Below are 57,671 nucleotides of genomic sequence, written 5' to 3'. Positions count from 1 at the left end.
GGGGCGCCCACTGCGGGCGGCTGCTCGCCGGCCGGCCTGGCGTGCGCGGCACCCCGCGCGGAACGCAGCCGGTGACTGACCGCCTCGTCCAGCGTCACCGGCCGCCGCATCTGCGCGGCCAGCCGCCCGGCCTCCTGCCCGAGCCGGGCGACGTCCTCCCACGGAAGGCGCAGCACGAGGGTGACCTCGGCCTCGCCGTCGGGCAGGGCGTGCATCGCGGGAGCCGCTGTGACCCGTTCGTTCATCGCCTGTTCCTCACGTCGTCCCCGCGCCCCGCCTTCCCCGGGCCGCGGGCGGTTGAGGGGACATACGCACGGCGGGGCCGCGGCGTTCAACCGCTCCGGGGCGGGTCTGCCGCTCGCACCGGGCCCGACCCGGACGGCGGCCTTCTCGAGCGGGCCGTGGATGACCGTACTCAGACCGCGGACGTCTCGCCCCGGACGGCCGGTGCCGGAGTCCAGCGGATGCGGGTGCTGCACAGGGAGACGACGACCGCGGCGGCGGCCACGGCGCCCATGCCCCACGTCAGGCTGCTCGCGCCCGCGATGAAGCCGATGAGGGGCGGGCCGGCCAGCAGGCCGGTGGTTCCCATGGCGGCGACCAGGGTCAGCGCGTCCGAGCCCTGCCGGGCGGCGGCCGCGTAGACGCACGGGGTCACGGCCGCGATGCCCAGGCCCATGCAGGCGAAGCCGGCCAGGGCCGGGGCGACGCCGCCGCTGACCAGGGCGACGGCGAGGCCGGTGCCGGCCACCGCGCTGCCCACCAGGACGACCCGTCCGTCGCCCCAGCGGCCCCGCCAGCCGTCGGCGAAGAGGCGGGCGACGACCATCATTCCCGACACCACGGCGATGCCCAGGGGTGTGAGTTCCGCGGACGCCCGGGCGACGTCCTTCAGGTAGAGGGCGGACCAGTCGTTCATGGCGCCCTCGGCGACCGTGCCGAAGACCATGGCGCAGCACATCCACAGGGTGGGGCGCGACGGGAGGGTCCAGCGGCCGTTCCGGCGCCCCGGCTCGGGAGCGGGCGGTGCGTCGTCGTCGAGCAGTCCCGTGCGCGCGGAGGCGCCCAGCACGACGAGGAGGGCGGCGGCCACGCCGAAGTGTGCGGCGACCGACCCGGTGACGGCGGTCATGCCGGAGGCGACGAGGGCCGCGAGCAGGGACCCGGCGCTGAACGTCGCGTGCAGTTTCGCCATGGTGTTGCGCTCGTGCCGTGCCTCCAGGGCCGCGCCCTGTGCGTTCATGGCCACGTTGAGGCAGCCCACCAGGACGCCGTCGGCGCACAGCACCAGCAGGGCCACCGGGTAGTTGGGAGCGGCGGCCAGCGCGAGCAGCAGGAGGGCCAGGCCGAGCTGGGACAGGAGGGCGAGCCGCCGGGAGCCGAGGCGCCGCATCAGCCAGGCGACGAGGGGGAAGGACGCCGCCGCGCCGACCCCCGCGGCCATCAGGAGCACGCCCACCTCGGCGGCGGTCAGCTCCAGGTCGGACTTGAGGGCCGGGATGCGTGCCGCCCAGGTGGCGTACTGGAAGCCGAGGGACAGGAACAGCGCGGCGATGGCCAGCCGGGCGCGCTGGAACGGGTCGCGGAGACGGGAGTCTCGGGGACGGGAGTCGTGGGGGCGGGAGTCGTGGGGGCGGGAGTCGTGGGGGCGGGAGTCGTGGGGACGGGACACGCGCATCAGCTCACTTCGCGCAGGGACGGGAGGAGGGAGGGGGCCGCCGGGACCGGGCGGGACATGTAGACGGCGTCCGCGCCGTAGGCGCCGTCGGGCACGACCCCCGGGTGCGGCGCGAAGCCGTGTGCCGTCCAGAAGGGCCCGGTGCCGCCGACGGCGACCAGGGAGATCCGTTCGTCCCGGCGCGCCCGGGCGGTGCCGGTCAGGTGCCGCAGGAGGTGCCGGGCAAGGCCCCGGCGGCGCAGGTCCGGCGCCACGACGATGTCGTGCAGGTGGAGGTTGCCGGGGCCGGGCGCGGTCGGCGTGGCCTCGGCCCGTTCCAGGTCCGGGTAGCGGCGGAAGGGGTAGGGCAGGGCGAGCAGGTAGCCGGCCGTGCGGGCACCGACGTCCAGGACGAAGCAGGTGTCCGGCGACGCCGCCGCCCGGGACTGGAGCACCGCCCGGCCCTCCGAGAGCCCCAGTTCCGTGTAGGCGTCCCGCTCCAGCGAGACGACGGTGTCCCAGTCGCCGGCGGCGATGCGGCGTACGCGCACGGTGTCAGTCATCGGCGCCGGCCCCGTCCGGCCGGCCCGCCCAGGCGTGGGGAAGCGGGGCGAAGCCGTTGAAGCCCAGGGTGGTGTAGCTGGTCGCGTAGGCGCCGCTGGACAGCACCCAGACCGGGTCGCCCGAGGCCAGCGCCCTCGGCACCGGGACCAGCCCCGCCTCGTGGGCGTAGGCGTCGTCGCTGTCGCAGGTGGGTCCGGCGACGACGGCGGGGACGTACGGACCTGTGGTGTGGCCCGGGAAGACCAGCGGGTACTGGAGCGCGTCCATCTCGTACAGGCCGTTGAACTTGCCGCAGCTCAGGTAGAGCCAGTGCCGGCGCTCGCCGTCCGTCCCGCGGCGCTCGGCGAGGCGGGCGACGTGCGCGCGGATCGCGCCGTGGTCGGCGACCAGGTGCCGTCCGGGCTCGATGACGAACCGCAGGGGGCCGCCGTGGAGGCGGCGCAGCTCGTCCATGCCCTCCCGGATCACCGCGAAGATCTTGTCCAGCGGCGGTTCGAGCGGGGCGCCGTGCCGGTCCCGGTAGCCGAGCGCGGGCAGGCCGCCGCCGAGGTTGACGTGGTCGACGCGAATGCCCCGCAGGTCCAGGGCGTGCAGGACGGCGCCCAGGTCCTCCAGGGCCGTGCGCCACGCCTCGCCCGTCATCTGCTGGGAGCCGACGTGCACGGACAGTCCGGCCGGGACCAGCCCGAGGTCCCGGGCCCGTTCCATGATCCGTACGGCGTCGCCGGGCGGGCTTCCGAACTTGTGGCTCAGGCCCCACACGGCGCCCGCTCCGCCGGTGGCCACCCGGCAGAAGACGCGGGCGCCGGGGGCGTGGACGGCCAGGGCCGCCACGTCCTGGAGGCTGTCGGTCGCGAAGGTGCGGATGCCGAGCCGGTACGCCTCGGCGATGTTCCGGTCGGACTTGACGGTGTTGCCGTAGTGCGTCCGCCCGGCCGGCACCCCGGCCCGCAGCGCCTGCGCCACCTCGCCGGGGCTCGCCGCGTCGACCCCCGCGCCCTTGCGCGCCAGGAGGCCGAGGACCTCGTCGAGCGGGCAGGCCTTCATCGCGAAGCGGACCCGGACGTCCGGCAGTTCGCGACGCAGGGCGTCGTAACGCCGACCGATGCCGGCCAGGTCGTAGACGATCCGGTCCCCGGGGGCGGCGGCGAGGGCCGCGGCCAGGGACTCGCTGAGGACGTCGGCCGTCACCGCGCACGCCCCGGCTGTCCGGCCGAGGACGCGACGGTGGTCGTCCTGGCGGCGGCCACCAGCCCTTCCCAGGCCTCCGTCAGCCGCGCGAAGTCCGCCATGTCGCCGCGCGCCTCGGCCAGGAGGCGGTCGCGCCGGCCGGCGAGCAGACCGGCGAACTCGGCGTACCGGCCGCCGAGCCGCCGGTAGGCGGTGTCCAGGGTGTCGAGGCGGCGGACGTTCTCCGCGGGGTCCAGTTCCGTGCTCTCGCGGGCCAGGGCGGCGACGGCCGCGGGGCGGGGCCGGCCGCTCTCGTCCAGCAGGCCGTCGCCCGCCTCGGTCATCCGGTCGTAGACGTGATGGAAGTGGAGCATCGACAGGAGGAACTTGGCGAAGCGCGTCTGGTAGGCGAGGAAGCCGGGCCCGGTCCTGCGCTCGCCGGTGTGGTAGTTGACGATGTGCCGGTTGTGCAGCACGCCGGGCAGCCGGGCGTCGTGCACCAGGTGGATGAGGAAGTAGTCGCTGCCGATGGTGTCCCTGGCGGGCGGCAGCGGCACCCGTTCGGTGACGGTTCCGGCGTGGAAGGCGATGTTGCACATGTCCACCCGCATCGGGTCGACGAGGGCGAGCAGCGAGTGGTCGCCCGTGAAGGGGTCGGTGCCGGCGCCCCGGAAGGACTCCTCGACCAGTTCCCGTTTCCGCTCGGCGGACCAGTGTCCGGGCGCCCAGAGGGCGACGACGTCGTGGTAGACCTCCGGGTCGGCGTCGCGCATCCGCGCGATGTCGACGGAGAGTTCGCCCACGAAGGAGCCGCCGACCATGGCCACCCGCCGGTCCAGGAGCGGGTCCGGCAGGGTGGACTCCGTGACGTGCGGCAGGGCGTCGGCCGCGCGCCCTCCGAGCGAGAGCAGTTCGTGGTGGACGGGGAAGACCGTACGGCCGTTCAGGCTCTGGTAGCGGCTGTCGGAGTCCCTGCGGTGGACGGAGTCGCAGCCGAGCGCCGCCGCGATCAGGAAGGCCCGGTCGGTGCAGGCGCCGTAGGAGACGCCGTCCGGGAGCAGCAGGTCGAGGAGCAGGTCGGGCTCGGCGTCGCCGGACCGGGCGGTGGCCCGTCGCAGGAAGTCGCGCTGGGCGGCCTCGTCGAGGTGGTGCGCCGTGATCCGGGGGTGCGCGGGCAGCCGCCGTACGGCTTCGGCGTGTTCGGCGTGCACCGGAGGCGGGCAGGAGTCGAGGACCAGCAGCTGGACATCGATGTCGAAGTGGTCGACGGCGTGGAGCGCTTCGGCGCCCAGCGCCGCGATGGTCCGCGGGCAGTGCCGGTTGGTGGGCAGGGTCAGGCAGATGCTGCGCATGCGGCTTCCCCGGTGGTGTCGTCGCCGTGCCAGGACTCGAGGCCCAGCAGCCTGGCGCCCAGGTCGTTCAGTTCGGCCGGGCCGTAGCGCTCGGACTCGGGGCGGCGGGCGTCGCCGAGGAGGGTGGCGTTCCACTCGGGGGTGGCGAGGGTGCGCCAGGAGTGGACGCGGGAGTCGCGCAGGGTCCGGTGGGTCTCCAGCGCGGGCATCATCGACAGGTACTGGACCGCGCGGACTCCGTCGCCGGAGACGTTGGGTGCCACGCCGTGGGCCAGCAGGCCGTTCCAGATGAGCAGGTCGCCGGCCTCCAGGTCGGGCCGTACGACGGGCATGTCCTCGCGGTCGATCGCGGGCCGGATCGGGTCGCGGCCGTCGGGCTGGAGCGCCTTCCAGCGGTCGAAGCGGCGGAAGAGTTCGGGGCAGCACTGGAAGCCGCCGTGGTCCGGCTTGGTGTCGTTGAGCGCGATGATGCCCTGCACACGCTGGGGCAGGACGCCGAGGGAGGTGTCCACGTCCCAGTGCAGCTCGATGTCGAAGCCGCGGTCCGGCTTGTCGATGAGGGCACGGTCGCGGTTGCCCGTGTTGGGCGGGTTGAGGTTGAGGCGGTCCAGGGTGACCCAGAGCTCCTCGCAGTCCCACACGTCCACGAAGGCGTCGTAGACGCGCCTCGTCTGGCGGCTGTCCCAGAGGAGCTGGTGGTGGTACGCCTCGACGAAGCCGTAGATGTGCAGCTCCCGGTCGAGGTCGGAGCGGTACTCGCGGTCCTGGTACCAGGTGTCGGGGCGGCCGGGGTCGAGCCCCTGGAACTCCCAGGCGAAGTCGAGGAGCCGGCGCGCGGAGTCGGCGGGTATCGCCTCCTTCACCACGACGTATCCGTAGGTCTGCCAGTGGGCGAAGTCCTCCTCGGACAGCACCCGCAGCGGGCGTGTCTTGTCGAGGTCGCGCAACTGGGTGCGGGCCAGGTAGGTGTCGGCGTCCGCGCTGAAGTAGGGGATGGCCGACGGGGCTCGGTGGAGGAAGGAATCGGGCGTCGCCATGAGTGCTCCAGATCCTCGCCGTCGCCTGGTCGAGGGCGTCGGCGGAGTGCGCGACGGTGGTCGGGCCGTCACGCGTGAGGTCGGTGGGCAGCGGGGCCCGCTCGCGTCCGGTGCGGAGCGGGGCGACGAGGGCGGCTCGGAGGGACGGGGTCTCCCTGGTCGGGGGTGACCCGGTCCGGCGCCCCCGTCCGGATGGTCGTCTCGTCCGGGGTGGTCGTCACGGATGTCGTCACGGAAGTCGTCACGGAAGTCGTTCGCCGCGGCAACGGCCTTGGCGGCCTGCCGTGGCAGAGACCGGCGGAAGGACGCTCGTGCCACACGGGTCCCTCGCCGAACTTGCGCCTCACAATGGACTAGACCAAGTGCCAGTGTCAACAGCCGTTGTACGGGGACGAGTTGATGCCCAGAACGTCGAGGACCCCTCTTGACACGTCTGGTTAACCTGGGCACGCAAAGGGCTTGGTCTATACCAAGCCTCCGCTTTCGAAAGGCGCTGTCGATGCCATCCAGCAGGCCCAGCAGCGAGTTGCGGCGGCTCGCTCGCTCCGCCACCAGCCGGAATGCGCGGGCCCCGAGCCGCCCGGCTGACCGCGCGGCTGCGCGCGGAGAACCCCGCGCTGAGCGTGGCCGTCGGCGAGGAGGCCGCCGATGCCACCCGCGTCGAGCCCCCACCGGGTCGCCCCGGCCCGGGAACCGCCGGAGGGGAGGCCCCACGGCGCGAGCGCCGCTTCGGGGGCGGTCGCGGCTCAGGTGCTGACGGACGCGGCCACGTCGTGAACCGGGGCGAGGAAGGGCGGCGGCGACGCTCGGTGCCGCCCGGGGCGTTCTGCCCGGCACGGACGTCAGGCAGGAGGCGGTCCCGGCACGGACGTCAGGCAGGAGGCGGTCCCGGCACGGACGTCAGGCAGGAGGCGGTCCCGGCACGGACAGCGCGGGCGCGAGCCCCGGCACGGACATCAGGCGGGCGCGGGACGCGAACGGGCCACCGGGAGACCGCCCCGCACCCGCGCGGCCGTTATCGGGACACGCGCGGCCGATATCGGGACACGCTCGGCGTACCGCCCCGAGTCACGGAATGCCGCCCGCGTCATCGCCTCGCCGCCCGGGATTGCGGCAAGGCTGTCCGAGGACCCGGTGGCCGCCGGCCGGATCGTCCCGACCGCCCGCACGGTGGGGCGCGGCGCTGCCGGGACCCGGGTGCGCGACGGGCCGCTCGGAACGCGTCGCCGCCGGGCAGGTTCGGCGTCCGGCGTGACCACGCCCTCAGCGCGCGGTCTGCGTGTGCACGTACTCCACGAGGCGGCTCAGCGCGTCCGGGTCCGTGTCGGGCAGGACGCCGTGGCCGAGGTTGAAGACGTGGCCCTCCAGGCCGGCCGCCGCGTCCAGGATCTCGCGGGTCCGGGCCTCGACCGCCTGCGGGGTGGAGAAGAGGAGGGCGGGGTCCAGGTTGCCCTGGAGCGCCTTGCCGGGGCCGACTCGGCGGACGGCCTCGTCCAGCGGGACGCGCCAGTCGACGCCGACCACGTCCGCGCCGGCCTCGCCCATGTCGCGCAGGAGTTCGCCGGTGCCGACGCCGAAGTGGATGCGCGGCACACCGTACCCGGCGACGGCCTCGAAGACCTTGCGGGAGGCCGGCTGCACGAAGCGGCGGTAGTCCGCGGGGGCCAGGGCGCCGACCCAGGAGTCGAAGAGCTGGACCGCGCTCGCACCCGCCTCGATCTGCACCTTGAGGAAGGCGGCCGTGATGTCGGCCAGGCGGTCCAGGAGGTCGGCCCACAGCTGGGGGTCGCCGTACATCAGCGCCTTGGTGTGCTCGTGGTTGCGGGACGGGCCGCCCTCCACGAGATAGCTGGCGAGGGTGAACGGGGCGCCCGCGAAGCCGATCAGCGGGGTGGCGCCCAGCTCGCGGGTGAGCAGGCCGTAGGCCTCGGTGACGTAGGCGACGTCCTCGGGGGTGAGGTCGCGCAGGCGGGCCAGGTCGGCGCGGGTACGGATCGGCTCCTCGACGACCGGGCCGACGCCCGGCTTGATGTCGAGGTCGATGCCGATGGCCTTGAGCGGGACCACGATGTCGCTGAAGTAGATCGCCGCGTCCACGCCGTGCCGGCGCACCGGCTGGAGGGTGATCTCGGTGACCAGCTCCGGGCGCATGCAGGACTCGAGCATCGGGATGCCCTCGCGCACCTTGCGGTACTCCGGCAGCGAGCGCCCGGCCTGCCGCATGAACCACACGGGGGTGTGCGGCACCGGCTCACGCCTGCACGCCTTGAGGAACGCGGAGTCGTACGTGGCGGTCGGCTGCTTGCCCGCGGGGCTCTGTTCGGCACTCACACCGGCAAGTGTCGCACGCCCCTCGGACAGCGCCCCACCACGGGTACGACCGCGCGCGAGCCGCGCGGGGGCGCCCGCACGCAACCGCGTGATCCGGACATCGCGCCCGCACGCGGGTGTCCCTCCCTGCGCCCGGGCGCTGTTCCGCTTAACCTTCCCCGCATGGCTGCGGCTCAGGGACGACTGTCGGACGGCGCTGGCGGAATGGACGAGAGGAAGGGTACCGAGGAGGAATCCCGGCCCACGGGGAGTACGGTTCCGCCGCCCTTCGCGGCCGCCGTCGAAGCGCTCAGGGCCGCGCGGCTGCGGCCGCAGATCGAGGTGGAGGCGGTGCCCCCGCCGAAGCGGCTCGCCCCGTACGCGTACGCCCTGGAGGCGGCGGTCGTCGACGGCGACGAGGACCTGGCGGACGGACGGCTGGTGCTGCTGCACGACCCGGCCGGGCACGACGCCTGGCACGGCACCTTCCGGCTGGTGACGCTGGTGCGGGCCGAGCTGGAGGCGGAGATGGCCGCCGACCCGCTGCTGCCCGACGTCTGCTGGTCCTGGCTCACCGGCGCGCTCCAGGCACGCGGGCTGACCTACGGCGAACCCAGCGGCACGGTCACGCGGGCGAGCTCCCACTACTTCGGTGGGCTCTCCGCGCGGCCGTCCGCCTCGCAGATCGAGATCCGGGCGTCCTGGACACCGCGCGAAGGGCTGGGCGGCGTCCCGGACACCGCCGCGCACCTGGCCTCGTGGTGCGATCTGCTGGCGCAGGTCGCGGGCCTGCCGCCGGCCGCGCCCGGCGACGCGTCGATCGTGACGCTGCCGCAGCGCCGCGGCCCGCAGTCGCGCTAGCCCCGCCCCCCCCACCTCCTCCGTACCGGGGCCCGCTCCGGCCCGCGAAACGTTCCGTCACTTTGTCGACACGACCACTTTCGGCCCCGTATCGACAAAGTGCGAAACCGTTCGATCTTCGAATGATCGACCGCGTGTCCGAATTGCTCGGATTGTTACTCACCAGATCGTGATCATTCTCTAAAGGCGGACGCGTTCGGTGCCGAAGACGACTGTGACCTTGAAAGCACGGTTCGTCCCGGCTTCGTCCCCCACGAGCCGGCCCCGTCCCGCACCCCAGGAGGCCTGGTGTCCGTTCTCCTCGAGCAGCCTGCAAGCCTGGTCGCCTACCGCCCGAACAAGCCGACCGCCATGGTGGTCGTGGCCGACCCGCGCGTCCGATCCACCGTCACCCGCCACCTGTGGGCGCTCGGTGTGCGCGATGTCATCGAGGCCTCGTCCGTCGCGGAGGCTCGTCCCCGCATCGGCAACCCCCGCGACATCTGCGTCGCCGACGTCCACCTCCCCGACGGCTCCGGCCTGACCCTGCTGTCGGAGACCCGCGCCGCGGGCTGGCCCAACGGCCTCGCCCTGTCCGCCGCCGACGACATCGGCGCCGTGCGCAACGCCCTGGCCGGCGGCGTCAAGGGCTACGTCGTCACCGGCACCCGCACCAACGTCGGGCTCCCCACCCGGCCGGGCGCCGCACCCATCGGCGCCGCCGCCGCCCGCCTGCACCGCCGCCCCCCGGGCGCCCCGAGCCACCCGGGCGGCTACCGCGAGCTCTCCGGCCGCGAGGTCGAGGTGCTGCGACTGGTCGCGGAGGGCCAGTCGAACAAGGCGATCGGCGTCTCCATGGGCCTGTCCGCCCTCACCGTCAAGAGCCACCTGGCCCGCATCGCCCGCAAGCTCGGCACGGGCGACCGCGCCGGGATGGTCGCCGTGGCCCTGCGGACCGGAATCATCCACTGACCGCTCCCCTCCGCTTCCCTCCCCTCCACGCCCCTTCCCTCCACGCTCCTCCACTCGCCTCCCCACCCCGCACGCCATGACCGCCGCCACCGTCCCCCTGAAGTCGATGAAGCCGATGGAAGCCGATCTTTCACTGACCTGACTGGTTTACGACCCCCCGGCGCCCGCCGACGGAACGTTCCGTCGGCGGGCGCGGTCGATCCACGGATACCCTTGACAGGTGACCGACGCCCACGAAACCGCAGCAGACCGTTCACTGCGAACCACCGGAGGCGCCCCTCCGGACGACGCCGGATCTTCTGCGAGTCAGGCGCCGACACCCTTGCTGGAGCCACGCGAGGGCATTCCGCCGGTGATCGCCGACGCGGCCGCCCTCGCCGAGGTGACCGCCGCCTTCGCCGCCGGGCACGGCCCGGTCGCCGTCGACGCCGAGCGCGCCTCCGGCTACCGCTACGGGCAGCGGGCGTACCTGGTGCAGCTGCGCCGCGAGGGCGCCGGCACCGCGCTGATCGACCCCGTGGCCTGCCCCGATCTGTCCGCACTGGGCGCGGCGATCGCCGGCACCGAGTGGGTGCTGCACGCGGCCACCCAGGACCTGCCGTGCCTGCGCGAAATAGGGATGGTCCCCACCCGCGTCTTCGACACCGAGCTGGCGGGACGACTGGCCGGTTTCCCGCGGGTCGGCCTCGGCGCGATGGTGGAGAACGTGCTGGGCTTCGTCCTGGAGAAGGGCCACTCGGCCGTCGACTGGTCCACCCGCCCGCTGCCCGAGCCCTGGCTGCGCTACGCCGCGCTCGACGTCGAGCTCCTGGTCGACCTGCGCGACGCGCTGGAGAAGGAGCTGGACCGGCAGGGCAAGCTGGACTGGGCCCGGCAGGAGTTCGACGCGATCGCCTCCGCCCCGCCGCCCGAGCCCCGCAAGGACCCGTGGCGCCGCACGTCCGGCATGCACAAGGTGCGCCGCCGCCGGCAGCTCGCCGTCGTACGGGAGCTGTGGCAGACCCGGGACCGGATCGCGCAGCGCAGGGACGTCTCGCCGGGCAAGGTGCTCGGGGACGCCGCCATCGTCGAGGCCGCGCTCGCGCTGCCGCCCAACGCGCACGCGCTGGCCGCGCTGAACGGCTTCGGGCGGGTCAACCGCCGGCAACTGGAGCAGTGGCAGGCGGCGGTCGACCGGGCCCGGGCCCTGTCCGAGTCGCAGCTGCCGCAGCCCGGCCAGCCGGTGACCGGTCCCCCGCCGCCGCGGGCGTGGGCCGACAAGGACCCGGCCGCCGCCGCCCGGCTCACCGCGGCGCGCGCGGCGGTGACGGCACTGGCCGAGCGGCTGAGCATGCCGCAGGAGAACCTGATCACGCCGGACACGGTGCGCCGGGTGTGCTGGGAGCCGCCGGCCGCCCTCGACGAGGAGTCGGTGGGCGCGGCCCTCGCCGGGCACGGGGCCCGGCCCTGGCAGGTGGAGCAGGTGACGCCGGTGCTGGTGACGGCGTTGGCCAAGGGCGTGTCGTAGGAGGGCGGCGGTGCGCGGGACCGGGCGGTCCCGGGGCGCCGCAGGTCGAGGGAGGCCCCCGATGGTGTGACGTTCGCCGCTCGCGCCGGGGGGACTGGGCAGCTACGTTACCCACAAGTAGCATGGGGCTGAGCGCGCGCTCAGTGCATGCGTGCCGCAGCAGTGCCATCCCGCACCCTGGAGGAGAGCCATCGTGCCTCGTACCGTCAGGGACGTCGTCTTCGTAGACGGCGTCCGCACCCCGTTCGGCAAGGCGGGCCCGAAGGGCATCTACCACGAGACCCGCGCCGACGACCTGGTCGTGAAGGCGATCCGGGAGCTGCTGCGCCGCAATCCCGGTCTCGACCCCAAGAAGATCGACGAGGTCGCCGTCGCCGCGACCACGCAGATCGGCGACCAGGGCCTGACCATCGGCCGCACCGCCGGCATCCTGGCGGGTCTGCCCACCTCGGTCCCGGGCTACTCCATCGACCGCATGTGCGCGGGCGCCCTGACCGCCGTCACCTCGGTGGCCGGCTCGGTCGCCTTCGGCGCGTACGACGTCGCCGTCGCGGGCGGTGTCGAGCACATGGGCCGCCACCCGATGGGCGAGGGCGTCGACCCGAACCCGCGGTTCGTCAGCGAGAAGCTGGTCGACGAGTCCGCCCTGTTCATGGGCATGACCGCGGAGAACCTGCACGACCGCTACCCGAGCATCACCAAGCAGCGCGCCGACGAGTACGCGGTGCGCTCGCAGGAGAAGGCCGCCAAGGCCTACGCCAACGGACAGATCCAGGCGGACCTGGTGCCGGTGTCGGTGCGTCGCACCAACGAGGAGGCCGGTGAGACGGGCTGGGGCCTGGTCACCGCCGACGAGCCGATGCGTCCGGGCACCACGCTGGAGAACCTGGCGGGCCTGAAGACGCCGTTCCGCGTGCACGGCCGGGTCACCGCGGGCAACGCGGCCGGTCTGAACGACGGCGCCACCGCCTCCCTCATCGCGAGCGAGGACTTCGCCCGGGAGAACAACCTCCCGGTGAAGATGCGCCTGGTCTCCTACGCCTTCGCGGGCGTGGAGCCGGAGGTCATGGGCTACGGCCCGATCCCGGCCACGGAGAAGGCCCTGGCGCAGGCCGGGCTGTCCATCTCCGACATCGGCCTCTTCGAGATCAACGAGGCCTTCGCCGTCCAGGTCCTCGCCTTCCTGGAGCACTACGGCATCGCCGACGACGACGCCCGCGTCAACCAGTACGGCGGCGCCATCGCCTTCGGTCACCCGCTGGCCTCCTCCGGCGTCCGCCTGATGACGCAGCTGGCCCGCCAGTTCGAGGAGCAGCCGCACGTCCGCTACGGCCTGACCACCATGTGCGTCGGCTTCGGCATGGGCGCGACGGTCGTCTGGGAGAACCCGCACTTCGAGGGGGACAAGTGAGCACCACCACCGCAGAGCTGCTGAAGGGTGCGGCCGAGCTGTTCCCCGGCGAGGTCGTCACCAGCGCCCACGTGCGCCACTTCGACCTGCCCCTGGGCGCCGGGCGCTTCGCCCTGATCACCCTGGACAACGGCCACGACCACACCAAGCCGACCACGCTGGGCCCCCAGTCGCTGGCGAACATCGACGCCGCGATCGACCAGGTCGAGAAGGAGGCCGCGGACGGCGACATCGTCGGCGTCGGCGTCACCGGCAAGCCGTTCATCTTCGCGGTCGGCGCCGACCTCAAGGGCGTCGAGCTGCTGAAGCGGCACGAGGACGCGCTGGCCATCGGCAAGGGCGGCCACGACGTCTTCAAGCGGCTGGCGAAGCTGGCCGTGCCGACCTTCGCGTACTACAACGGTGCCGCGATGGGCGGCGGCGTCGAGATCGGCCTGCACTGCTCCTACCGGACGGTGTCCGCGGCCCTCCCCGCCTTCTCCCTCCCCGAGGTCTTCCTCGGCCTGGTCCCCGGCTGGGGCGGCTGCACGCTGCTGCCGAACCTGATCGGCGCCGACAAGGCCGTCTCGGTGATCATCGAGAACAGCCTCAACCAGAACAAGCAGCTCAAGGGCGAGCAGGTCTTCGAACTCGGCATCGCGGACGCGATCTTCGAGGGCGCGGACTTCCTGGAGCAGTCGCTGATCTGGACCGCGTCCGTCCTCAAGGGCGAGATCGCGGTCGAGCGTCCGGCGATCGACCGCGGCGAGGCCTGGGACCAGGCCGTCGCCAAGGGCCGCTTCGTCGCCGACTCCAAGGTGCACGGCGCCGCCCCGGCCGCCTACCGCGCGCTCGACATCATCGCCGCCGCCAAGAACGGCGACCTCCAGCAGGGCTACGACGCCGAGGACCAGGCCCTCGCCGACCTGATCATGGGCGGCGAACTGCGCTCCGGCATCTACGCCTTCAACCTGGTGCAGAAGCGCGGCAAGCGCCCCGCGGGCGCCCCGGACAAGTCGCTGGCCCGCCCGGTCACCAAGGTGGGCGTCGTCGGCGCCGGCCTGATGGCCTCCCAGCTCGCGCTGCTGTTCCTGCGCCGCCTGGAGGTGCCGGTCGTCCTGACCGACATCGACCAGGAGCGCGTCGACAAGGGTGTGGGCTACGTCCACGCCGAGATCGACAAGCTGCTCGGCAAGGGCCGGATCAACCAGGACAAGGCGAACAGGCTGAAGGGCCTCGTCTCCGGCGTCCTGGACAAGGCCGAGGGCTTCGCGGACGCCGACTTCGTCATCGAGGCCGTCTTCGAGGAGATGGGCGTCAAGCAGAAGGTCTTCGCGGAGGTCGAGGCGGTCGCCCCGGCGCACGCGATCCTGGCGACGAACACCTCGTCCCTCTCCGTCTCCGAGATGGCGTCGAAGCTGAAGCACCCCGAGCGGGTCGTCGGCTTCCACTTCTTCAACCCGGTCGCGGTCCTGCCGCTGCTGGAGATCGTGCGCGGCGAGCAGACCGACGACGCCTCGCTGGCCACGGCGTTCGGCGTCGCCAAGAAGCTGAAGAAGACCGCGGTCCTCGTCAAGGACGCCCCGGCGTTCGTCGTGAACCGCATCCTGACCCGCTTCATGGGCGAGATCCAGAACGTCATCGACGAGGGCACGCCGGTGGACGTGGCGGAGAAGGCGGTCGAACCCCTCGGCCTGCCGATGTCCCCGCTGGTCCTGCTGGAGCTGGTCGGCCCGGCGATCGGCCTGCACGTCTCCGAGACCCTGAACCGGGCCTTCCCGGAACGCTTCACGGTCTCCCCGAACCTCAAGGCGGTCGTCGAGGCCGGCAAGCGCGGCTTCTACGTCTACGACAGCGGCAAGCCCGAGCTGGACCCGGAGGTCGCCGCGCTCCTCAAGCAGGGCGACACCGTCCTGACGGAGGAGCAGGTGCGGGCGCGGGTGCTCGACGCGGTGGCCCAGGAGGTCGGCCTGATGCTCGACGAGGGCGTCGTCGCCGAGGCCCAGGACATCGACCTCTGCCTGATCACCGGCGCCGGCTGGCCCTTCCACCTGGGCGGCATCACGCCGTACCTGGACCGCGAGGGCGTCTCCGAGCGGGTGAACGGGAAGCGGTTCCTGGACGCCGGGGTGGCTTCGGTTCCCGCGTAGCTCCGGCCCCGACAGACCGATGGGCCGTACCGGATTCGTTCGGTACGGCCCATCGGGCGTTCCGTCACTCGTGGTGCCGGTCCGCGCCGGGCCCGGTCCTCACACCGCTTCCCACGCCCCCAGTGCCAGCCCCGCCTCGTCCTTCCGCCTCGCCAGCAGCAGCTGCCCGGTCGACGGCGACTGGATCGCCGCGACCACACGGGCGTCGGCGTCCAGGGCGAGGGACACCGTGGCGTCGGCCGGCAGCACCGGGCCCGACTCGGTCCACCAGGCGCCGGCCGTCTCCTGTTCGCTGGGGTAGGCCGCGAAGGCGATCCGGCCGGAGGCCGAGCGCTGTGCCAGCAGTGTGCAGTCGTGGCCGTCGAGTTCGCAGCGGACGGCCGCGACCGGGCCGGGGCCCGCCGCGGTGACCAAGGCCACGGGCTCGGTTCCGGGGCGCCAGGCGCACAGATCGCCGGACGCGTCGGTGAAGAACAGGGTGGTGTTCTCGTCGGAGGTCGCCAGGGCGCGCAGGGTGTCCGGACGGACGTCGGCCTCCACCGTCTCCTCCATCTGGAGGGGCTTGCCCACCTCCTCCTGGCGCCAGTGCACGATATGGCCGGGGCGGGAGGCGTAGGCCTCGATGTGCCCGGCCCTGCCCACCACCGCGACGGGCGCGTCGTGGAGCTGTTCACCCTTCAGGTCGCGCCACGGGTCCCAGCCGCCCTTCTCCTTCTGGGCACGCATGCTGAGCCCCCCGCCGCCGTTGCGCACGAAGATGTGCGCACGGCCCTGGTGGTCGACGGCGACGGCGGGCGTGCCGGTACGGTCGCCCTTGCCGTCCGGGTGGCCGACCGAGGCCCAGTCCAGGGCGGCCAGCAGCGGCCGGAAGTGCGTGCAGTGCACGAGGCCGGACTCGCCGGGGGATGTGGGCCGCCAGGCGACCAGGTGCGCGTAGGCGTCGGTGCCCTGGCCGACCGCCGCCACGGGGTGCAGCCGCTGGTCACCGCCGATCCTGCGCGGGACGCCCCAGGAACCGCCCGGTGCCCGCTCCGCACGGCACAGGGCGGCACCGTCGGACTTCTGGTAGACGCTGAGTCGGCCGTCCCGGCCGCGTATGAGCCACTCGCCGTTCACCTGATCACTTTATGCGGCCACGTCCGGGCGCGCTCCGGCCGGGTGGACCGGCGCATGCGACCCTGACCTCATGAGCGACAGTGGCCCCCTCCTGGTGATCGTCGACGCCGCGAACGTCGTCGGGTCGGTTCCCGACGGCTGGTGGCGGGACCGGCGGGGGGCCGCGGAGCGGCTGCGGGACCGGCTGGCGGCGGACGGGGTGCCGGGGCTGGACTCTCCGGTGGAGGTCGTCCTCGTCGTCGAGGGCGCGGCCCGGGGAGTGGGTTCCGTGCCCGGCGTACGGGTGGAGTCGGCGCCCGCCAGCGGGGACGACCACATGGTCGCGCTGGTCGCAGAGGCCGCCGGTGACCGTGCCGTCCTGGTGGTGACGGCCGACCGCGAGCTGCGCCGCCGGGTGACGGAGCTGGGCGCTCGGGTGACGGGGCCGCGGACGGTCCGTCCGGCGTGACGGCGCTCCGGCCCACCTGCACCGGACACTCCGGCGCCGACCCGCCCACCAGTTCGAGCCGTGGTCGAGGCGGTCACCCCGCATCGCCGGCGACTGCGGCGTGCCGCGGACCCGGGTGGCCTTCACCCACACCCGGAGGCGTTCCGGCTCAGGAGAGCCGTGCGCGCGGTTCTTCGGCGGGCGACGAGACCTGCCCGCCGAAGAACCGGCCCGCCCTCCGAAGAACCGGCCCCGTACGCGCCGCCAGAACGGGATGTACGGGGCCGGGACGGCGGACCCGGGGTTACGGGGCCCCGCCGTCGCCGGACGGCTTCGACGGGCCGCCGGCCGGGGCCTCCTCGCCGCGGCCCAGGCGGCTGTGTGTGCGGCTGTAGAGGAAGTACACGACGACGCCGATCGCCATCCAGACGCCGAACCGCACCCAGGTCTCGGCGGGCAGGTTCAGCATCAGCCACAGCGAGGCGGCGACCGAGACGATCGGCAGCAGCGGGACCAGCGGAGTGCGGAAGGCGCGGGGCAGGTCGGGGCGGGTGCGGCGCAGGATGATCACGCTGAGCGCGACGACGACGAACGCGAACAGGGTGCCGATGTTCACCAGCTCCGCCAGCTCGCTCAGGCTGGTGAAGCCGGCGACGATCGCGATGATCACGCCGAGCAGGATGGTCGGCCGGTACGGCGTCCGGAACTTCGGGTGGACGCGGGAGAAGAAGCGCGGCAGCAGCCCGTCGCGGCTCATCGCGAAGAACACCCGGGTCTGGCCCAGCAGCAGGATCATGCAGACGGTGGTCAGGCCGACGGCGGCGCCGAAGCTGATCACACCCGCGAAGAAGGGGTGCCCGGTGGACTTGAACGCGTCGGCGAGCGGCGCGTCGACGGACAGCTCGCTGTAGTGCTGCATACCGGTGACGACGATCGAGACGGCGACGTAGAGCGCGGTGCAGATGAAGAGCGAACCGAGGATGCCCCGGGGCATGTCACGCTGCGGGTTCTTGGTCTCCTCGGCGGCGGTGGCGACGATGTCGAAGCCGATGAAGGCGAAGAAGACGACCGAGGCGGCGGTGAAGATGCCCATCACGCCGAAGTTGGCCGGCGCCCAGCCGAACATCAGCTGGATCAGTGGGGAGTCGAGTCCCCCGCCCGCCTCCACCGGCTTCGACTCCGGGACGAACGGGTCGTAGTTGGAGCCCTTGACGAAGAAGGCGCCCGCGACGATCACGATGAGGACGACGGTCACCTTGATGGCGACGACGAGCGAGGTGACCCGCGCGGACAGCTTCATGCCGAGGACGAGGATGCCGGTGAGGACCAGCACCAGGACGGCGGCGAGGATGTCGAAGCCGAAGCCCTCGGCCCCGTCCCGCCCGGCCAGCGCCTCGGGCATCTGCCAGCCCGCGTTGTCCATCAGCGAACGGATGTAGCCCGACCAGCCGACGGCCACCACCGCCGTGCCGAGCGCGAACTCCAGGACCAGGTCCCAGCCGATGATCCAGGCGGGCAGTTCACCGAGCGAGGCGTAGGAGAAGGTGTACGCCGAACCGGCCACCGGCACGGTGGACGCGAACTCGGCGTAGCAGAGCGCGGCGAGCGCGCAGACCACGCCGGCCACGACGAAGGCCAGGGCCACGGCGGGCCCGGCGTTGTTCTTGGCGACCGTGCCGGTCAGTACGAAGATGCCGGTGCCGATGATGACACCGACGCCGAAGACCGTCAGGTCCAGGGCGGACAGGGACTTCTTGAGCGCGTGCTCCGGTTCCTCCGTGTCACGGATGGACTGCTCGATCTTCTTGGTCCTGAAGAGACTGCTGCTGCTCACGCGTACCTCCGACGCTTGTCGTCCCCGACATGATCGAGAGGGGGGCGTACTGCGTATGCCCCGGCGTGAGCGGATTCATACGGATGGGCAGGTTTCACCACTGCAACGAGTGGAGAAACCTGCCCATCCGGCCGTACCTCGATCGCGTCGGTCAGTCGCGCGCGGCCTCCACCGAGTCCACGTCGGCGCCCGTGCGCTCGTAGCGGCCGTCGAGCTTGGCGACCAGGCCGGTGACCTGACGGGCGATGTCCGGCGCGGTGAGGCCGATCTCGGCGAGGACCTCGGCGCGCGAGGCGTGGTCGAGGAAGCGCGGCGGGATGCCGAAGTCGCGCAGCGGCACGTCCACGCCCGCGTCGCGCAGCGCCTGGGCGACTGCGGAGCCGACACCGCCGACGCGCGAGTTGTCCTCGACGGTGACGACGACGCGGTGGCGCTCGGCGAGCGGGGCCATGGCCTCGTCGACGGGCTTGACCCAGCGCGGGTCGACGACGGTGGTGGAGATGCCCTGCTTGTCCAACAGGTCCGCCACCTCCAGGCACATCGGGGCGAGGGCGCCCACGGAGACCAGGAGGACGTCCGGGTCGTCGGTGCCCGGGGCGCGCAGCACGTCCATGCCGCCGACGCGGCCGACGGCCGGTACGGCGGGGCCGACGGCGCCCTTGGAGAAGCGGACCACGGTGGGCGCGTCGTCCGCCTCGACGGCCTCGCGCAGCTGGGCGCGGACCTGGTCGGCGTCGCGCGGGGCGGCGAGCCGGAGGCCGGGGACGACCTGGAGGATCGACATGTCCCACATGCCGTTGTGGGAGGCGCCGTCGGTGCCGGTGACGCCGGCCCGGTCCAGCACGAACGTCACGCCGCACTTGTGCAGGGCCACGTCCATCAGCACCTGGTCGAAGGCGCGGTTGAGGAAGGTGGCGTACACGGCGAAGACCGGGTGGACACCGCCGTGGGCGAGGCCGGCCGCGGAGACGGCGCCGTGCTGCTCGGCGATGCCGACGTCGTAGACGCGGTCCGGGAATGCCTTGGCGAACTTGTCGAGGCCGACCGGCTGGAGCATGGCCGCGGTGATGGCGACGACGTCCTCGCGCTCCCGGCCGAGCTTCAGCATCTCGTCGCCGAAGACGCTGGTCCAGTCGGCGCCGGAGGTGGAAATGGGCAGGCCGGTGTCGGGGTGGATCTTGCCGACGGCGTGGAAGCGGTCGGCCTCGTCCGCCAGGGCGGGCTGGTAGCCGCGGCCCTTCTCGGTGAGGCAGTGCACGATGACCGGGCCGCCGAAGCGCTTGGCGCGGGTGAGGGCGGACTCCAGGGCCTCCAGGTCGTGGCCGTCGATCGGACCGACGTACTTGAGGCCGAGGTCCTCGAACATGCCCTGCGGGGCGATGAAGTCCTTCAGGCCCTTCTTGGCGCCGTGCAGGGTGTCGTAGAGCGGGCGGCCGACGACCGGGGTGCGCTCCAGGACCTCCTTGGTGCGGGCCAGGAAGCGTTCGTAGCCGTCGGTGGTGCGCAGGGTCGCCAGGTGGTTGGCGAGGCCGCCGATGGTGGGGGCGTAGGAGCGCTCGTTGTCGTTGACGACGATGACGAGGGGCCGGTCCTTGGCGGCGGCGATGTTGTTCAGCGCCTCCCAGGCCATGCCGCCGGTGAGGGCGCCGTCACCGATGACGGCGACGACGTGGTCGTCGCGGTCCAGGACCTGGTTGGCCTTGGCGATGCCGTCGGCCCAGCCGAGGACGGTGGAGGCGTGGCTGTTCTCGATGACGTCGTGCTCGGACTCCGCCTGCGAGGGGTAGCCGGACAGGCCGCCCTTCATCTTCAGCTTCGAGAAGTCCTGGCGTCCGGTGAGCAGCTTGTGCACGTAGGACTGGTGGCCGGTGTCCCAGAGCACCTTGTCCTTCGGCGAGTCGAAGACGCGGTGCAGGGCGAGGGTGAGCTCCACCACGCCGAGGTTGGGGCCGAGGTGGCCGCCGGTCTTGGAGACGGCGTCGACGAGGAAGGTGCGGATCTCCTCTGCCAGCCGGCCCAGCTCTTCCAGGCTGAGCCGGTCCAGATCGCGCGGTCCCGTGATGCGGGTCAGCAGCGGCACCCGTGCCTCCTTGCAGTAGAGCTGTTGCCGGGCTCGTCGAGTCTAATGTTCCGCTCCGGTGGAACGTGTCCGGGCGGTGCGTCGTACGTCACGCGTTCGGCCTTACCCATCCGGAACCTGTTCTACGACTTCTACGTCCCGGGCGCGCGGTCCGCCCGCCGTCCCGGTCGGCGGGTGGACGACGGACCGCCCGCCCGGGGGCTCAGCCCGGGCGGGCGGTGGGTCGGCTGCGACGGGCGCGCTGGGCGCCTTCTAGGCGCGGCCGGCCGTCTTCTGCGTCTTGCGGGTGACCGCGTCGATGACGACGGTCGCCAGCAGCACGCCACCGGTGATCATGTACTGGACCGGCGAGGCGATGCCCTCCAGGGCGAGGCCGTACTGGATGGAGACGATGACCATCACGCCGAGCAGCGCGTCCCAGGTGCGGCCGCGGCCGCCGAAGAGGGACGTGCCGCCGATCACGGCCGCGGCGATGACGTTCATCAGGAACTCACCGGTGCCCGCGCCCTGGTTGGCGGAGGCGATCTTCGACGCGACGAACAGGCCGCCGATCGCGGCGAAGGTGCCGGCGATCGCGAAGACCGAGATCCGGACCAGCTCCACGTTGATGCCGGCTCGGCGGGACGCCTCGACGCTGCCGCCGAGCGCGAAGACCTTGCGGCCGTAGGAGGTACGGCGCAGCACGAAGTCCGTCAGCAGCAGGAAGGCCAGGAAGATCACCACGGCCAGCGGCAGGCCCTTGTACTGGTTGAAGACGATCGCCACGGCGAAGGCCAGCACGGCGAGCAGCACCGTGCGGACGATGACCTCGTTCAGCGGCCGGGACGGCACCCCGGCGGCGGCGCGGCGGCGGTTGTCGAAGAAGGCGGAGACGAAGTACCCGGCCGTCACGACGATCGCCAGGCCGTAGGCGGCGGCCACGTCGCTGAAGTAGTAGCTGGTCAGCTTGACGACGAGGCCGTCGCTGTTCAGGTTGATGGTGCCGTTGCTGCCGAGTATCTGCAGCATGAAGCCCTGCCAGAACAGCAGGCCGGCCAGTGTCACGGCGAAGGCGGGGACGCCGATGCGGGCGAAGAAGAAGCCGTGGATGGCGCCCGCCACGGTGCCGGTGAGGATGGCCAGGACCAGGGCCAGGACCTCGTTCATGCCGTGCGTGATGTTCAGCACGGCGAAGGTGGCGCCCGCGACACCGCTGACCGAGCCGACCGACAGGTCGATCTCGCCGAGCAGCAGGACGAACACGATGCCGATGGCGATCATGCCCGTGCCGACCATGGTGACCGACATGTTGGAGAAGTTGCCGGCGGTGAGGAAGTTGGAGTTCAGGCTGGTGAAGATGGCCCAGATGATCAGCAGGCCGGCGACGACCGGGATGGACCCGAGGTCGCCCGCCTTCATCTTCCGCTTGAACTCGCCGAGGTAGCCCGCGAATCCCTGCTCGCGCACCAGCAGCCGCGGGTCGACCGCGGTGGCCGCGCCGGAGGCCACGGCGGGGTTCTCCGCCGTCTTGTCCTCGGCGGGCGTGGAGGTCTTGTCGATGCTCACTTCTTGATCTCCCCATTGGTGCGCGCCGCACGACGGGTCACGGCGTTCTCCGTGGCGCCCGTGATGGCGGAGATGATCTCTTCCTGCGAGGTCGACTTGACCTCGAAGACGCCGTTGTTGCGCCCGAGGCGCAGGACGGCGACCTTGTCGGCGACCGCCTTGACATCGGCCATGTTGTGGCTGATGAGGATGACGGCGTGGCCGCGCTCGCGCAGCCGCTCCACGAGGTCGAGGACCTGTGCGGTCTGCTCGACGCCGAGGGCGGCGGTGGGCTCGTCGAGGATGACCAGCTTGGGCTCGCCGAGCATGGACCGGGCGATCGCCACCACCTGGCGCTGACCGCCGGAGAGGGAGGCGATCGGGATGCGGACGCTGGGGATGCGGATGGACAGCGTGTCCAGCAGCTCGCGGGAGCGGCGCTCCATCTCGACCTCGTCCAGGACACCGCGCTTGAGGATCTCGCGGCCCAGGAAGAGGTTGCCGACGACGTCGATGTTGTCGCACAGCGCGAGGTCCTGGTAGACGGTCGCGATGCCCAGGTTCTGGGCGTCGTGCGGCTTGTTGATGCTGACGGTCTTGCCGTCCCACTCGATGGCGCCTTCATCGATGGGGTGCACGCCGGCGATCGTCTTGACCAGCGTGGACTTTCCGGCGCCGTTGTCGCCCACCAGGGCGACAACCTCACCGGCGTGGACCTCAAGCTCTACGTCGGTGAGCGCCTGGACGGCACCGAATCGCTTGGAGACCCCGCGCAACGCCAGCACGGGCGTAGCGGACACGTGAACCATCTCCTTCGCCGCCTGACCCGGCGGGAGGTTGTGCAGAAGTATGAGGGGGGTTGTTCCGTCCGGCGCCCCGCGTAGCTTGCGGGGCTGTCGGTTGCGGGGCACCGGAGGAAACCTGGGGCAGCCGGCCCCGTACGCGCTCAGGCGGTACGGGGAGCGGGACTGCTTACTTGAGGCCGATCTTGTCGCAGGCGGCCTTGTAGTTGCCGGCGCAGATCTCGTCGAGGGTGTAGAAGCCCTCCTTGATGACGGTCTCCTTGATGTTGTCCTTGGTCAGCGAGACGACCGGGACGAGCACCGACGGGACGCCCTTGGTGGTGGCGCTGTCGGACTTGCTGGTGGCGATGGAGTCGAGCGACTCGCCCTTGGCGAGGGCGACGGCCATCTCACCGGCGACCGCGGCCTCCTGCGGGTAGGACTTGTAGACGCTCATGTACTGCTCGCCGGTGATGATCCGCTGCACGCCCGCGAGTTCGGCGTCCTGGCCGGTGACCGGGATGTCGGCGATGCCCGCGCGCTTGAGGGCGGTGATGATGCCGCCCGCCATGCCGTCGTTGGCGGAGTACACGCCGATGATCTTGTCCTTGCCGATCGCGGAGATCGCGGCCTGCATGTTGGCGTTGGCGTTCTCCGGCTTCCACTCCTTGGTGTCGTACTCGCGGCCGATGTTCACCTTGCCGTCGAGGACGGAGTGGGCGCCCTCCTTGAACTGGCCGGCGTTCGGGTCGGTGGAGGAGCCGTTCATCATGACGATCTGGCCGTCCTTGGCCTTGTCGCCCAGCGCCTTCAGCAGGGCCTCGCCCTGGGTCTTGCCGACCGTGACGTTGTCGAACGAGGTGTAGGCGTCGATCGGGCCCTCGGCCAGGCGGTCGTAGGCGACGACCGGGATGTCCGCCTGCTCGGCCTTGGTGATGGAGCCGGCGATGGCCTTGGAGTCCACCGCGTCCACGATCAGCACGTCGACCTTGTTGGTGATCATCGTGTCGACCTGCTGCGCCTGCAGCGTGGCGTCCTGCTTGGCGTTGGCGTAGACGACCTCGCCCTTGCCGTTCGTCAGCTCCTTGACCTTCTTCTCGATCAAGGGCTTGTCGAACTTCTCGTAGCGCGCGGTCTGGTTCTCCGGAAGCAGCAGTCCGACCTTGATGGCGTCGCCCTTCTTGGCGGCCGAGTCGGAAGACGAGTCCTTGCTGTCGTCGGCCTCCTTGGCGCTGCCACAGGCGGCAAGCGAGACTGCCATCGCGGTGGTGGCAACGGCAACGGCGGCACGACGCATACGCGTGTTCACTTCAGAAACCTCCCTGACGAGGCCGCGTCGTTGCGGCCGAGGTGGCTGGAAGTCAACTCGGCCACACGTGCGACGTCAAGAAGTAAATCCTTAACGAGATGACAACGGTGCCATCCGTGCTCTAAGTGAAGGCAGGGGAGGCCACCGGCAGACCACCGGTCGCAGTTCCGTCCAAGAGGGTCGAATCGCCCATCTCGCTGAGCGCCAGGGCGAGCGCGCCGAGCACCTCGGCGCGGCCCCCGAGGGCCCCGGAGAAGACGGAGAGCTGACGCGCCGCGCTGGGGATCGCGTACCGGCCGACGGACTCCCGGATCGGCCCGAGCACCAGCTCACCGGCCTCCGCGAGGTCGCCGCCGAGGACGACGCGGCTCGGGTTGAGCAGGTTGCAGAGGTTGGCGACGCCGCTGCCGATGTGCCGGCCGACGTCGGCGATCACACGCCGGCAGCCCGGGTCGCCGTCCCGCGCGAGCCGCACGACGCCCTCCATGGTGAGGTCGGTGCCGTGGCTCGGCTGCAGCAGCGGCAGCACGTAGCGGGCGGAGGCGAAGGTCTCCAGGCAGCCCCGGTTGCCGCAGCGGCAGACCGGGCCGGCCTCGTCGAGGGTGATGTGCCCGATCTCGCCCGCCGTGCCGCCGGGGCCGCGGTAGATCTTGCCGCTGATCACCAGGCCGGCGCCGACGCCGCTGGCGACCTTGATGTAGGCCAGGTCCCGCACGCCCCGCCCGCTGCCCCAGACCAGCTCGCCGAGGGCCCCGAGGTTGGCGTCGTTGTCCACGTGCACCGGCACGCCGAGCCGCCCCCGCAGCTCCTCGGCGGGCTTGGTGCCGCCCCAGCCGGGCAGGATGGCGGTCGACCCCAGCGTTCCGGACTCCACGTCGATCGGGCCGGGTACGCCGAGACCCACTCCGGCGATCTTGGAGCGGTCGACGCCGGTCGCCTCGATCAGCCGGCTGACCAGCTGCTCCGCCCGGTCGAAGCCCTGCGCGGCGGACGCGTCCACGTCCAGCGGCTCGGACTCCTCGGCGAGCACCTGGTGGGCGAGGTTGCCCACCGCGACGCGCAGGTGGGTGTGCCCGAAGTCCACGCCGATGACGATACCGGCGTCCCCGCTCAGCGAGACGCTGCGGGCCCGGCGGCCGCCCGCCGAGGTGGGCGTGACCTCGACCGTCCCGCCTTCCTTCAGTTCCCGGACGATGTTCGAGACCGTGGCCGCGGACAGCCCCGTCGTCCTCGCGATCTCCGCCTGCGTGAGCGAACCGGCGAGCCGTACCGCTCGTACGACCCGTTCCAGGTTGGCTCGGTGCAGCGAAGACTGCGACCCGGGAGTCTCCATTGACTCTCACCCTCATCCCTGGGTCCGCGTCACCCTGTGTGATGCGGACCTTGTACAAGTTATTAACCCCAAACTCCGCTGGATCGCCCAGTGGCGTCAAGCCCTTGAAAGAAATCGGTTCCACGCCGTGTCCACGGCCGACTACCGGCGGTACGCCACAGGGGTCCGGTCCCGGAGAGCTGTCTCTCCGGGACCGGACCCCTGTGTACGACGGGTGGAGCGGCGGTGGCCGTCAGCGGAAGGTGCCCTGCGACACCGAACCGGCGATACGCCGCTGGAAGACGCAGTACACGAGCAGTACGGGCACCACCGTGATCACGATCGCCGCGAACAGCGCGCCGTAGTCGATGTCGTACACCTGCGAGGACGCGTAGGCGGCCATGCCCTGGGTGAGGACCCACTTGTCCTGGTCGGTGTTGAGCGCCACCGGCAGCAGGAACTGGTTCCACAGGCCCAGGAAGTTGAAGATCGCCACCGCGGCCATGCCCGGACGGGCCATCGGCAGCATCACCTGGAAGAACGCCCGCCAGTCCCCGGCACCGTCGATCAGCGCGGCCTCGTACACGTCGTGCGGCAGCGACCGGAAGAACGAATAGAGGAAGAACATCGTGAACGGCAGCGCAAACGCGACGTAGGTGAGGATCAGTCCGGGACGGGTGTTCAGCAGCCCGAAGTTCTGCAGCTGGAAGAAGAGCGGAACGATCGCCAGGAAAACCGGGAAAGTCAGGCCCGCGAGCATCACGTAATAGATCAGCCGGCGTCCGGGGAACTCGAACCGGGCGAGAACGTAGGCGCACATCGCGCCGAGCAGCATCACCAGGATCAGCGCCGAGACCACGACGATCACGGAATTCAGGAAGTACTTCCCGATGTTCGCGTCGGTCCACGCGTTCGCGTAGTTCTCGAAGCGCCAGTCATCCGGCAGCGAGAACGGCGACGAAAGGATCTCGCCGGTCGATTTGAACGACGACATCAGCACCCACAGCATGGGCACGATCACGATCACGGACCACAGGATCAGCAGGGCGTGCGAGATCGCCGCGAATCTGCGGTCGCTGCTCGCGGCGGCCCTCGTCAGCTTGCGGTCGCTCGCCGGTTTCCGGTCACTGGCCGGCTTCCGGTCGGCGGCGATGACGCTCACCGGGCACCTCCCTTGGCTGCGGCACGCCGAGCCCTGGACCCAGGTGCTTTCCTCTTGCTCTCGCCCTCGCCGCCGCCCGTGAGGCGGTTGACGAGGAACACCAGCGCCGCGAACACCAGGGTGACGACGGCGAGGACGACGCCCATCGCGGTGGCGTAGCCGAACTGCTGCTTGGCGAAAGCGACGTTGAACAGACGCTGGCTGATCGTCAGGGTCGAGTTGGCCGGGCCGCCGTTCGGCACCATCGCCTGGACGTAGACGAACGCGTCGAGGGCGGCGATGCCCAGGTAGATGTACGCCGTCTGCACGCTGTCCCGGATCGCCGGCAAGGTGACCGAGACCGTGGTGCGGAACCGGCCGGCCCCGTCGATCCTCGCCGCCTCGTACAGCTCGGCGGGAACGCCCTTGATCGCGGCGATGAAGAGCACCGCGTAGAACCCGACGAGCCCCCAGACGATGACGAACATCAGGGCCGGCATCGCGGTCGCCTTCTCGCCCAGCCACGCGAACGTCTCGAACTGGTCGAGGCCGAGGCCGGTGAGGACGCCGTTGAGCAGGCCGGCGTTCGGGTCGAACATCTGCGCCCAGATGAGACCGACGATGATCGCCGGCACGACGTAGGGGAAGAACGAGATGATCCGGTAGAACGAGGCTCCCCGGATCCCTCGGACGGGGCCCTTGCTGGGCCCGCCCAGGGTGACGGCCACGGCGACCCCGAGGGCGAGCGTCAGGGTCACCAGCGGTACGAAGGCCGCGAGGAGTGCGACGTTGCGCAACGCCTTCAGGAAGATGTCGTCCTGGAACATCTTCGTGAAGTTGTCGAAGCCGACGAAGTCGTAGTCCGGGCTGAAGCCGCGCCAGTCGGTCATTCCCCAGAAGATCGCCTGGCCGAACGGGATCAGAACGAAGATCACGAAGATGGCCAGCGGGACACCGAGGAACGCGAGGAAGAACGTCACCCGGTCGAACGTGAGCTTGCGGCGCCGTGGCCGCCCGCCGCGAGCGGCCGGCTCGGGCCGGCGGCTCGCGGTTTCGGCAGTGGGGATCGTGTCTTTCATCGCGGTGCTAGCTGACCTTGACCTTCTCGACGGAATCGTCTTCCCGGACCTTGTCGGAGATCTTCTGCAGGGCCGAGGTCAGCCCCTTTCCGTCGAGGTCACCGGCGAGGAACGAGTTCCACGGCACCAGCTGGTCGGTGTTCAACCCGTAGGTCTCGACGAACATGTAGTTGAAGATGTTGGTGCCCGCGGCCTCCAGCATCGTCGTCTGCGAGACGAGGGCCGTCGATCCGTAGCCGTCGGCGGGCACGGTGCCCTTGACGATCGTCGGGGCCAGCTTCGTCTTGGAGAAGTTGGCGGCCGCCTTCTCCGACAGCATCGCCCGCAGCACTTCCTTGCCGCCGGCCGGGTTCTTGCCCTGCTTGGGCACGATGAACGGTTCACCGGCGGCCGCGCGGAGCGACTCGTAGGGCAGCGCCGGCTTGTCGGTGAGCGTCATCGACGGGATTCCGGTCATCTGGAAGTCCGCCTTGGTGGCCTTCTTCATCTCGTTCTCGATCCAGCCACCGGACGGGTAGAGCAGCGCCTTCTGGTCGTTGCTCCAGATCGCCTGCGCCTTCTGGAACTGGGTGCCGGAGCCACCGGGGACGAACATCTTCTGCTTGACCATGGTCTCCATGACCTTGATGACGCCCTGGACGGCCGGGTGCGACCAGCAGCCCTTCTCCAGGTTCTCCAGGGCGAGCCGGACCTCGTCGCCGCCCTCCTTGATCGCCGAGTCGATCAGGAGGGTGCGGTAGTAGGTCGCCGCCTCCTTGCCGTGGACGAAGAGGTACTTGCCCTTCTTCTTCGCCTGCTGGCCGAGGTCGAGCGCCTCGTCCCAGGTCTTCGGCGGGGTCCAGCCGTTCTCCTCGAAGAGAGTCTTCGAGTACCAGACGCCGTACACCGTCATCACGTAGTTGAGCGCGACGAACTTGTCCTTGAACGTGCCGGGGGCCTTGACGCCGGGGTAGACGATGTCGGCGATCTTCTTGCCCTCGTAGGTGTTGGCCTCGAAGAGGTCGTCGAGTTCCTCGAGCTGGTCGAGGATGCCGAGGAAGCCGATCTGGTCCTCACCGGAGTTGTCGATGAGGTCCGGCGGGTTGCCGCCGACGAAACGGGGCTGGAGCTGGGGGGCGATGTCGACGACCGGCTTGACCTCGACCTTGAGGCCCTTGACCTGGCTGCCGAGCACCTGGTTGGCGTAGTCGACGTAGTCGGTGCCGTAGCCGCCGTCGAAGATGGCCGCTTCGACCGTGGAGTTCGCGGCGACACCGAACGGGTTCTGGGCGCTCTTCTCGCCCTTCGGGCCGCCGCCGCTGTCCTTGCCCTCGCTGGAGGGAGAGCTGCACGCGACCGCGAACGAGCCCACCGCCGCGGTGGCGATGGCCCCGCGCAGGAGCGTCCGCCTGTCAAGAGAGCCGGCACGAATGGTCATCTTTGCATCCTCACTGATCGATTGGTTCTGTCCGGGTGTGCTGCGTGTGCGGCCGCCGTGACCGGACCGGTCCTGTGCCGGCCGCACGTAAGGCGTTGTCGCCGTCGTCTCGAAGCCGCGGTGCGGCGCCGATGATCAGCTGAGCGATGCCGGCACAACAGTCGCCGGGGCCGGAGCGGCGGTGGCGCTCCGCCTGATCAGATCGTGATGGCCCACGCCGGTGGTGGATCCCATGCTCAAGTCCTCGCCTTCTCCAGGACTCAGGCGGTGAACCGGATCCTCCCCGGCACCGCGTTCGGGTCACGCTGGGTCGTGCAGGAAGTGCTGTTCGGACGCTTGGGAGGTCCCGAATTCGCGGTTCCCCCCTGAACCCCCGATGGCCGACAGGTATAGTCCACTTCCCGCCAGCGGAGCAAGATCGAATGCAAGGTTGGCGGTACGTCTTTTCCGAGTTGAGACCTCCCGGAAATATGAGTGGGCTGTGTGCCACTTGCCGGAAGAATCCCCGGCATAAGCCCCGAACGCCACATCCAACACCCTTGACATCACTTGCCACTTGACCCCTACTGGTCCTTGCGCAGCTGAATTGACAACGTTGTCCCCAGGCGCTGGGAGGGTGGTCCGGGCATGCGGTACAGAGTTCGGCACAGATGGGGTCCGGCGGTCGTGTTGACGACCGCCTTCGCCGTGGCGGCGGGTTCGCAGGGGGCGGCGGTCGCGCTGCCCGCCGCGCCCGCGAAGACCGACCGGGAGTTCGCGTCCTCGTTCGAGGCGGACGACCCGCTTCCGGACTGGCGCGACACGGTGGACACGGGGCCGGGAGGGAAGAAGCGCTCCTCGGGCGTGGACGGCGGCTACCGCACCGGCATACCGGGCAATGTCACCGACCGCGTCACCGAGGTACGGGCCGGCGCCGAGAACACGGGCGGCGGGGAGGTGAAGGAGAACCTCGTCGACGGTGAGCCCACCACCAAGTGGCTGGCGTTCGAGAGGACCGGCTGGGTCGAGTTCGACCTGGACGAACCGGCGAGGATCGCCAAGTACGCCCTCACCTCGGCCAACGACCACGACGAGCGCGACCCCGCCGACTGGACGCTCAAGGGGTCGGCGGACGGCGAGTCCTGGCAGACCCTGGACAGCCGCTCGGGCCAGTCCTTCGGCGAGCGCTTCGAGACGAAGACCTACGAACTGGACGGACCGGCCGAATACCGGCACTTCCGGCTGGAGATCACCAGGAACAACGGCGGGGACATCCTCCAGCTCGCCGACGTGCAGCTGGCCACCGCCGACACCGAGACGCCCGTCCCCGAGGACATGCTCTCGCACGTGGACCGGGGACCGACGGGCTCGCCGACGGCGAAGGCGGGCGCCGGCTTCACCGGTACGCGCGCCCTGAAGTACGCGGGCCGGCACACCTCGGACGGCCGGGCGTACTCGTACAACAAGGTCTTCGACGTCGATGTCAAGGTCGAGCGCCGCACCGAACTGAGCTACAAGATCTTCCCGTCCATGGCGGACGGCGACCTCGACTACGACGCCACGAACGTCGCCGTCGACCTCGCCTTCACCGACGGCACCTACCTGAGCGACCTCCAGGCCACCGACCAGCACGGGTTCCCGCTGACGCCGCGCGGTCAGGGCGACGCCAAGATCCTCTACGTCAACCAGTGGAACAGCGTGCGGTCGGGGATCGGGTCGGTCGCGGCCGGCAAGACCGTCGACCGGATTCTGGTGGCGTACGACTCCCCCAAGGGTCCGGCGAAGTTCCGGGGCTGGCTGGACGACGTGGAGATCGAGCGGGCCAGGCCCGAGCGGCCCAAGGCCCACCTGTCCGACTACGCGCTCACCACCCGCGGCACCAACTCCAGCGGCGGCTTCTCGCGCGGCAACAACATCCCGGCGACCGCCGTGCCGCACGGCTTCAACTTCTGGGTCCCGGTGACCAACGCCGGTTCGCTGAGCTGGCTGTACGACTACGCGCGCGGCAACAACGCGGACAATCTGCCCACTCTCCAGGCGTTCAGCGCGAGCCACGAGCCGAGCCCCTGGATGGGCGACCGGCAGACCTTCCAGGTGATGCCGTCCGCGGCCTCCGGCACCCCGGACACCGGCCGGGAGCAGCGCGAGCTGGCCTTCCGGCACGAGAACGAGACGGCCAGGCCGTACTACTACGGCGTGCGCTTCGAGAACGGTCTGAAGGCCGAGATGGCGCCCACCGACCACGCGGCGATGATGCGCTTCACCTACCCCGGTGACGACGCGAGCGTGGTCTTCGACAACGTGGAGGACCAGGCCGGTCTGACCCTGGACGAGGAGAACGGCACCTTCCACGGCTACTCGGACGTCAAGTCCGGGCTCTCCACGGGCGCCACCCGCCTCTTCGTCTACGGCGAGTTCGACGCCAAGGTCACCGGCGGCGACTCCAGCGGCGTCAAGGGCCACCTGCGCTTCGACGCGGGCAAGGACCGCACCGTGACGCTGCGCATCGCGACCTCGCTGATCAGCGTCGACCAGGCGAAGGACAATCTGCGCCAGGAGATCCCGGAGCGCGCCTCCTTCGACAAGGTCAAGCGCGACGCCCGCAAGCAGTGGGACCGCATCCTCGGCAAGGTCGAGGTCGAGGGCGCCACGCAGGACCAGCTGACCACCCTCTACTCCAGCCTCTACCGGCTGTACCTGTACCCGAACGCGGGCCACGAGAAGGTCGACGGGAAGTACAAGTACGCCTCCCCGTTCTCCAAGGCGGTCAAGGAGGACACCCCGACCGAGACCGGCGCCAAGATCGTGGACGGCAAGGTCTACGTCAACAACGGCTTCTGGGACACGTACCGGACCACCTGGCCCGCGTACTCCTTCCTGACCCCGGCCAAGGCCGGTGAGCTGGTCGACGGCTTCGTGCAGCACTACAAGGACGGCAGCTGGACCTCCCGCTGGTCCTCCCCGGGCTACGCGGACCTGATGACCGGCACCTCCTCGGACGTGGCGTTCGCCGACGCGTACGTCAAGGGCGTCGACTTCGACGCGAAGGCGGCGTACGACGCGGCCGTCAAGAACGCCACCGCCGTGCCCCCGTCCTCGGGCGTGGGCCGCAAGGGCATGGCGACCTCACCGTTCCTCGGCTACACCAGCACCGAGACGCACGAGGGCATGTCGTGGGCGCTGGAGGGCTACCTCAACGACTACGGCATCGCGAAGATGGGCGAGAAGCTCTACGAGGAGACCGGCGAGAAGCGGTACAAGGAGGAGTCGGCGTACTTCCTGAACCGCGCCCAGGACTACGTCAACATGTTCGACGCGAAGGCCGGCTTCTTCCAGGGCAAGGACCTCGCGGGCGAGTGGCGCGTGGAGTCCGAGAAGTACGACCCGCGCGTGTGGGGCCACGACTACACGGAGACCAACGGCTGGGGCTACGCCTTCACCGCCCCGCAGGACAGCCGTGGCCTCGCCAACCTGTACGGCGGCAGGAAGGGCCTGGCCGACAAGCTCGACGAGTACCTGTCCACGCCCGAGACGGCCTCTCCGGAGTTCGTCGGCTCCTACGGCGGTGTCATCCACGAGATGACCGAGGCGCGCGACGTCCGCATGGGCATGTACGGGCACTCCAACCAGGTCGCCCACCACGCCCTGTACATGTACGACGCGGCCGGGCAGCCGTACAAGACGCAGAAGAACGTCCGCGAGGTGCTCTCCCGCCTCTACACCGGCAGCGACATCGGGCAGGGCTACCACGGCGACGAGGACAACGGCGAGCAGTCAGCCTGGTTCCTCTTCTCCGCGCTCGGCTTCTACCCGCTGGTGATGGGCAGCGGCGAGTACGCCATCGGCTCCCCGCTGTTCAAGAAGGCGACCGTGCACCTGGAGAACGGCCGCGAGCTGGTCGTCGAGGCTCCGAAGAACAGCAACCGGAACATCTACGTGCAGGGCCTGAAGGTCAACGGCAAGCGCTGGAACTCCACCGCGCTCCCCCACGACCTGATCGCCCGGGGCGGTGTCCTGGAGTTCGACATGGGCCCGCGGCCGTCCTCGTGGGCCACCGACGACGGCTCGGCACCGGTGTCGATCACCAAGGACGACGAGGTCCCGACCCCGCGCACGGACGTGACCGAGGGCGACGGCGCCCTGCTCGACAACACGTCGGCCACGGAGGCGGCCGTGACCTCGGTGGACCTGCCGGTGTCCGACGAGGGCGCCGAGGCGGTCCAGTACACGCTGACGTCGCCGGCGGACGGCGCGAAGGCCCCGGCGGGCTGGAAGCTCCAGGGGTCGGCCGACGGCACGGCCTGGCGGACGCTGGACGAGCGCTCGGGCGAGTCCTTCGCCTGGGACCGGCAGACCCGGGCGTTCACGGTGAAGTCGCCGGGGACCTACCAGAGGTACCGTCTGGTGCTCGACGGCGAGCACACGCTGGCGGAGGTGGAGCTGCTGGCGTAGGCGCACCCCGCCGGAGTGGACTGGCGGGTTCGGGCCGGGCCTTCGGGCGTGGCCTGAACCCGCCGCCCCCGTGTGCGGGGCCATTCCCCGTACGTGCCGGAGCCCCCAGAATGAGCGGGCGCCACCGGCAGCCGCCGGAGGGGCGCGTCGCGCGTCGACGGAGGGGGCAACACGTGCGGAGGAACACCGGCAGAGGGATCGCGGGGGCGGTCACGGGCGCGTTGCTGGCCGCGGGGACGCTGTTCGCCACGGCGGCCCCGGCCCAGGCCTACGACCCCGACCCCAGCGTCTCGACGTACTACCGCGACACCGACGGCTGCCCGTGCAGCGGCGGCTCGCTCACCGACCCGTTCGACGGCACCTACTTCGCGCACGACGCGGGCGCTCTGGCCGTCAAGATGGAAGTGAACGACGCGGGCTGGTTCGTGGGCAAGGTCGAGTTCCACCCGAGCGGCGAGAAGCTCTGGATCTACGACACGAAGAACGACGGCGACACCTTCTACGTGGCCGTCGGCTACTCGTCGGGCGGTTCGTACCACAACGTGGGCACCTTCTCGGCGCCCGGCACCTCGGACACCGTGGACCTGACGGTGAAGGACCTCAGCATCCCGGACGGCGCCTACGTGGACATCACGCTCTACGACGGCTCCGGCCGCACCGACTACATCGACGCGGCCCGCGGGACCGGCGCGGCGATCGCCTGACCCGGCGCCCGGCACGGCGAGGGCCGCACCCCCGTCACCGGGGATGCGGCCCTCGACCGCTGTGCGGTGCCGCCTACTTGCGGATCAGGCTGCGCAGCACGTACTGCAGGATGCCGCCGTTGCGGTAGTAGTCCGCCTCGCCGGGGGTGTCGATGCGGACGACCGCGTCGAACTCCACACCGGTGTCGGTGGTGACCTTCACCGTGCGCGGGGTGGTGCCGTCGTTCAGCTCGGTGACGCCGGAGATGGAGAAGGACTCCTCGCCGGTCAGGCCGAGGGAGGACGCGGACTGGCCCTCCGGGAACTGGAGCGGCAGCACGCCCATGCCGATGAGGTTGGAGCGGTGGATGCGCTCGTAGGACTCGGCGATGACGGCCTTGACGCCGAGGAGCGCGGTGCCCTTGGCGGCCCAGTCGCGGGACGAGCCGGAGCCGTACTCCTTGCCGGCCAGGACGACGAGCGGGATGTTCTGCTCGATGTAGTTGCGGGAGGCGTCGTAGATGAACGACACCGGTCCGCCGTCCTGCGTGAAGTCGCGGGTGTAGCCGCCCTCGGTGCCCGGCGCGATCTGGTTGCGCAGGCGGATGTTGGCGAAGGTGCCGCGGATCATGATCTCGTGGTTGCCGCGGCGCGAGCCGTAGCTGTTGAAGTCGCGGCGCTCGACGCCGTGCTCCGTCAGGTACTTGCCGGCCGGGGTGTCGGCCTTGATGGCACCGGCGGGCGAGATGTGGTCCGTGGTCACCGAGTCGCCCAGCTTGGCCAGCACACGGGCGCCGGAGATGTCCTCGACCGGGGCCGGCTCCATGGCCATGCCCTCGAAGTACGGGGGCTTGCGGACGTAGGTGGACTCGGCGTCCCACTCGAAGGTGTCGCCGGTCGGGATCGGCAGCGCCTGCCACTGGGCGTCGCCGGCGAAGACGTCGCTGTAGGACTTGGAGAACATGTCCTCGCCGATGGCGTTGGCGACGACGTCGTTGACCTCGGCCTCGGAGGGCCAGATGTCCTTCAGGAAGACCGGGTTGCCGTCCTGGTCGGTGCCCAGGGCCTCCGTGGTGATGTCCACCTTCATGGAGCCCGCGAGCGCGTAGGCGACGACCAGCGGCGGGGACGCCAGGTAGTTCATCTTGACGTCGGGGTTGATCCGGCCCTCGAAGTTGCGGTTGCCGGAGAGCACCGAGGTGACGGCGAGGTCGTGCTCGTTGACGGCCTTGGAGACCTCGTCCGGCAGCGGGCCGGAGTTGCCGATGCAGGTGGTGCAGCCGTAGCCGACGAGGTTGAAGCCGACCTTGTCGAGGTAGGGGGTCAGGCCCGCCTTCTCGAAGTAGTCGGTGACGACCTTGGAGCCCGGGGCGAGGGTGGTCTTGACCCACGGCTTGCGGGTCAGGCCCTTCTCGACCGCCTTCTTGGCCACCAGGGCGGCGGCGACCATGACGTACGGGTTGGAGGTGTTGGTGCAGGAGGTGATGGCCGCGACCGTCACCGCACCGTGGTCCAGCTCGTAGGTGGTGCCGTCGGGGGCGGTCACCGGGACCGGGTTGGACGGGGTGCCGTTGGTGACGGCCGGGGAGTCGGAGGCCGGGAAGGACTCCTTGCCCGCCTCGTCCACGACGTCCACGTAGTTGAGGACGTCGGTCTTGAACTGCTGGGCGGCGTTGGCGAGGACGATGCGGTCCTGCGGGCGCTTGGGGCCGGCGATGGAGGGCACGACCGTCGCGAGGTCGAGCTCCAGCTTCTCGGAGAAGTCCGGCTCGGCCTTCGGGTCCAGCCAGAGGCCCTGCTCCTTGGCGTACGCCTCGACGAGCGCGACCTGCTGCTCGGAGCGGCCGGTCAGGCGCATGTAGTTCAGCGTCTCGTCGTCGACCGGGAAGATCGCGGCGGTGGAGCCGAACTCCGGCGACATGTTGCCGATGGTGGCGCGGTTGGCGAGGCTGGTGGCGGCCACGCCCTCGCCGTAGAACTCGACGAACTTGCCGACGACGCCGTGCTTGCGGAGCATCTCGGTGATGGTCAGCACGAGGTCGGTGGCGGTGGTGCCCGGCTGGAGCTCGCCGGTGAGCTTGAAGCCGACGACGCGCGGGATCAGCATGGAGACCGGCTGGCCGAGCATGGCGGCCTCGGCCTCGATGCCGCCGACGCCCCAGCCGAGGACGCCGAGGCCGTTGACCATGGTGGTGTGCGAGTCGGTGCCGACCAGGGTGTCCGGGTAGGCCTTGCCGTCGCGGGTCATGACCACGCGGGCCAGGTGCTCGATGTTCACCTGGTGGACGATGCCGGTGCCGGGCGGGACGACCTTGAACTCGTCGAAGGCGGTCTGGCCCCAGCGCAGGAACTGGTAGCGCTCCTTGTTGCGGCCGTACTCCAGGTCGACGTTCTGCTTGAAGGCGTCGTTGGTACCGAACTTGTCGGCGATGACGGAGTGGTCGATGACCAGCTCGGCCGGGGCGAGCGGGTTGATCTTCGCCGCGTCACCGCCGAGCTCCTTCACGGCCTCGCGCATGGTGGCGAGGTCCACGACACAGGGCACGCCGGTGAAGTCCTGCATGATCACGCGGGCCGGCGTGAACTGGATCTCCTGCGACGGCTGGGCCTGCGAGTCCCAGCCGCCGAGGGCGCGGATGTGGTCGGCGGTGATGTTCGCGCCGTCCTCGGTACGGAGCAGGTTCTCCAGCAGCACCTTCAGGCTGTAGGGAAGGCGCGCGGAGCCCTCGACCTTGTCCAGCCGGAAGATCTCGTACGACTCGTCGCCCACCTGCAGCGTGCTGCGGGCGTCGAAGCTGTTCGCCGACACGACAGTCTCCTTCATTTATGTGCGCGTACCACCGCATCCTGCCGCCACGCCACCCTGGCCAATCCGCTAAGGTAAGGCTAAGTTAGGTAACCCTTACCGTCAGACCGACAGCGGCGTGCGGCTTCGGTGCGCCTCGGCAGATATCTCGATGTCGAGATAACTCTAGTACATGGGGGCGGACTGGTCATGCCCGGGCGCGGTGTGGCGTGCGCCCCATCCCGGGTGACCCGCGCGGCCATCACTACGCCGGACGGGGGTATCCGACTCGTGCCGGGCGCGCGTGCCCGGCACAACTCGGAAGGGGGCACGATGCCGCTCACGTTCCGCAAGAGCTTCCGAATCCTCCCCGGAGTGCGGCTGAACATCAACAAGCGCTCGTGGTCCGTCACGACCGGCGGCGGCAACGGCCCGCGCCACACCCGCAGCAGCACCGGACGTCGTACGACATCGATGGATTTGCCCGGACCTTTCGGATGGCGCCGCACGACGACCAGCAGGCGCCGCCGAGGCGGCCGTTGAGGACGGTTGAGCCCCTTGATGCCCCGTCACTCGAACGGACCCCCCGAGAGGCGCCATCTCATATCTGAGATAGCCTCAACCTCATGGCAGACGACTACCTCGTACGCATCGGCAAGCTCATCCGTGACGCCCGGCAGCACCGCGGCTGGACCCAGTCACAGCTTGCGGAGGCGCTCAACACCAGTCAGAGCGCCGTCAACCGGATCGAGCGCGGCAACCAGAACATCAGCCTTGAGATGATCGCCCGTATCGGCGAAGCCCTGGACAGCGAAATCGTCTCGCTCGGCTACTCGGGCCCGATGCACCTGCGTGTGGTCGGCGGCCGGCGCCTCTCCGGTGCCATCGACGTCAAGACCAGCAAGAACGCCTGCGTGGCGCTGCTGTGCGCCTCGCTCCTCAACAAGGGGCGCACGGTGCTGCGCCGGGTCGCCCGCATCGAGGAGGTCTACCGCCTCCTGGAGGTGCTGAACTCCATCGGCGTCCGCACCCGCTGGATCAACGACGGCACCGACCTGGAGATCGTGCCGCCGGCCGAGCTGGACATGGAGGCCATCGACGCCGAGGCCGCCGTCCGCACCCGCTCCATCATCATGTTCCTCGGCCCGCTGCTGCACCGCATGGACCGCTTCCGGCTGCCCTACGCCGGCGGTTGCGACCTCGGCACCCGCACCATCGAGCCGCACATGATCGCGCTGCGCCGCTTCGGCCTGGACGTCGCCGCGACCGAGGGCCACTACCACGCGGTGGTCGACCGCACGGTCCGCCCGGACCGCCCCATCGTCCTGACCGAGCGCGGCGACACGGTGACGGAGAACGCCCTCCTGGCCGCCGCCCGCCACGACGGCGTCACCGTCATCCGCAACGCCTCCTCCAACTACATGGTCCAGGACCTCTGCTTCTTCCTCGAGGCCCTGGGCGTGCGCGTCGAGGGCATCGGCACCACCACCCTCACCGTCCACGGCATGCCGGTCATCGACGCCGACGTGGACTACTCCCCCTCCGAGGACCCGGTCGAGGCGATGAGCCTGCTGGCCGCCGCGGTGGTCACGGAGTCGGAGCTGACGGTCCGCCGGGTCCCCATCGAGTTCCTGGAGATCGAGCTGGCGGTCCTGGAGGAGATGGGCCTCGACCACGACCGCACGCCGGAGTACTTCGCGGACAACGGCCGCACGCGCCTGGTGGACCTGACCGTCCGGCCGTCGAAGCTGGAGGCGCCCATCGACAAGATCCACCCCATGCCCTTCCCGGGCCTGAACATCGACAACGTCCCCTTCTTCGCGGCCATCGCGGCCTCGGCCCAGGGCCAGACCCTCATCCACGACTGGGTCTACGACAACCGCGCCATCTACCTCACCGACCTGAACCGCCTCGGCGGACGCCTCCAGCTCCTGGACCCCCACCGCGTCCTGGTCGAGGGCCCCACCCGCTGGCGCGCCGCCGAGATGATGTGCCCGCCGGCCCTGCGCCCCGCCGTGGTCGTCCTGCTGGCGATGATGGCGGCGGAGGGCACGTCGGTGCTGCGCAACGTGTACGTCATCAACCGGGGGTACGAGGACCTGGCGGAGCGGCTGAACTCGATCGGGGCGCAGATCGAGATCTTCCGGGACATCTGAAAGGGTTCCGAAAAGACGTCGACACCCCCCTTCCAACCTGCATGAACGCGAGGCCGTAGGGGGCGTGGTGGCGCCTCTGGGACTTTTCCGGGACGCACCGGGTGCGACGCAGGTGGGGCCGGAGGGACGTCTCGTCCCTCCGGCCCCACCGTGCTGCCTGAGCCCCGCCGGCCTCCGCACGGGACCGGTCGTCCCTGGGGCCCAGGCGGTCGGTGGGTCCGCCGGTCAGTAGGCGGAGTCGACGTTGTCCATGGAGCCGTACTTGTCGGCCGCGTAGTTGCAGGCGGCGACGATGTTGGCGACCGGGTCGGTGATGGAGTCCTTCGTGCCCTTGACGTGGTAGGCGTCGAAGGTGGGCTGGATCGTCTGGAGCAGGCCCTTCGAGGGGATACCGTTCTGGGCGTTGACGTCCCAGTTGTTCTGCGCGTGCGGGTTGCCGGACGACTCGCGCATGATGTTGCGGTGCAGGCCCTCGTAGGTGCCCGGGATGTTCTTGACGTCCATGACGTCCAGGGCGGTGCGGATCCAGCCGTCGAGGTCGTCGCCGTGCTTCTTCTCGCCTGCCTTGACGATGGCCTTGATCTTGTCGGTCTGGGCCTGGGTCTGCGCGGTGGAGGCCTTGGCCGGCTCGGCGGCGTGCGCCGGGCTCGGGGCGAGGGTGAGGGTGACGGCGGCGGCGCCGGCGGCGGCGAGGGAGGCCACGGCGGACTTGCGGATGTGGGGGCGGCGCAGGACGGCGTGCATGGGCGTACCTCTCCATTCGGGAACGTGATGGGGAGGCCGACGGGGGGTCGGCGACGCGGTGTCCGCGTTGGACGCGGCTTCGCGTCATCAGGGCCGGTGTCTGGATCACGGACGGGCTCTTCCCGTCCGGTCCCGGCGCTCGGCTCCCCGGTACGCCGAACACACTGCGGAACGCTCCGGCGCCGCGGCAAGTGTGTGACCTACTACGCCGCTTCGCAGACCGGCCGCGTGGCAGGCCGGACGGCTGGCGACCACGCGGCGAGCGGCCGTCCGGCGTCTACTAACCCCGACCCCGTGTGACGTGAGCCCTGTGCGCGTCCTCACAGACCCGGTCACCCGGCGTCTGCCTTTCATCACCCTGCGGAGGCAGATATCTCTCGATGAAACAGCACAGTCACCTTTCGGGGTCACCCGGAAGGCCCCGGAGCCGTCATCCGCCGCAAGCTCCATGGCCTGCTCCACCACGCCCCCCGCGGATTGCGGGCAGAACAAGGGCGTCGGTTCGGGCCGCTGCCTGGACGTGCCCGACGCCGTCACCACCGACGGCACCCAGCTCCAGCTCTACTCCTGCTCGAACGGCGGCAACCAACGCTGGGACCGGGACCTGAGGAACTGATGCGGCGGTGGCGGGTGCGGGGCCGGAGTCCCGCACCCGCCGCCGTCAGCCGGCGGAGGCCGCCGCGTGCGTCACTCGTAGGGAATGACCACCACGGACGTCTCGCTGCCGGTGCGCAGCTGCGCGCTCCCGTTGCCGATCGCGCTCCACACCTCCAGCCGTACCGTCCCCCCGTTGAGGTCTTCCAGGGTGCCGGTCGCGGCCTTCAGGCCACGGGTGTGGTTGTACTCCTCCCAGCCCGTCACGGGGTCGGTGGCGAAGTAGTGGTACGTCTCGGTCCGGTCGAAGGTGCCGTCGCCGGTGAGGTCGTAGCTGACACGGGCCTGCTGGCCGAGACCGACCGCGGTGCCGGCGTCCACGGGGAGGCGGAACGTGGTGGACGCCCCCGCCTTGAGGGTGGCGTTGACGCCCCGGGCCTCGTAGACGAGCGGCTTGTTGGGAGTGCCGTCGTGGTTGGCGCCCTCGGCCGACGGGATGGTGTCGGTGCCGGGCGTGCCGCCGGTGGCCGTGGCGAGGGCGCCGCCGGAGCGGAGCTGGAAGGTGTTGCCGGTGGGCGGCTCCGGGTCCGGGTCCGGGCCGCCGGGGTCGGTGCCGGTCCCGGTCGCGGTGGAACGCGCGGGGACGGTGAGCGTCTTGCCGTCGGAGAAGGTCACCGTGCGGGCCGTGGAACCGTGGTTGTGGGCGGCGTAGGTGCGGGTGCCGTTCCTGGTGAACACCGCCGACGTGGGCAGGTCGCCGGTGACCGACGGGTCGGGGGCGCCGAGGGCGTCCAGGGTGGTGATCCAGTGGTAGGTGTGCGCCTTGGACTCGCCCGCCTCCGGTGTGTATCCGGCGTTGCCGGCGTCCCACTTCGACTTCGCGGCGGCCGGGTCGGCCAGTGACTGGAACTCCCAGAGGATGTCGCGCCATTCGACGGCGGGCCCGCCGTTCTCGCGTTCCATCTCGGCGATGTTGCGCCGGATGGCCTCCTTGTGCCCGGCGAGGTGCGGGGACCCGCCCGCGGTCACGGGCAGGACGTTGATGCCGTGGATCTCCTCGGGGTTGGCGGTCCACCAGGTGGAGTACGCCCCGCCGCTGCCCCACACCATGCCGACCGTGTCGTGGGTGAAGGAACCGGGGAAGACCTGCTGGTCGGCGTCGAACCAGTACTGGGCGATCGCCTCGCTTTCGGTGGCGAGCAGGTAGCTGCCGAGATCGCGCAGCTGGGTGTTGCCGGTGGCCGAGCCCCAGAGCACGAGCGCCGCACTGAGGTTGGTGGACTCCGAGGAGGACTCCTGGTTGTTGCCGGCGGCGAAGCCCTGGTGGCCGGAGGCCCAGCTGTGACCGGCGTAGACGTCGAAGCCGCGCAGGAAGGGGAAGGCGCTGTCGGTGCGGCTCGGGTTGGCGGTGTCGCGGATCAGGGCCTTGACCATGCCGCCCCAGGCGGAGTCGGCGGCCCAGGAGGCGTCGTACTGGGCGACGATCGCGGCCGCGTACACGTAGTAGCCGTAGTGGAAGTGGTGGTCGTTGAGTTCGGCGTCGCTGCCGTAGGAGGCGGGGTAGCCGGTGAGGGTCTTCCAGTCCTTGTCGTACGAGAACTCGCTCGCCCCGCCCGCGGTGAACCACTCCTGGAGGCGGCCCTTGAGCAGGCCGACGAGCTTGTCGCGGACCGCGGTCTCACCGATCTGGTCGGCGAGCGGGACGAGTTGGGCGAGCTTGCCCAGCGCCTTGCCGGTCCAGTAGGTGTCCGTGGCTCCGGAGAACGGGTCGGAGGCGTTGGCCACCTCGGACAGGTAGGCGCGCAGCCGGGAGGTGTCGACCGCGTCGGTCCTCGGCATTCCGGGCAGGACCGGGGCGGCCTTCTGGCGGGTGGTGAAGGATGCGCCCTCCCTGACCTTCATGGTGCCGCGGGGGGAGACGTAGGTGTACGGCGTGAGGGCATCGGTGGTGTGCAGCCACTGATGCCGGTAGAGGGCCTGGAGGGTGCCGCGTTCGGTGCCTTCCTTGGCCTCGGTGATCAGCCTGTACGTGGCGCCGACCGTGCCGCCGGAAGCGCTCCAGTCGACCTGCGATCCGGTGACGAAGCTGAACGCGTACTTGCGGAAGGTCGCGAGCGCGTCGGCGGAGGGCAGTACGGCGAGGGAGAAGTAGTCCTTGCCTCCGAGGCCGGCGGTGATCGTGGTGCCGGAGACGTTCCAGTCGCTGCCCGTCGGCGCGAAGAGGGCGTAGTGGTGGCCGCCGACCGTGATGCCGAGGGTGTTGCCCTGGTCGGCGAAGACGGTCGGCGGGGCCGCGGTGGTGATCTGCGCGTTGCCGCCGGAGCCCTGGGCGTAGACGAAGGGCATGCCGTGGCCGATGGTGGTCCGCAGGGTCCGGTTGCCGTCGGACCAGTACGGGGTGACCGTCCAGTCCGACCAGGCGTCGGCCTTGGTGTCGGGCGAGTTGAGTCCGCTCAGCCCCAGGGTGAGGTCGCGTTTGTGCGCGTACTCGTACTGGCGGCCCTCGCCGACGACGGTGGGGCTGGTCGGGTAGCCGACCTCCAGGCCGCCGGAGACGGCCTGGTACGTGAGCGGGTGGCCGTACATGGGGGTGGAGTACGGGTTGTCGCCGTAGCGCTGGAAGGCGAGGGAGGACCACCAGTCGTTGGTGGGTACGGGTCTGTCCTTGGCGGCCTGCGTGACCTTCGGGGTGACCGGCGCGCCGGTGTTGGTCGTGGGGCCGGTCGTGCCCGGCGGCCGGGTGTCGGAGTAACTCCCGGCTCCTACCGGGACGGTGGCGGCCGCCGCCGGACTCGCGGCAGGGCCGAGACCCACGGCCGCCAGGGCGGCGGCCAGGACCACCGCAGCGGCCGGCCGTGATCGGGGAGTTGGCATGGGGTGCACCTCGTGTTGTCGGGGACGGGCTCGTCGGCGGCGGCCGTGAGCCGAAGGGGAAGTGCTCTGGTGTCGCGGCGGAACCGCTGTGTGTGTGTGGGGGGGTGGAGAGGTGTTTGAGAGCGCTCTCAGATGGCGGAAAAGTATGAGTTCTGAATTCAACTGTCAATACATCGCGCAGCGGAGAGGCGCTGGCGGCACCGAACGGAAGACTCGCCGGGAGCTCGTCGCGGTTCTCTCTTCAAGTCTTGACGGAAAGACGATGCGGTCACGGTCCCGCCGCGCGGGGCGGCAACGAACGGGGCAGCGCGGTGGCGGACAGCCGCTCCGACGATCCAGCGCGAGCGGACCACCGTCCTCATCGGCACCCCGAACGCGTTCGTCAACCCGGCGCAGGCCGTTCCCGACTTCGTCGGCTTCGACCTCCCGTCGGGGGGCCTGTACGGGATGAGTGAGACAAGACCGGTGGGGGCCTCGCCCTCCCCGGCCGAGCAGGTGGCGAAGGCCGGGGAGACGGGCGCGGCGGCATGCCCGGCGCGGGCCTGCGGGTGGTGCGGCCGGACGGCACGGACGCCGGGTCCGGGGAGACCGCGGAGCCGGCTCAGGCCCCGCCGGCGGTGGGCGGCTGATCCCGGACGCCGGCGGTGGGCGGCCGGCCCCGCCCCTGGTACTGCGCCGGCCGCGCCCCGCATAGGGTCTTGGCATGGCCGACGATCAGGGACAGAGCACACGGAGAGGGCCGGGGCGCCCGCGCCAGGCGCACGTCACCCGCGCCGTCCTCGACGCCGTGGTCGACCTGGTCGCGGAGAGCGGGATGGGCGCCCTGACCATGGACGCCGTGGCGGCCCGCGCCGGGGTGAGCAAGCCGGCCATGTACCGGCGCTGGCCCACCAAGCAGGATCTGGTCATCGCCGCCGCGGAGTCACGCATCGGCCCGCTGACCGTGCCCGACATGGGCGATTTCCGGGCGGAGCTCCGTGCCGTGCTGACCGCACGCATGGAGGCCTACCGGCAGCCCGGCGTCGACCGGCTGCTGGCCGGGGTGATCGGCGCCGCCGCGGAGGCGGGGGCCGAGCCCGGCGCCTACCGCGCCTACACCTCCCGCGTGATGAGCGAGACGCGTCACCTGCTGGAACGCGGGGTCGCGCGCGGTGACGTCCGGCCGGACGTCGACGTGGCCGACGCCGCGACGCTCGTGGCGGCGTCCCTGGTCTTCCGCATGGTCGGTGAGCAGCGGACGCCGGACGAAGCGCTCGTCGAATCGATGGTGGACCTGATCGGCCGGGCGGTCGGCACCCGGCCGTAACCCGGCCGCCGTCCCTCCGCGTCCACCCCCACCCCCACCCATGCCCGGCCGCCGTCGCTCGCGCGCACGCCGGGCCGTCGCCCCGTGCGCCGCTCCGCTCCGCCCTGCCCGGAGTGCCGGCCGCTCAAGCGCACGGAGCGCGCTCACGAAACCCGCGCCGAAACGACTCGCCCCGACCCCTTGCCCTGCCACGATCCAATATCGATACTGCCGGTTACGTAATCCGTCCGCTGCCGGGAGGTACCCCATGCAGGCCGTCGCATCGACCCCTGTGGCCAACCCCAAGCCCGTGCTCGACAAGCCCCTCATGCACTACGGCAGCCGCGTCCTGGACCGGCTCGCCCCCGGTGCGGAGCAGTTCGCGTACCGGCTGCTGGAGGTCTCCCCGCTCACCCCGCACTTCGGTGCCGTGCTCGGCGGCGTCGACCTGACCCGGCCGGTCACCGACGAACTCGCCGCGGAACTGCGCCAGGCGCTGCTCGAGTGGAAGGTGATCTTCTTCCGCGGCCAGCGCGGCTTCACCGCCGAGCACCAGCTCGCCCTGTCCGGCGTCTGGGGACCGCCCGAGCCGAACCCGTTCTTCGCGCGGACCGGGACCCCGGGCATCTCCCGGCTCGCCAAGGACGCCAAGGCCGCGGGCAACAAGAACATCTGGCACAGCGACCACTCGTTCATGGCCAACCCGTCGCTCGGCGCCGTACTGCGCGCGGTGGACGTGCCGGCGGCGGGCGGCGACACCATGTGGGCGGACATGGCCGCCGCCTACGACAACCTGCCCGACGACCTGAAGGAGCGGATCGAGGACCTCACCGCCGTCCACGACTGGGAGGCCAGCTGGGGTGCCCTCATGACCGACGAGCAGAAGGCCGCCTTCCGGGAGAGCTGGCCGCGGGTCGAGCACCCCGTCGTCGTGCGCCACCCGCGCAGCGGCCGCCGGACCCTGTACGTGAACGAGCCGTTCACCCGCCGCATCAACGGCCTGTCCGGGGCGGAGAACCGCGAACTCCTCGACATCCTGGTCCTCCAGGCGCGCGTCCCGGAGTTCCAGGTCCGCTTCCACTGGGAGCCCGACTCCGTCGCCGTCTGGGACAACATCGCCACCCAGCACTACGCGGTCAACGACTACTTCCCGCGGCGCAGGGTGATGGAGCGCGTCGCCATCGCCGGAGTCCCGCTGTCCTGACCGGCCCTCCCCCTCTTCCCCAGGAGCCCCCATGACCGCGGTACCCACCGTGCCCCAGCACCCCACGGGGACAACCGAGGCCACCGGCAGCGACCGGCGTGCCTGGACGGTGACCGTGCTGCTCGTGGTCTTCATGATGGTCAACTTCGCGGACAAGTCGGTCCTCGGCCTCGCCGCCGACGAGATCCGCGCCGATCTCCATCTGAGCGCCACCCAGTTCGGTCTCGCCAACAGCGCGTTCTTCCTGCTCTTCTCCGTGGCCGCGGTCGTGGTCGGGCTCGCCGCCGACCGGATGTCGCCGAAGCTGCTGATCCTGGTGATGGCCGTCCTGTGGTCCGTGGCCCAGGTCCCCGCGGCGATCGGCGGCGGTCTCGCCGTGCTGGTCGCCTCGCGGGTCTTCCTGGGCGCGGCGGAGGGCCCCGCCTTCCCCGTAGCCCAACAGGCCACGCTGGCCTGGTTCCCCGACCACCGGCGCAACCTGCCCGGCGCCCTGATCACCCTCGGCGTCACGCTCGGCGTGATCGTCTCGGCGCCCGGCCTGTCATGGGTGATCCAGCACCACGGGTGGCGGGCCGCGCTGTGGGTGCTCGTCGCCGTGGGGGCCGTGTGGGCCGCGGCCTGGGCCGTTCTCGGCGCGGACGGCCGGCACCGGACCGTCACGGCCGCGGCCGCCCGGCCCGAGAAGGTGCGGGCGACCGTGCCGTACCGGAGGATCTTCGCCAGCCGCACCTGGATCGGCGCCACCCTCGCGTACTTCACCAGCTACTGGACCGTGGCACTGATGCTGGTCTGGCTGCCCTCCTACCTGCGGGGCGGCCTCGGCTACTCGGCCCACACGGCCGGCACCGTCGTCGCCGCGCCGTGGACGATCGGCGCCGTCGTGCTCCTCGCGCAGGCGGGCGTCACCGGCCGGCTGATGCGGCACGGCGTCGGCAGCCGCCGCGCCCGGGGCTGGGTGGGCGGCTGGCTCCTCGCTCTCGGCGCCGCCTGCTGCCTGGCGCTGCCGCTCGCCGGCGGCACGACCGCGAAGACCGTGCTGGTCGCGCTCGGCTTCGGCTTCGGCGGCTCGTACGCCACGATCGCCGCCACCACCGTCGCCGAACTGGCCCCGCCGTCCCGCGAGGGCGGCGCCCTGGGCACCATGAACGCGGTGGTGACGGCGGCCGGTCTCGCCGCGCCCGCCCTCGTCGGGGCGCTCGTCGACGCCCAGGGCGCCGACGGCTACCAGAGCGCGGTCCTGCTGTCCGGGCTGCTCCTCGCCGTGGGCGCCGCCGCTTCCTTCGTGCTCGTCGACCCGGCACGGGACATCGCCCGGCTGACCCGCTGACGCCACCCTCTCCCCGCCCCTTGAGGAGTTCCCCTTGACCACCGCACCCTCACTCGACACCGCTCCCCTCGACCGGGCCGTCGCCGACCTGCGCGAGCACGCGGCCTCCTGGACCGCGACGCCGCTCGCCGAGCGGATCGGCCTGCTGGAGCGGATGCTCCCCCGCATCGGCGACGGGGCGCCCGCCATGGTCGCCGAGTCGGCCCGCGCCAAGGGCTACGACGCCTCGTCCGACCGGTCCGCCGAGGACTGGGTCGCCGCGCCCTGGGCGCTGGCGCAGACCGTGGGCGCGTATCTGCACGTGCTGCGCCGGCTGGCCGCCGGGCTCGGTCCGGTGCCCGCAAAGGCCGTCCGCACCCGCGACGGCCGCACCGTCGTCGACGTCTTCCCCGCCACGACCGCCGACCGCCTGCTGCTGAGCGGTTTCACCGCCGAGGTGTGGACGCCGCCGGGCACGACCCGCGAGCAGGTCCTGGCCCGCGCCGCGGGCGAGTACCGCGGCCGGCCCGGCGAACCGGCCGTCGCGCTGGTGCTCGGCGCCGGGAACGTCCCGGCGATCACCCCGCTCGACGTGCTGCACAAGCTGTACGCGGAGGGCCAGGTCGTCCTCGCCAAGATGAACCCGGTCAACGCCTGTCTGCGCCCGCACTTCGAGAAGGTGTTCACCGAGTTCGTGGAGCGCGGCTGGGTCCGCTTCGTCGACGGGGGCGCCGCCGAGGGGGCGTACCTCACCGCTCACGACGACGTCGACACCATCCACGTCACCGGCAGCGAGCGCACGCACGACGCCATCGTGTGGGGCACCGGCGCGCGGGGCGAGAAGCGCCGGCGCGCGGACACCCCGCTCAACGACAAGCCGTTCACCAGCGAACTGGGCGGCGTCAGCCCCTGCATCGTGACGCCGGGCCCGTGGAGCGCCGCGGACTTCCGCTTCCAGGCCGAGCACATCGTCACCAGCAAGCTGAACAACTCCGGCCACAACTGCGTCGCCACCCAGATCCTGCTCCTGCCCCGCCACTGGGACGGCACCGAGCGGCTGCTCGCCGAGATCCGCCGGGTCCTCGGCGAGCTCCCGCGGCGCGGCGCCTACTACCCCGGCGCCGCCGACCGCCTCGCCGCCGTGGCCCGCGCGCACCCGGAGGCCGAGACCTACGGCGACGACAGCACCGTCCTGGTCCCGGACATCGCCGACGCGGACGACCCGATGCTCACCCACGAGGTGTTCGCCGGCGCCCTGGGAGTGGTCCGCCTGCCGGGCGAGGACGTGACCGGCTTCCTGCGCGCGGCCACCGGGTTCGCCGACGACAGGCTGCCCGGCTCCCTCGGCGCCACGCTCCTCGTCCACCCCCGCACCGAGCGCACCCACCGCGCCGCCGTGGACGAGGCCGTCGCAGCGCTGCGCTACGGCACGCTGGGCGTCAACTGCTGGTCGGCGTTCGGCTTCCTCCTCGGCTACACCCCGTGGGGGGCCTTCCCCGGCCACGACCGCCGGGACATCGGCAGCGGCGTCGGCTTCGTGCACAACGCGTATCTGCTCCAGGACGTGGAGAAGACGGTGCTGCGCGCCCCGTTCGCACCCGCGCCGCGCGGCCTGTTCACCGGCTCACCGTCACTGTCGCCACGCCCTCCGTACTACGTCACCAACCGCACGGGACGTACGACGATGGCCCGGCTCACCGCGTACGCCACGGACCCCAGGCCCACCCGGCTGCCCGGCATCTTCACGTCGGCCCTGCGCGGCTGAGCCGGAGGACGACGTACTCGTCGACGACGCGGGTGTCATGGCGGATTCGCGTGCCCGCATTCCGGCTTTTCGTACAGCGATACTTTCGAGCCGGTGTGAATTCTGGATTGGGTAAGTATCGCAGAATTCGTTCACTCGACTGCCGCGCATCCGACGGACAAGGCAGACGTTAATTCGGATATGACCAAGGAAAACGGGGAATTGGTGACGCTTGGCCCATACACCTATCGGCCTGGCAGAAACCACTGGCCGTCACCGAGCGACGGAACTCTGACCAGAGGCGGACTCCCCGTCCCGCTCCGGGTGACGGAGCCCGTGCTGCGGCGTTTCCTGGACGTCATGGCCGACCTCGAGGCCGGCTTCGCCGAGCGCTGGGGGCGGTCCCAGGGGGCCCTGACGTGCACCCGGGCGGAGTGATCCGGGACGTCATGCACGAGGAACAGTTCCAGCATCACCTGTCCTACGGCGAGGGCCGATTCAGTTCCACGGGAACCGGACGGCACCGCGCCCCCGAACAGGCCTTCCAGGAAACCCTGGTCCCGCCGGAACCCGGCTGGGACCCCGCCGAAGAGCTCGCCTTCCTGCTCCAGGACGCGATCGAGCAGCAGCCCCCCTCGCCGCACGCCCCGGACGCCTCGGCCCTCGCCCCCGTGCCCGGCACACCGCTGAGCAACCTGCAGGAGATCACGGCCGAGCTGCCGCCGTTGCGGGAGACGCCCACGAGTCACCGCAGGGTCCGCAGAAGGGTGAGCCGGCTGCGCGCCGCGAGCCTGTTCGTGGCGGCGCTCGCCGCGGTCATCGCGGCCTCGGTGAGCCTGTTCGGCGGCATGGTGGCCTACGAGCCCCTGCGCCTGGCAGCCGTGACCCGCACCCGCGGCAGCGTCGTGTCCTGGTGGCCGCTGCTGGTCTACGGGCCCTGGCTGGTGGCGTCGCTGGCCGTGCTGCGGTCCGCGCTGCACCAGCGCCGCGCGGTCCATTCCTGGGCGGTGGTCCTGCTGTTCTCGGCCATCGCGATGCTGCTGTGCGTCGCCCAGGCGCCCAGGACGCTCAGCGACGCGGCGGCCGCCGCCCTGCCGGGGCTGGCCTCGCTGGTCTGCTTCCAGCAGATCGTCCGGCAGATCACGCTGACCCGCCCGCCCCGGCGGGCGGTGGTGCCGCGCCACCGGCAACGCGACACGTCCGGGCCGGGCGCCGGGACGGCCGGTCCGGCGTCCCCGGACCCGGTGGCCCTGCCGCAGCAGCGGCAGAACCCTCCGCGCTCGCCGCGGCCCGGCGCCGAGACGAGGAAGCGCCCCTGACCACGGCCGACCGCCGATGCCGCGGGCCCCCGCACCGACGTGGTGCGGGGGCCCGCGGCGTCGGGGCTCAGCCCTGGACCAGGGTCACGTCCTGGCCGTGGCGCGCGTGGAAGCTGGGCAGCGGCACGATGCCCATGGGGCGCAGCTCCATCAGGGTGGCTTCGACGTGGGCCGCGCCGGGCTTGAGGGTGACCGAGTCGGGCGTGCCCGTGTTGACCCAGCGGTGCTCCAGTCCGTCGCAGACCGCGCGGGTGCCGCCGACGCCGTACCGGACCGACGGGTCGCTCTGGCTGACCGTGGAGCTGACGTAGACGGGGCCGGTGCCCGCGGTGCAGCGGTAGGTGCCGGACAGGGTGACGGTGCCGTCCGCGGCGATGCGGCCGGTCGGGTCGACCGTCACCGACTCCGCGACGTGGCGGGTGTCGTGCGGGGCCGCCGTCGCGGCGGGGGCGGCCAGCAGGAACAGGGCGGCGCCGGCGGCCGAGGCGAGGGCCGCGGATCGTACGGGCATGGGGGACCTCCCGGTCGGGTGGGAATGGGGGTTCCACTGGTACCGGGCGGACGGGCCGACGGGGGTGACCGTCACCCCTTCGGTGGCGAGTCCCGTCCGGCCCCGCACGATGGCGAGTCCCGTCCGGCCCCGCACGCTGGCGGGTCCGCTCCGGCCGTCGTGGAACGGTCGCCGGGTTGTCCGGGTGTTGTCACGCTTGCCGCCCGGGTCTTGGCGGCGGCTCGGCGCGGGGCGCACGGTCTGTGCATGCGACGGTCCCGACGACGGGACGGTCTCCCGATGTGGAGGTGCGCCATGTGTACCCACCGGTCCTCCTGCCCCGCCGCCGGCTCCCCCGCCGCGCGACCGGCGTCCGCGCACGTCGTCGCCGCCCACCCCGAGCAGGGGTGGAGCCTGCTGTGCGACGGCACGATCGTCTTCGACGACACCGGCGAACTGCGGCCCGACGGCCGGGTGGTCGGGCCGCGCCGGGTGCCGTCCGGGCGGCCGGCGATCGCGGCCTGACCGGCCTCGCCCGGGACGGCGGTCAGGACTTCTCGGCGATGAACTCCCGCAGCAGCGAGGCGAGCAGCTCCGGCTGGTCCTCGGCGACGAGTGTCCGGGTGTCCTCGATCTCCACGAGCCGTCCCCGCGGGAGCAGTTCGGCCAGCCGTCGGCCGTGGGCGCGGGGCATCATCAGGTCCTCGGTCGCCCAGACCACGAGCGCGGGCCGCTCGAAGCGCCGCAGCCCCTGGGCGGCCGCCAGCAGTTCGTCACGGCGCACGTGCGTGTTGTAGTGCCGGAAGTCGCGCCGGATCGCGGGGTCGGTCCGCAGCGGGCGCAGCCAGCCGTCGACGATCGCGTCCGGCACGGGCCGCTTGGTGAGCGCGCCGATGCCGACGGGGAGCCGGCGCAGCGGCTTCAGTCCGAGCACGCGGACCAGCAGGGACACGCCGCCGGGCAACCGGCAGACGGCGCCGATCATCTTCCCGGGCAGTCCCGGCGGGTAGTTGTCGAAGGCCTCGCACGCGACGAGGGCCAGCCGCGCCAGGCGCTCGGGGTGCCGGGCCGCCACCGTCTGGGCCCGTCCGCAGTCGTTCTCGACCAGGGTGACGTCCCTCAGGTCGAGGCGGTCGAGGAACTCGGCGATCAGCTCGTTGACCAGGTCCGGTGTGGGCGGCCGGGACATGGGCCCGCGGTGGGCGCCGTAGGGCAGGGTGGGGGCGACGACCCGGTGGTCGGTGCGCAGGTCGGCGATCACGTGGCGCCAGACGGTCGCGTCGTGGACCAGTCCGTGCAGGAGGACGACGACCGGGCCGTCGCCGCCGGTGTCCTCGTACTCGATGGTTCCCGCGGTCAGTTCGATGTCCGGCATGCCGGAACTCTAGGGTCTGCGGGTCCTCTAGGGCAGTACGGCGAATCCGTCGAGTTCCACCAGCGCCCGCTCGTCCCACAGGCGTACGACCTCCACGACCGCCATCGCCGGGTAGTCGCGGCCGGCCAGCCGGCGCCAGGTGCGGCCGAGTTCGGCGGCGTGGGTGCGGTAGGCGGCGACGTCCGTGGCGTAGACGGTGACGCGGGCGAGGTCGGCGGGGGTGCCGCCGGCGGCGTGCAGGGCGGTGAGGAGGTTGGTGAGGGCCTGCTCGAACTGGGCGGGGAGGGTGTCGCCGGTGACCTTGCCGTCGGTGTCGAGGGCGGTCTGGCCGGCCAGGAACACGACGCGGGTGCCGGTGGCGACGACGGCGTGGGAGAAGCCGGTGGGCGGGGAGAGTTCGGGCGGGTTCAGCCGTTCGGCGGTCACCTTCCGGTCTCCTCGGTCGTCGCGTCCAGGGTGCGGTACAGCTCCTTGGCGATGATGCCGCGCTGCACCTCGCTCGCGCCCTCGTAGACGCGCGGGGCGCGCACCTCCCGGTAGAGGTGTTCGAGGAGGTGGCCGCGGCGCAGGGCACGGGCGCCGTGCAGCTGGACGGCGCGGTCGACGACGTACTGGGCGGTCTCGGTGGCGAGGAGTTTGGCCATCGCGGAGCGGCGCGGGACGTCCGGCGCGCCCTCGTCGTACGCCGTGGCCGCCGCGTACACCATCAGGCGGGCCGCCTCGGTGCGCAGGGCCATCTCGGCCGTCTGGTGGGCGACGGTCTGCAGGTCGCGCAGTCTGCCGCCGAAGGCCTCGCGGGCGGTGGTGTGCGCGAGGGTGGCGTCGAGGGCCGCCTGCGCCATGCCGACGGCGAAGGCGCCGACGCTGGGGCGGAACAGGTTGAGGGTGCCCATGGCGACCCGGAAGCCGCGGTCGGGCTCGCCGAGGACGTCGTCGGGGGTGACGGGGACGGCGTCGAAGGCGAGGGCGCCGATGGGGTGCGGGGAGAGCATGTCGAGGGGGGTGCCGGTGAGGCCGGGGCGGTCGGCGGGCACGAGGAAGGCGGTGACGCCGCGGGCGCCGGCGCCGGGGGTGGTGCGGGCGAAGACGGTGTAGAAGTCGGCCTCGGGGGCGTTGGAGATCCAGCACTTCTCGCCGGTGAGCCGCCAGGCGGCGGGGCCGTCGCGGTGGGCGGCCAACGAGGCACCGGCAGGCCCAGCGGACCGGGCGGCAGGCCCTTCGGTGTCCCCGGCCGGTCGAATCGCCCGCCCGCCGGGCCGCGGGACGGCGGAGCCGGGAGCCCCACCCCGTCCCGTGCCGGTTCCTCCGGCGTCCGGTGGCGGGTTCGCCTCCGGGCCGCGCTCCGCGCCACGCTCTTCGGGGTCGGGTGCGTCGGCGTCCGCCCGGTCCCTGGCCGGTTCCGCCGCGAGGGTCAGCGCCGCCGCGTCCGAGCCGGCGTCGGGCTCGCTGAGGGCGAAGGCGGCGACCGCGCTGCCGTCGCTCACCCGGGGGAGCCAGCGGGCGCGCTGGGCCTCGCTGCCGTGGGCGTGCACCGGGTGGGCGCCGAGGCCCTGGAGGGCGAGGGCGGTCTCGGCCTCCGTGCAGGCGTGGGCCAGGGACTCGCGCATCAGACAGAGGTCGAGGGCGCCCGAGGTGAACAGGCGGGGCAGCAGCCCGAGGGTGCCGAGTTCGGCGAGGAGGGCGCGGTTCACGCGGTCCGGCTCGCCCTTCTCGGCCAGCGGGCGCAGCCGTTCGGCGGCCAGGGCGCGAACCTCGGCGCACCAGGCGAGTTGTTCCGGTTCGAGCGAGAATGCGGTCATCGACGGTCCCTTCCCCTGCCACGTCCCCCGCTACGACCCGCGCCGCGTCCCGGTCTCCCGCACGCCGGGCCACACCCGAGGCTATCGCGCACCGTTGACTGTCGTCACCAACACGATACGCTCGTTGCGCGAGCCCACCACGACAAAGGGGGCGAACCGCCATGGCGCAGACGCACCGCGCGGAGCCGCACCGCTCCGGCCACGTCGACACCTTCGCGCGCGAACACCTGCCGCCCCCCGACCAGTGGCCCGAGCTCCGCTTCGACCTGCCGGAGCTGCGCTACCCCGCCCGGCTGAACTGCGCGGCCGAGCTGCTCGCCGGCCCGCCCGACGACCGCCCGGTCTTCCGCACCGCGTCCGGGGACGACTGGACGTACGGGCGGTTGCGGGACCGCGTCGACCGGCTCGCCCGCCTCCTCACCGGGGACCTCGGGGTCGTCCCGGGCAACCGGGTGCTGCTGCGCGGCCCCACCACCCCGTGGCTGGCGGCCTGCTGGCTGGCGGTGCTGAAGGCGGGCGCGGTGGCGGTCACCGTGCTGGCCCAGCAGCGCCCGCACGAGCTGCGCGCGGTCTGCGAGATCGCCCGGGTGCGCCACGCGCTGTGCGACGTCCGGTCCGTCGACGACCTCGCCAAGGCGGAGGTGCCGGGGCTGCGGATCACGACGTACGGCGGGGACGCGCCCGACGATCTGCTGACCCGCGCGGAGGCCGGCACGGAAGCCGGCGGGGAGGCCGGCGCGGCGCCGGGTACGCCGTACCCGGCCGCGGACACGGCGGCCGACGACGTGGCGCTGATCGCGTTCACCTCCGGCACCACCGGCCGGCCCAAGGGCTGCGTGCACTTCCACCGCGACGTGCTGGCGATCGCCGACACCTTCTCCGCGCACGTGCTCCGGCCGCGCCCGGACGACGTCTTCGCGGGCAGTCCGCCGCTCGGCTTCACCTTCGGTCTCGGCGGACTGGTGATCTTCCCGATGCGCGCGGGGGCGAGCGCGCTGCTGCTCGAACAGGCGGGCCCCCGGCAGCTGTTGCCCGCCGTCGCCGAGCACCGGGTGTCGGTGCTGTTCACCGCGCCGACGGCGTACCGCGCGATGCTCGACGAGCTGGACGCCCACGACGTCACCAGCCTCCGGCGCTGTGTCTCGGCGGGCGAGAACCTGCCCGCGGCCACCTGGCGGGCCTGGTACGAACGCACCGGACTGCGCATCATCAACGGCATCGGCGCCACCGAGCTGCTGCACATCTTCGTCTCCGCGGCCGACGGCGACATCAGGCCCGGCACGACCGGCGTCCCGGTGCCGGGTTGGCACGCGCGCGTGCAGGACGAGTCCGGGGCGCCGGTGCCCGACGGGGAGCCGGGGCTGCTGGCGGTGCGGGGACCGGTGGGCTGCCGGTACCTCGCCGATCCGCGGCAGCGGGAGTACGTGCGCGACGGGTGGAACATCACCGGGGACACCTATGTGCGGGAGCCCGACGGGTACTTCCGGTACGTGGCCCGCGCCGACGACATGATCATCTCCGCCGGGTACAACATCGCCGGGCCCGAGGTGGAGGACGCCCTGCTGCGCCACCCGGACGTGGTGGAGGCGGCGGTGGTGGGCCGGCCCGACGCGCACCGCGGGCAGGTGGTGGTCGCCCACGCGGTGCTGCGGGAGGGCGCCGAGCGGGACGCCGACGCGCTGCGCGCCTTCCTCCGGGCGGAGCTGGCGCCGTACAAGTGCCCGCGCGAGATCCACTTCCCGGACGCGCTGCCGCGCACGGCGACCGGGAAGCTCCAGCGCTACCGGCTGCTCCCGCCTCCCGACCGTCCCCGGGGCGACCAGGCGTGATGACGACAACCTAAGATGATCAACGTGTCCGAGCAGCACGCGCAGCACGCCCCGAGGTCCCTGATCGTCACGCTCTACGGCGCGTACGGCCGCTTCGCGCCGGGCCCCGTGCCCGTCGCCGAGCTGATCCGGCTGCTGGCCGCGGTCGGCGTGGACGCCCCCTCCGTGCGCTCGTCGGTGTCCCGGCTGAAACGGCGCGGGCTGCTGCTGCCCGCCCGCACGGCCCGGGGTGCGGCCGGTTACGAACTCTCCCCGGAGGCCCGGCAACTGCTGGACGACGGGGACCGGCGCATCTACGCCACGGCCCCCTACGAGGACGAGGGCTGGGTGCTCGCGGTGTTCTCGGTGCCGGAGTCGCAGCGGCAGAAGCGGCACGTGCTGCGCTCCCGACTGGCGGGCCTGGGCTTCGGCACCGCGGCCCCCGGCGTGTGGATCGCGCCCGCCCGCCTGTACGGGGAGACCCGGCACACGCTGGGGCGCCTGGGCCTGGACTCCTACGTGGACTTCTTCCGCGGTGAGCACCTGGGTTTCACGCCGACCGCCGAGGCGGTGGCCCGCTGGTGGGACCTGGCCGCGGTCGCCAAGGAGCACGAGGCGTTCCTCGACCGCCACGCGCGCGTGCTGCGCGACTGGGAGCGCCGGGCCGACACCCCGCCCGAGGAGGCGTACCGCGACTACCTCCTCGCGCTGGACTCCTGGCGCCACCTGCCCTACGCCGACCCGGGCCTGCCCGCCCGGCTGCTGCCCGAGGGGTGGCCCGGCACCCGCTCGGCGGCCGTCTTCCACGCGCTGCACGAGCGGCTGCGTGACGCGGGGGCGGTCTACGCCGCGCTCGACACCCCGCCCGGTCAGTGACTTCCATCACATCTTACGATGATCATGGAACCCTCAGCCCTCTCAGGCCCTCTTCTCAGGTTCGTCACCTACCGTGCGGACGCATGAGTCTCGCACGCAACTTGAACCGGGTCCTCACCGCCACCACCGGCCTCCAGGTACGGAGAGCGCCCCACCGAGCGAGGGGGAACAAGAAGGCGTCCGCCGCGCCGGAACCCGCCCAGCGGCCCGCGCCCGCCCAGCGGCCCGCGCCCCCCTACCGGTGTCCGTCGGCCGAGGAGCTGGCGACCGAGCGGCTGCTGCGGCAGCCCGTCTTCATCATCTCCTCCATTCGTTCCGGCTCCACCCTGCTGCGCATGATGCTGGGCGCCCACCCCCGGCTGCACGCCCCGCACGAGCTGCACCTCGGCCGGATGGAGGTCGTCTGCACCAACTGGTTCTCCCAGCGCGCGATGAGCACCCTCGGTCTGGAGCGCGGCGACCTGGAGCACCTGCTGTGGGACCGCGTCATGCATCGGGAGCTGACCCGGTCCGGCAAGGACTTCGTCGTGGAGAAGACCCCCGCCAACGTCTACATGTTCCAGCGGCTGAGGGACTGCTGGCCCGACGCTCGCTTCGTCTTCCTGCTGCGCCACCCCGAGTCGATCGCCCGCTCCTGGCACGAGAGCGACCCCGTCAAGCGGCCGTACGACAAGGCCGTCGGCGACGTGCTGCCCTACGTGAACGCCGTCGAGGAGGCCCGCACGGCCGACCCCGAGGGCTTCACCGTGCGCTACGAGGACATCACCGGCGCCCCCGAGCGGGAGATGCGCCGCGTGTGCGCGTTCCTGGGCGTCGACTACGACCCGGCCATGCTCGAGTACGGCCGCAAGAGCGACAGCGAGCTGGTCCGGGGCCTCGGCGACTGGCGGGACAACATCCGCACCGGCACGGTCCAGCCGGGCCGCGCGCTGCCCGCCGAGGACGAGATCGCCGGACCGCTGCGCCCGGTGAGCGCGGCCTGGGGCTACACGTCCTGACGTCCGCCGTGCAGCGTCAGCCTCTGCTTGGGGGCGTCGGTGCGTCCGGTCACCGGGCGGCGGCTGCCCGCCCGGTACGGAGCCGGCCAGACGACGCCCGGCCCCTCGTAGCCCTGCTCGGCCGCCGCGTGCAGCGTCCAGTGCGGGTCGTAGAGGTGGGGGCGGGCGAGCGCGCACAGGTCGGCGCGGCCGGCCAGGATCAGCGAGTTCACGTCGTCCCAGGAGGAGAT

General features: G+C 71.7%; 44 protein-coding genes and 2 pseudogenes (2 of these 46 running past the window's edge). 21 read left to right on the top strand and 25 right to left on the bottom strand.

Annotated features, from left to right (window positions below; genetic code table 11):
- From M6G08_RS18015 to hemE, 7 genes are all read right to left on the bottom strand, one after another.
- Positions 1-245 carry the 5' portion of a hypothetical protein gene (locus M6G08_RS18015; RefSeq protein WP_272588175.1) on the bottom strand. 100 nt of this gene lie to the left of the window's left edge, so 245 of the gene's 345 nt are visible here — the first part of the coding sequence; its start codon is at positions 243-245; its stop codon lies off the left edge, out of view.
- A 170-nt stretch (positions 246-415) separates the two neighbouring features.
- Positions 416-1,561: an MFS transporter gene (locus M6G08_RS18010; RefSeq protein ID WP_272591368.1), complete on the bottom strand. Its 1,146-nt coding sequence runs from the start codon at positions 1,559-1,561 to the stop codon at positions 416-418.
- A 116-nt stretch (positions 1,562-1,677) separates the two neighbouring features.
- A complete protein-coding gene (locus M6G08_RS18005; protein ID WP_272588174.1) occupies positions 1,678-2,220 on the bottom strand; it encodes a GNAT family N-acetyltransferase in 543 nt (180 codons plus the stop codon).
- The gene (locus tag M6G08_RS18000) at positions 2,213-3,412 is read right to left on the bottom strand and encodes a type III PLP-dependent enzyme (RefSeq protein WP_272588173.1); all 1,200 of its coding nucleotides are present in this window, start codon (positions 3,410-3,412) and stop codon (positions 2,213-2,215) included. Before M6G08_RS18000 ends, M6G08_RS18005 begins: the two co-directional genes overlap by 8 nt.
- Positions 3,409-4,743 carry a DUF6271 family protein gene (locus M6G08_RS17995; protein ID WP_272588172.1) on the bottom strand — a complete coding sequence of 445 codons (1,335 nt, stop codon included), beginning with the start codon at positions 4,741-4,743 and terminating at the stop codon, positions 3,409-3,411. Before M6G08_RS17995 ends, M6G08_RS18000 begins: the two co-directional genes overlap by 4 nt.
- Positions 4,725-5,780 (bottom strand): phytanoyl-CoA dioxygenase family protein, encoded by a 1,056-nt coding sequence (locus M6G08_RS17990; protein ID WP_272588171.1) that lies wholly within the window; start codon positions 5,778-5,780, stop codon positions 4,725-4,727. The genes M6G08_RS17995 and M6G08_RS17990 overlap by 19 nt, the downstream gene beginning before the upstream one ends.
- Before the next feature lie 1,263 nt (positions 5,781-7,043).
- Positions 7,044-8,111 carry a uroporphyrinogen decarboxylase gene (gene hemE / locus M6G08_RS17985; protein ID WP_272588170.1) on the bottom strand — a complete coding sequence of 356 codons (1,068 nt, stop codon included), beginning with the start codon at positions 8,109-8,111 and terminating at the stop codon, positions 7,044-7,046.
- Between the two features lie 162 nt (positions 8,112-8,273).
- Between hemE and M6G08_RS17980 the strand changes: the two genes are divergently transcribed.
- The 5 genes from M6G08_RS17980 (at position 8,274) to M6G08_RS17960 (ending at position 14,949) form a co-directional block, all read left to right on the top strand.
- Positions 8,274-8,951 carry a DUF3000 domain-containing protein gene (locus M6G08_RS17980; RefSeq protein WP_272588169.1) on the top strand — a complete coding sequence of 226 codons (678 nt, stop codon included), beginning with the start codon at positions 8,274-8,276 and terminating at the stop codon, positions 8,949-8,951.
- A gap of 288 nt (positions 8,952-9,239) precedes the next feature.
- The gene (locus M6G08_RS17975) at positions 9,240-9,902 is read left to right on the top strand and encodes a response regulator transcription factor (protein ID WP_003972894.1); all 663 of its coding nucleotides are present in this window, start codon (positions 9,240-9,242) and stop codon (positions 9,900-9,902) included.
- A gap of 220 nt (positions 9,903-10,122) precedes the next feature.
- Positions 10,123-11,409, top strand: coding sequence for a ribonuclease D (locus tag M6G08_RS17970; RefSeq protein WP_272588168.1), 1,287 nt, complete (start codon positions 10,123-10,125; stop codon positions 11,407-11,409).
- Positions 11,410-11,602: 193 nt separating this feature from the next.
- On the top strand, positions 11,603-12,820 hold the full coding sequence (locus tag M6G08_RS17965; protein ID WP_272588167.1) for a thiolase family protein: 1,218 nt from the start codon (positions 11,603-11,605) through the stop codon (positions 12,818-12,820).
- A complete protein-coding gene (locus tag M6G08_RS17960) occupies positions 12,817-14,949 on the top strand; it encodes a 3-hydroxyacyl-CoA dehydrogenase NAD-binding domain-containing protein (RefSeq protein WP_272588166.1) in 2,133 nt (710 codons plus the stop codon). The genes M6G08_RS17965 and M6G08_RS17960 overlap by 4 nt, the downstream gene beginning before the upstream one ends.
- Before the next feature lie 99 nt (positions 14,950-15,048).
- Here the strand turns inward: M6G08_RS17960 and M6G08_RS17955 are convergent, their stop codons facing one another.
- Positions 15,049-16,065, bottom strand: a complete 1,017-nt coding sequence (locus M6G08_RS17955) for a PLL family lectin (RefSeq protein ID WP_272588165.1) — start codon at positions 16,063-16,065, stop codon at positions 15,049-15,051.
- 70 nt (positions 16,066-16,135) lie between these two features.
- Here M6G08_RS17955 and M6G08_RS17950 point away from each other — a divergent pair, with 70 nt between their 5' ends.
- Positions 16,136-16,513, top strand: a complete 378-nt coding sequence (locus M6G08_RS17950) for a PIN domain-containing protein (protein WP_272588164.1) — start codon at positions 16,136-16,138, stop codon at positions 16,511-16,513.
- A 283-nt stretch (positions 16,514-16,796) separates the two neighbouring features.
- On the opposite strand, the gene M6G08_RS17945 is transcribed toward M6G08_RS17950, so the two are convergent.
- The 9 genes from M6G08_RS17945 to ngcE form a co-directional block, all read right to left on the bottom strand.
- The gene (locus tag M6G08_RS17945; RefSeq protein WP_272588163.1) at positions 16,797-18,326 is read right to left on the bottom strand and encodes an amino acid permease; all 1,530 of its coding nucleotides are present in this window, start codon (positions 18,324-18,326) and stop codon (positions 16,797-16,799) included.
- 151 nt (positions 18,327-18,477) lie between these two features.
- Entirely contained in the window at positions 18,478-20,406 is a 1,929-nt protein-coding gene (dxs, locus tag M6G08_RS17940; RefSeq protein WP_272588162.1) for a 1-deoxy-D-xylulose-5-phosphate synthase, read from the bottom strand.
- 252 nt (positions 20,407-20,658) lie between these two features.
- Entirely contained in the window at positions 20,659-21,951 is a 1,293-nt protein-coding gene (locus M6G08_RS17935; protein ID WP_272588161.1) for a sugar ABC transporter permease, read from the bottom strand.
- On the bottom strand, positions 21,948-22,739 hold the full coding sequence (locus M6G08_RS17930) for an ATP-binding cassette domain-containing protein (protein WP_272588160.1): 792 nt from the start codon (positions 22,737-22,739) through the stop codon (positions 21,948-21,950). The genes M6G08_RS17935 and M6G08_RS17930 overlap by 4 nt, the downstream gene beginning before the upstream one ends.
- A gap of 163 nt (positions 22,740-22,902) precedes the next feature.
- Entirely contained in the window at positions 22,903-24,009 is a 1,107-nt protein-coding gene (locus M6G08_RS17925) for an ABC transporter substrate-binding protein (protein WP_272591367.1), read from the bottom strand.
- A 133-nt stretch (positions 24,010-24,142) separates the two neighbouring features.
- Complete coding sequence (rok7B7, locus tag M6G08_RS17920; RefSeq protein ID WP_272588159.1) at positions 24,143-25,354, bottom strand: ROK family transcriptional regulator; 1,212 nt, start codon at positions 25,352-25,354, stop codon at positions 24,143-24,145.
- Positions 25,355-25,586: 232 nt separating this feature from the next.
- Entirely contained in the window at positions 25,587-26,495 is a 909-nt protein-coding gene (locus tag M6G08_RS17915; RefSeq protein ID WP_272588158.1) for a carbohydrate ABC transporter permease, read from the bottom strand.
- A complete protein-coding gene (locus tag M6G08_RS17910; RefSeq protein ID WP_272588157.1) occupies positions 26,492-27,553 on the bottom strand; it encodes a carbohydrate ABC transporter permease in 1,062 nt (353 codons plus the stop codon). Before M6G08_RS17910 ends, M6G08_RS17915 begins: the two co-directional genes overlap by 4 nt.
- Positions 27,554-27,560: 7 nt before the next feature.
- The gene (ngcE, locus tag M6G08_RS17905) at positions 27,561-28,904 is read right to left on the bottom strand and encodes an N-acetylglucosamine/diacetylchitobiose ABC transporter substrate-binding protein (RefSeq protein ID WP_336299032.1); all 1,344 of its coding nucleotides are present in this window, start codon (positions 28,902-28,904) and stop codon (positions 27,561-27,563) included.
- 693 nt (positions 28,905-29,597) lie between these two features.
- On the opposite strand from ngcE, the gene M6G08_RS17900 reads away from it, so the two are divergent.
- Together M6G08_RS17900 and M6G08_RS17895 are read left to right on the top strand one after the other, a co-directional pair.
- Complete coding sequence (locus M6G08_RS17900; RefSeq protein WP_272588155.1) at positions 29,598-33,401, top strand: GH92 family glycosyl hydrolase; 3,804 nt, start codon at positions 29,598-29,600, stop codon at positions 33,399-33,401.
- A gap of 173 nt (positions 33,402-33,574) precedes the next feature.
- A complete protein-coding gene (locus M6G08_RS17895; protein WP_272588154.1) occupies positions 33,575-34,105 on the top strand; it encodes a hypothetical protein in 531 nt (176 codons plus the stop codon).
- Between the two features lie 73 nt (positions 34,106-34,178).
- Here the strand turns inward: M6G08_RS17895 and acnA are convergent, their stop codons facing one another.
- On the bottom strand, positions 34,179-36,893 hold the full coding sequence (gene acnA / locus M6G08_RS17890; RefSeq protein WP_272588153.1) for an aconitate hydratase AcnA: 2,715 nt from the start codon (positions 36,891-36,893) through the stop codon (positions 34,179-34,181).
- Between the two features lie 309 nt (positions 36,894-37,202).
- Here acnA and M6G08_RS17885 point away from each other — a divergent pair, with 309 nt between their 5' ends.
- Together M6G08_RS17885 and relB are read left to right on the top strand one after the other, a co-directional pair.
- Entirely contained in the window at positions 37,203-37,412 is a 210-nt protein-coding gene (locus M6G08_RS17885) for a DUF4236 domain-containing protein (RefSeq protein WP_272588152.1), read from the top strand.
- Between the two features lie 83 nt (positions 37,413-37,495).
- Positions 37,496-39,025, top strand: a complete 1,530-nt coding sequence (gene relB / locus M6G08_RS17880) for a type II toxin-antitoxin system RelB family anti-toxin (RefSeq protein WP_073732162.1) — start codon at positions 37,496-37,498, stop codon at positions 39,023-39,025.
- Between the two features lie 225 nt (positions 39,026-39,250).
- On the opposite strand, the gene M6G08_RS17875 is transcribed toward relB, so the two are convergent.
- Positions 39,251-39,769, bottom strand: coding sequence for a transglycosylase SLT domain-containing protein (locus M6G08_RS17875; RefSeq protein WP_272588151.1), 519 nt, complete (start codon positions 39,767-39,769; stop codon positions 39,251-39,253).
- Positions 39,770-40,226: 457 nt separating this feature from the next.
- Between M6G08_RS17875 and M6G08_RS17870 the strand changes: the two are divergent.
- A pseudogene (locus M6G08_RS17870) lies at positions 40,227-40,364 on the top strand (RICIN domain-containing protein); the annotation flags it as partial.
- 92 nt (positions 40,365-40,456) lie between these two features.
- Here M6G08_RS17870 and M6G08_RS17865 read toward each other — a convergent pair.
- A complete protein-coding gene (locus M6G08_RS17865; protein WP_272588150.1) occupies positions 40,457-43,237 on the bottom strand; it encodes a glycosyl hydrolase in 2,781 nt (926 codons plus the stop codon).
- Between the two features lie 330 nt (positions 43,238-43,567).
- On the opposite strand from M6G08_RS17865, the pseudogene M6G08_RS17860 reads away from it, so the two are divergent.
- From M6G08_RS17860 to M6G08_RS17835, 6 genes and pseudogenes are all read left to right on the top strand, one after another.
- Positions 43,568-43,833 (top strand): annotated as a pseudogene (locus tag M6G08_RS17860) (fatty-acid--CoA ligase); the annotation flags it as partial.
- Positions 43,834-43,940: 107 nt separating this feature from the next.
- Complete coding sequence (locus tag M6G08_RS17855) at positions 43,941-44,543, top strand: TetR/AcrR family transcriptional regulator (protein WP_272588149.1); 603 nt, start codon at positions 43,941-43,943, stop codon at positions 44,541-44,543.
- 247 nt (positions 44,544-44,790) lie between these two features.
- Positions 44,791-45,726, top strand: a complete 936-nt coding sequence (locus M6G08_RS17850; RefSeq protein ID WP_272588148.1) for a TauD/TfdA dioxygenase family protein — start codon at positions 44,791-44,793, stop codon at positions 45,724-45,726.
- 31 nt (positions 45,727-45,757) lie between these two features.
- On the top strand, positions 45,758-47,053 hold the full coding sequence (locus M6G08_RS17845) for an MFS transporter (protein WP_272588147.1): 1,296 nt from the start codon (positions 45,758-45,760) through the stop codon (positions 47,051-47,053).
- A gap of 34 nt (positions 47,054-47,087) precedes the next feature.
- Entirely contained in the window at positions 47,088-48,797 is a 1,710-nt protein-coding gene (locus tag M6G08_RS17840; protein ID WP_272588146.1) for an aldehyde dehydrogenase family protein, read from the top strand.
- A gap of 428 nt (positions 48,798-49,225) precedes the next feature.
- A complete protein-coding gene (locus M6G08_RS17835) occupies positions 49,226-50,095 on the top strand; it encodes a hypothetical protein (protein WP_272588145.1) in 870 nt (289 codons plus the stop codon).
- A gap of 67 nt (positions 50,096-50,162) precedes the next feature.
- Here the strand turns inward: M6G08_RS17835 and M6G08_RS17830 are convergent, their stop codons facing one another.
- On the bottom strand, positions 50,163-50,606 hold the full coding sequence (locus M6G08_RS17830; protein ID WP_272588144.1) for a DUF6299 family protein: 444 nt from the start codon (positions 50,604-50,606) through the stop codon (positions 50,163-50,165).
- Between the two features lie 294 nt (positions 50,607-50,900).
- Between M6G08_RS17830 and M6G08_RS17825 the strand changes: the two genes are divergently transcribed.
- A complete protein-coding gene (locus tag M6G08_RS17825) occupies positions 50,901-51,110 on the top strand; it encodes a DUF5999 family protein (protein ID WP_272588143.1) in 210 nt (69 codons plus the stop codon).
- A gap of 22 nt (positions 51,111-51,132) precedes the next feature.
- Here M6G08_RS17825 and M6G08_RS17820 read toward each other — a convergent pair whose 3' ends face one another.
- The 3 genes from M6G08_RS17820 to M6G08_RS17810 are packed head-to-tail and all read right to left on the bottom strand — an operon-like array spanning position 51,133 to position 53,759.
- Complete coding sequence (locus M6G08_RS17820) at positions 51,133-51,960, bottom strand: alpha/beta fold hydrolase (protein ID WP_272588142.1); 828 nt, start codon at positions 51,958-51,960, stop codon at positions 51,133-51,135.
- Between the two features lie 27 nt (positions 51,961-51,987).
- On the bottom strand, positions 51,988-52,386 hold the full coding sequence (locus M6G08_RS17815) for a RidA family protein (protein ID WP_272588141.1): 399 nt from the start codon (positions 52,384-52,386) through the stop codon (positions 51,988-51,990).
- Complete coding sequence (locus M6G08_RS17810; protein ID WP_272588140.1) at positions 52,383-53,759, bottom strand: acyl-CoA dehydrogenase family protein; 1,377 nt, start codon at positions 53,757-53,759, stop codon at positions 52,383-52,385. The genes M6G08_RS17815 and M6G08_RS17810 overlap by 4 nt, the downstream gene beginning before the upstream one ends.
- A gap of 161 nt (positions 53,760-53,920) precedes the next feature.
- Here M6G08_RS17810 and M6G08_RS17805 point away from each other — a divergent pair, with 161 nt between their 5' ends.
- The 3 genes from M6G08_RS17805 to M6G08_RS17795 all read left to right on the top strand — a co-directional run bounded on the left by M6G08_RS17805 (position 53,921) and on the right by M6G08_RS17795 (position 57,441).
- Positions 53,921-55,588 carry an AMP-binding protein gene (locus M6G08_RS17805; RefSeq protein WP_443048834.1) on the top strand — a complete coding sequence of 556 codons (1,668 nt, stop codon included), beginning with the start codon at positions 53,921-53,923 and terminating at the stop codon, positions 55,586-55,588.
- Positions 55,589-55,603: 15 nt separating this feature from the next.
- Positions 55,604-56,443 carry a PaaX family transcriptional regulator gene (locus M6G08_RS17800; RefSeq protein WP_272588139.1) on the top strand — a complete coding sequence of 280 codons (840 nt, stop codon included), beginning with the start codon at positions 55,604-55,606 and terminating at the stop codon, positions 56,441-56,443.
- 83 nt (positions 56,444-56,526) lie between these two features.
- Positions 56,527-57,441 carry a sulfotransferase family protein gene (locus M6G08_RS17795; RefSeq protein WP_272588138.1) on the top strand — a complete coding sequence of 305 codons (915 nt, stop codon included), beginning with the start codon at positions 56,527-56,529 and terminating at the stop codon, positions 57,439-57,441.
- Here the strand turns inward: M6G08_RS17795 and M6G08_RS17790 are convergent.
- Positions 57,429-57,671: the 3' portion of a bifunctional salicylyl-CoA 5-hydroxylase/oxidoreductase gene (locus tag M6G08_RS17790; protein ID WP_272588137.1), read on the bottom strand. The gene runs 2,163 nt beyond the window's last position; 243 of the gene's 2,406 nt are visible here — the last part of the coding sequence; its start codon lies off the right edge, out of view; it ends in the stop codon at positions 57,429-57,431. The genes M6G08_RS17795 and M6G08_RS17790 overlap by 13 nt on opposite strands.

It is taken from the genome of Streptomyces sp. M92 (assembly GCF_028473745.1).
GTDB lineage: Bacteria > Actinomycetota > Actinomycetes > Streptomycetales > Streptomycetaceae > Streptomyces.
Note: the sequence above shows the minus strand (reverse complement) of the source record. Positions and strands in the feature narration are given on the sequence as shown.

Excerpts from the sequence above, each read along its gene's own strand:
- M6G08_RS17885 (WP_272588152.1), top strand. The coding sequence starts at position 37,203 with ATGCCGCTCACGTTCCGCAAGAGCTTCCGAATCCTCCCCGGAGTGCGG.
- M6G08_RS17825 (WP_272588143.1), top strand. The coding sequence starts at position 50,901 with ATGTGTACCCACCGGTCCTCCTGCCCCGCCGCCGGCTCCCCCGCCGCG.
- M6G08_RS17810 (WP_272588140.1), bottom strand. The coding sequence starts at position 53,759 with ATGACCGCATTCTCGCTCGAACCGGAACAACTCGCCTGGTGCGCCGAG.
- M6G08_RS18005 (WP_272588174.1), bottom strand. The coding sequence starts at position 2,220 with ATGACTGACACCGTGCGCGTACGCCGCATCGCCGCCGGCGACTGGGAC.
- M6G08_RS17855 (WP_272588149.1), top strand. The coding sequence starts at position 43,941 with ATGGCCGACGATCAGGGACAGAGCACACGGAGAGGGCCGGGGCGCCCG.
- M6G08_RS17875 (WP_272588151.1), bottom strand. The coding sequence starts at position 39,769 with ATGCACGCCGTCCTGCGCCGCCCCCACATCCGCAAGTCCGCCGTGGCC.
- M6G08_RS17805 (WP_443048834.1), top strand. The coding sequence starts at position 53,921 with ATGGCGCAGACGCACCGCGCGGAGCCGCACCGCTCCGGCCACGTCGAC.
- M6G08_RS17850 (WP_272588148.1), top strand. The coding sequence starts at position 44,791 with ATGCAGGCCGTCGCATCGACCCCTGTGGCCAACCCCAAGCCCGTGCTC.
- M6G08_RS17835 (WP_272588145.1), top strand. The coding sequence starts at position 49,226 with ATGCACGAGGAACAGTTCCAGCATCACCTGTCCTACGGCGAGGGCCGA.
- M6G08_RS17900 (WP_272588155.1), top strand. The coding sequence starts at position 29,598 with ATGCGGTACAGAGTTCGGCACAGATGGGGTCCGGCGGTCGTGTTGACG.
- M6G08_RS17820 (WP_272588142.1), bottom strand. The coding sequence starts at position 51,960 with ATGCCGGACATCGAACTGACCGCGGGAACCATCGAGTACGAGGACACC.
- M6G08_RS17925 (WP_272591367.1), bottom strand. The coding sequence starts at position 24,009 with ATGCGTCGTGCCGCCGTTGCCGTTGCCACCACCGCGATGGCAGTCTCG.
- M6G08_RS17990 (WP_272588171.1), bottom strand. The coding sequence starts at position 5,780 with ATGGCGACGCCCGATTCCTTCCTCCACCGAGCCCCGTCGGCCATCCCC.
- M6G08_RS17830 (WP_272588144.1), bottom strand. The coding sequence starts at position 50,606 with ATGCCCGTACGATCCGCGGCCCTCGCCTCGGCCGCCGGCGCCGCCCTG.
- M6G08_RS17995 (WP_272588172.1), bottom strand. The coding sequence starts at position 4,743 with ATGCGCAGCATCTGCCTGACCCTGCCCACCAACCGGCACTGCCCGCGG.
- M6G08_RS17910 (WP_272588157.1), bottom strand. The coding sequence starts at position 27,553 with ATGAAAGACACGATCCCCACTGCCGAAACCGCGAGCCGCCGGCCCGAG.
- rok7B7 (WP_272588159.1), bottom strand. The coding sequence starts at position 25,354 with ATGGAGACTCCCGGGTCGCAGTCTTCGCTGCACCGAGCCAACCTGGAA.
- relB (WP_073732162.1), top strand. The coding sequence starts at position 37,496 with ATGGCAGACGACTACCTCGTACGCATCGGCAAGCTCATCCGTGACGCC.
- M6G08_RS17865 (WP_272588150.1), bottom strand. The coding sequence starts at position 43,237 with ATGCCAACTCCCCGATCACGGCCGGCCGCTGCGGTGGTCCTGGCCGCC.
- M6G08_RS17980 (WP_272588169.1), top strand. The coding sequence starts at position 8,274 with ATGGCTGCGGCTCAGGGACGACTGTCGGACGGCGCTGGCGGAATGGAC.
- M6G08_RS17845 (WP_272588147.1), top strand. The coding sequence starts at position 45,758 with ATGACCGCGGTACCCACCGTGCCCCAGCACCCCACGGGGACAACCGAG.
- M6G08_RS17795 (WP_272588138.1), top strand. The coding sequence starts at position 56,527 with ATGAGTCTCGCACGCAACTTGAACCGGGTCCTCACCGCCACCACCGGC.
- M6G08_RS17950 (WP_272588164.1), top strand. The coding sequence starts at position 16,136 with ATGAGCGACAGTGGCCCCCTCCTGGTGATCGTCGACGCCGCGAACGTC.
- M6G08_RS17800 (WP_272588139.1), top strand. The coding sequence starts at position 55,604 with ATGATCAACGTGTCCGAGCAGCACGCGCAGCACGCCCCGAGGTCCCTG.
- M6G08_RS17930 (WP_272588160.1), bottom strand. The coding sequence starts at position 22,739 with ATGGTTCACGTGTCCGCTACGCCCGTGCTGGCGTTGCGCGGGGTCTCC.